Origin of the sequence: Cytobacillus stercorigallinarum (assembly GCF_014836495.1) — a bacterium.
Classification (GTDB): Bacteria; Bacillota; Bacilli; order Bacillales; family Cytobacillaceae; genus Cytobacillus; species Cytobacillus stercorigallinarum.
This window is the reverse complement of record NZ_JACSQT010000001.1, coordinates 346029-403699: the sequence shown is the minus strand read 5'-3', so window position 1 is coordinate 403699 and position 57671 is coordinate 346029. Positions and strand designations below refer to the sequence as shown.

Genomic DNA, 57671 nt, shown 5'->3' with positions numbered 1-57671 from the left:
AGGCTCAGTTCCGTATAGCAAATATACAGATGAGAAGCTTTTTGCTTTAATTTGCTTCCATATATCAAAAACCACTTTTCTCGCTCCGATCATATTTTATAAGTACTATCTATCCTATAGAAGCAAATCGATTTTGACAAGTGGAATGAAAAGAATGCACGCTGCTTATAATACCAATAAATACAAGAAAAGCGCTTATTAAGCGCTTCTCAAACAATCTATATAGAAACGCTTGCAAGCAAGAGGCCTAGGATTCTCTTGCTGAAGCGGTGCACCCTTATACTTATAATATGGCATGACAGTCGCTAAATTATCGCTGACAACTCATGTAAGTAAAGGAAAAGCATTGCTAGAAGTGTAGATTTTTTCATGGAAATCACTTATACTAATTAAGGAAATAGGAGGGTTGACTGTGAACGAATTTGAAAAAAATGTCCAATCGAAACGTCACGATATTGGTGACTCCGCAATGGGATTCGTTGCTTCTTTCGGATTCTTTACCATTCTATTTGTCATTGCGGTCGCAATTAAAGCAATCGGCGCATAACCCTTGAAGGCTCATAGGCAGATACATACTTCTGTCATTTTGCATTATTGACTTAGAGCTTTCAGAAGAGACTGCATTTCGCTTTGCAGTCTTTTTTATTTTTTGAAAAGAAAGTTAAATTCGTTCGATTGTCTAGGCATAAAATATCCTATGGTAGGACAGTTGAAAAGGTTCCGTTCCCCCTGAAAAAAACATAAGAAATTCCGCCATGATGATCCGTTCTTATTATTGGAATTTGATGATCACTTAACCTCTGCAACACTTCCTCAGTTGGATGACCGAAACGATTGTTCCTACCAACTGAAATAACTGCTAATTTAGGTTTTACCCCATCGAGAAACTTCTCAGTCGTCGAAGTTTTACTGCCGTGATGCCCCACTTTTAATACATCAACAGATAACCTCCCATATTTACTGACTAGCTTCTCTTCCCCAGCTTCTTCTAAATCACCAGTAAATAACCATGTTAACCCCCCAATGACAGCATAAAGCACGATAGACCCATCATTTTTATTATTTGCTGTTTTATCCAAAGGCATAAGAATTTGAAATTTCTCATCCTTCATACGCCAACGAACACCTGCGCTTATCTCCTGTACATTAACGTGTCTTGTTTGAGCTAACTTTAAAATCTCTGTTTCTAAAGCACTTCTTTCATTCGTAATCGGTAGTAATATTTCTCTTACTTTAACCATAGACATAACAGCTGGTGCACCTCCCATATGATCACTATCACCATGAGTAAGAATAAGCTTATCAATTTTCCTAATTCCTTTACTTTTTAAAAAAGGCACAACAATATCTTCTCCAGGATCAAATGCTCCGGTTCTTTCCTGCCATTCCTCTTTTTCAAATGAAAGTACTCCCCCAGTATCAATTAAATAATTCCCCCTATTATGAGGTAAACGAATGAATATACTATCCCCTTGCCCGACATCAATAAAGGAGACTTCTCCAGTAAAAGTAAAATAAGGAGTAAGATAGTGAATGAAAAAAACGAAAAAAGGTGCAATGCTTGCTAATAGAAAATTCTTCCTTCCCTCACCTTTCTCCCATTTTAAGAAGAAAAGAAAGATTGCAAATAAATAGAGTAGAATAAGCCACAAAGAGGGCCTTCCTAAGGTTAATACAGCCTGAGGAAAATCTGCTATTGTTAAACTTAACTCATTCATTCGCTCTAGTAATGTATTTATCCATTGAATCGGAATCCAAGCCCAAGTTCCGACAATCAAATGATAAGCCAATAAGAAAAGACATAACGGGAGAAGAACAAAAGAAAAAATGGGTACAAAGATGATATTAGCTACAAGGGAGAAAATTGAGATTTCAAAGAATGAATAAAGTAATATTGGCGTTGCCGCTAACTGACAAATAAAAGATATCACAAAGAGTGATCTTATAGGGGAGGTACGTCTTTTGAGGAGAGAATAAGAAGACAAAAGCAAAACATAAGTAACTGCGAAAGAAAGTTGAAAACCGACGTCATAAAGCGTAAATGGGGTGATAAATAAATAACAAACAAATACAATACATAGTACATCTTGCGTTCTCATAGCTGACAAAAATATTTTAAATAGCGCTGCGAAAATCAGCATGGCTACTGCTCGAATAACTGAAGGTGTTCCTCCGGCAATCACGCCATAGATCGGTAACAAAACCACTAAAATTATCAACATATGTTGCCTTGTCACACCTAACCGTAAGCCCACAAACAAGAGCATTCCAGCTAACAAACTAACATGCATACCTGAGATAGCTAATAAATGAATAACCCCTAATCTTTGATAAGCTGTTTCAACGCTTGCATCTAATTGCGAGCGGTCTCCATAGACTAATGCATTCGTTAGTGGAGCGGTTTCACTCGGAAAGTACTTATTCACATATTGAATCCCTTTCTCCCGCCATTGCCAAATTTGTGTAACGATATTCGTATTACTCATTTGGCAACTTCGTAAATCAAATCGCTCTGTTTGAATTTGCCAGTGAATACCTTTACGTTGTAAATATTGTTGATAATCAAAACTATGGAAATTAGTTGCTTCTTGCGGTATTTCTAGTTTTCCATTCACGTTACATATCAGACCTGTACTCGTTATCTTCTCCATCGAGTCTTTTTCTTCCTTAGATTGAACGTAGTATGTAAATAAGAGTTTTTCATTTGTAAGTTGATCTATCGCTTGGGCCGAAAGACGATCTCCATCAATGACCCATCCATGAGTAAAGGTCAACCGGAAATCAGTTCTTTCGCTTATTATATCTGTCACATTATCATAAGAAGCAACATAACCTCTAATGAAAAATAACACACTACATAAAATAAACAATAATGTCAGTCTTCGAGAAAGATATTTTGTAAAAATACTAAAGAGAAAAAACAGGAAAAGGGGAATGAAATACAAATAAGAGGAGAAAGAAGATAAGAGTGAAAAAGTCGCGACAAGGGAGCAAAAAAACCATTTCCCTGGCAAAAAAATTCACCACCCATTTAGAATAGTATCGTTAAATCCAAGAATATGAAACGGTTCGCTGCCTAAACAAACCGTTTCATCAGTCAATTATTTTAAAATAGTTTCTACTTCTTCTTTTAATTGATCATATAGAGCGTTCTCGCCTTTTAAGTCTTTAATTTCAGCCAATAACTTCTTAATTAAATCGTTCTTTTCCGTTGCTTTTACATCTAACTGTTGCTGATCGAAAGGAACTTTCTTTAACGAAACCCCCGCTTGTTGAAATAGCTCTATTCCATATGGATGATTTTTATAGTCCTCTGCATAGTATACCTTTTTAATACCTGCTTGAATAATTGCTTTACAGCATTGTAAGCAAGGAAAATGTGTTACATAAATTTCTGCATTCTCTGTTGGTACACCAAATTTCGCGCACTGCAAAATGGCATTCATCTCCGCATGTATCGTTCTTACACAATGATTGTCAATGACATAGCAACCTTCATCAATACAATGATCGCTACCTGTGATTGAGCCGTTATACCCACCTGCGATCATTCGTTTATCACGAACAATTGTTGCCCCTACAGTTAATCGTGTACATGTACTTCTTAATGCTAGCAAATGGCTTTGTGCCATAAAATATTGATCCCAAGAAATTCTGTCCATTGTACGTCTCTCCCTTTTTTCATACATCCTCATGTTTTAGTTTAATCACACCATACATGTATGGTCAAATCCATTTTCATCTAATCAATCAACACTTATCAGATCTTTTAGTTTTTCAAAAGTTTTTTCCCCAATCCCTGATATCTCTTTTAAATCTTCAATAGCTTTAAAAGAGCCGTTTTCCTCTCTAAATGAGAGAATATCTTCTGCTTTTGTAGGACCAATTCCTGGCAGTGTTTCAAGCTGTTCAACAGTTGCCTGATTCAAATTGATTTTCCCTTCGTTTCCATCGTTTAATGTCGGTAACGATGAAACACTCTCTTCCCCCACTTTTGGAATATAGATAACCATTTCGTCTGTCAGTTTCTGAGCAAGATTCACTTGTTGTTGATCCGCTTCACTTAGAAACCCTCCCGCAACTTGAATAGCATCTACAATACGCTGGGTGTTTTTTAACTCATAGACACCTGGATCTTTGACTTCTCCTTTAATATCAACCATCACATCATCTGAAGAATTCACTTCTTCTTGAGATGTTTCTACCCCTTCTTCAAACCCCTTATCCTCAAGCAGCCATTCATTTTCCACTTCACCCGTATTGTCTTGATTTAGAAGTGGGGAGAGCGCCCACATACTTACAGCACCAACAATGAATCCAGCAACCATTACAATATACAAGGCGTATTGCTTCACCCATTCCATTATCATCAATTCCTTTCATTAGACATAATTTCATCTGTTGCTTCATATTTTTAATAGGAGTCATTTTTGTTAGTGAAGGAGGGATTTATTTTGAATATCGGTATAATTGGCACAGGCAATATGGGGAGAATTTTGACAGAAGCCTTGCTTGATAGCAAAGCTGTTTCCCCTTCTTCCATTACCATTACAAACCGTACCATTGCAAAATCATTGGAGATAAAAGAAGCAAATCCAACTATCAATGTGGCACGAGACGCACTGACAACTGCTAAGATGTCTTCACTTATTTTCGTTTGTGTCAAACCACATGATGTTTACGAAGTCATTCAAACCATTCAACCGAATCTAAATAGAGATAAATGCGTCATCTCTATTACAAGTCCTATTGCGGTAAATCAATTAGAGTCTGTCTTGTACTGTTCCAGTGCAAGAGTCATTCCGAGCATCACGAACCGAGCATTAGCTGGTGTCTCCCTAGTCACATACGGAGATCATTGCTCAAAAGAGTGGCAGGAAAGTATTCAATGGTTATTCGAACAAATTTCTGTCCCTACCATTATTGAGGAAAAAATCACAAGAGTGGCTTCAGATATCGTTAGCTGTGGTCCCGCATTTTTTAGTTACTTAACACAGCGATTTATAGATGCCGCCGTTAAGGAAACAAAGATAGATAATGATACTGCCACAAAATTAGCTAGTGAAATGCTGATAGGATTAGGAGAATTGTTGCGCCAAGGACATTATACATTACCAACTTTACAAGAAAAGGTGTGTGTAAAGGGCGGAGTGACCGGTGAAGGTATAAAGGTGCTTGAAAAAGAGATAGGAGATATGTTTGAACACTTGTTTCAAGCGACTCATTCAAAGTTTGCTGAGGATATAAACCTGGTTAAAACGCAATATACAACTATTTAATAGTTCGATAAAAAATGCCAAAACCCTTCTAACAAAAAAAGAGTCTCGGAATTTTTTCCGGGACTTTTCTTTGTTTATATTAGATTATTTCTTTTTACAAATAAAAAACAATCTTTCAGCATCGTTTATTTCTGTACTTTTCTCATTAAAATCAACGAAAAAACTAGTTATTTCAAAACCCGCCTCTTTCAACCAAAGCCTATATACGTCGAAATCATACGTTCTCTGAAAATGGCATTCATCATATCGTTTGTATGTTCCCATTTTTTCATCTAGGACGAAGAATGACAAATCATGTTCCACACTATGTGGGAATTCCCCTTCATAACTTTGCCAAATATAACTTACTTCTTCTTCATTTAAGGCAAAAGTTTGATTAACAAACAAATCGTCAATTTTATGAACGGTATGTACGTCAAACATAAACAAACCGTCATCAGCTAAATGTTCATATACTCCTGAGAAGGTAGATTTCACTTCATCTTCTGATTGGAGATAGTTCAATGAGTCACAAAAAATAGTAATGACATCATATACACCAATCTCTTCTAATCTAGACATATCCTGTTCTAAAAACTGAATCGATAGCGCTTTGTTCGCTGCTTTGCTTTGTGCAACCGCAAGCATATTATCTGATAAATCAGCTCCAGTCACTTCATAGCCTCTATCAGCCAATCGCAAAGAAAGCTCACCTGTTCCACAAGCAAGATCAAGGAGACGCTTACCTTTTAATTGATGAAGATCACACTGTGATGCAACAATGGACACCCATTTTTCATAAGGTGCATCTACCATTAATCCATCATAGAGATATGCAAATTGCTGATAACTCATTATGGTTGCAGCTCACTTTTAATATCTTCTATTTTCGCATCGCCCCAAAGACGTTCCAAGTTATAATAACTTCTTTCATCGCGATGGAACACATGTGCAACAATGTCCCCTAAGTCAACTAAAACCCAGCGTGCTTCTTCAAACCCTTCCATTCTTTTAACTTCATAGCCGTTTTCTTCAGCTTTGTCTTTTACTTCTTTAGCAATAGCTTGCACTTGCTTATCTGAATTCCCGTGACAAATAACGAAATAATCCGCTATTAACGAGATTCCTTTCATATTTAGTGCCACGATATCTTCTGCTCTCTTACTGTCTACTGCTTTTACAACTGTTGTAAGTAATTGTTTTTCTGACATATCATCAACCCTTTCTATTCATCACTAAATCATTGTACATCGTTAATGTGAGCGGATAGACTGATTGATTTTTTTTCATTAGAAAAAGAATAGAGTTTTTCACAGCCTGAATCAATGCTTCATCCAAATCATGCTGTGCAAGCTCCCTCACTTCTTCAACACCAGGAAAATGCCTACCCGGCTCAATATAGTCCGCTAAATACACAACTTTCTCTAATAATGACATATTAGCTCGTCCTGAAGTATGATAGCGTATTGCCTCTAATATTTCACAGTCAGCAATACCAACTTTCGTTTCGACCAAATATGCGCCCACTGGGGCATGCCATAACTCACTACTGTATTCTAGTAAATCTGAAGGCATACCCTGTGCTAAGATACACGCTTTCATTTCTTCCTTGGGATGAAATTTAGCATAATCATGAAAAATGGCGGCCATTTCAGCCTTTTTCACATCTGCTCCAAATCTTTCCGCCAATTCAATTGCACTGTTCATCACACCAATTGTATGTTGGTAACGATGATCTGTTAATTGTTCTTTGACAATTTCTAATGCCAGTTCACGATTCATATAGGTGATTCTCCTCCATGTATGTGCGGACATTTTCTGGCACTAAATACTTAATGGTCTTTCCATTTTTCATGCGTTCTCTGATCAAAGTAGATGAAATACCAATCTCGGGAATCTCAACATAATCAACGGGATATGTGGTCGTTAATTCATAATCTGGTCGCTTTACGCCTACAAAAGTGACTAGATCGAGCAAATAATCTATATCACGCCATTTATGCAGATACTCAACCATGTCCGCGCCAATAATAAAGAAAAATTTTGTATCCTTCTCTCGTTCATGTAAAATCTTGATCGTATCAACAGTATAAGAAGGACCTTTTCTTTCTAATTCTACTAATTCCACTTGAAATTGTGGATGATCACTAACCGCTTTTCTTAATAATGCTATTCTATCTTCATTACTCAGAAAGTAGCTTTTTTCTTTATGTGGTGGCTCTTGGTTCGGCATAAACCAAATTTCGTCTAAAGCTTTTGCATGTAATACTTCATTAGCGATAATTAAGTGACCTAAGTGAGGAGGATCAAATGTACCTCCTAGGATTCCTATTCTTTTCATCCTTTTCCCCCCAAAGGTTCGTTTAAGGTAATTTAATTTGTTTGTTCTCTTTTGATTGTTTATAAAGGACAATCATATTGCCTATTACCTGTACAAGTTCCGCTTTTGTTCCTTTACTTAACAATTCGGCTACAGTATCCCTATCTTCATCACAGTTTTGTAAAATGCTTACTTTTAATAGTTCTCTTGCTTCTAATGCCTCTGCTATTTGCTTCACCATATTATCATTTACGCCACCTTTTCCCACTTGGAAAATCGGGTTTAAATGATGTGCTTCTGATCTTAAATATCTCTTTTGCTTACCTGTTAACATAATTTCCTCCTAATTGTTGCTCCACATTTCTTCTCATTCGTTCCGTGTCTGGCATTTGAGAAGTCCATAATTCAAACGCTAACGCACCTTGATAAACAAACATATCTAACCCATTTTGCACACGCGCTCCTTTTGCTTTTGCTTCTGCTAAAAAGGCTGTTTCAAATGGATTATATATAATATCGCTAACAAAGACGTCTTCACGCATAAGATGAAGATTAAGTGGTTTTTCTCCCATTCTTGGTGACATTCCGATCGAAGTCGTTTGAATGATACAATCATATTCGTCAAGTTTATGTGCTGCATCATCCAATGTCAATGCTCGCATATCTACATCATACGGACAATCAGCAATCAATTGAACCGCACGTTCAACAGTGCGATTGGCAATTGTGATGTGGGAAACGCTCGCTTGCGCTAAAGCATAGACAATAGCTTTAGCAGCTCCACCTGCACCTAACACTAATATTTTATTTTCTATAAACTGTGGTTGATGGTTTTTCAGTCCCCGGAGAAAACCCGTTCCATCCGTATTATAGCCAATTAACTTTCCATCCCTGTGAATGACAGTATTTACTGCCCCAATTGCTTCTGCTAAAGGATCTAGTTCATCTAAATACGCCATAATACTCTCTTTATGTGGCACAGTCACATTAAATCCTGCCACACCACATGCCCTTAAACCCTTAATTGCATCCGATAGATTTTCCGATTGAATATGAAATGGTAAATAATGGGCATCCATTTGGTAGTACTGAAATAAATCATTATGCATCACAGGTGACATCGAATGTGCAATAGGGTCCCCAATTACTGCATAAAACTTCTCCACTCTTCTTCTCCCCTTTGACGATAAGGATTATATCAGTGATTTTCTAAGTGTAACATTAACGCCCTTAGGTACATATGCAGCTATTTTACATCCTGCTGTAGGTACTGTTATCCAGCCTAAGCCTGAATAAACGATATCTGTCTTATCTTCTTTTATTGTAAATTCATGACGGATGAGCTCAGGAAACTCGTCTAATTCGTCCTTACGGGGTGGTGTCAACATTTCTCCAACATGTTTTTCGTATAATTCATCCGCTTTTTCTAATTTTGTCCGATGAATCTGGATTTCATTAGAGAAATGACAAATAAACGATGTCCGGTCACCATGAATAAAATCAAATCGACTTAATCCACCAAAATAAAGGGTTTGACCATCATTTAATTGGTATACTTTCGGCTTTATTTCTTTTTTCGGTGTAATGATTTTCAAATCACGCTTATCAATATAATGTGCCATTTGATGATGATTAATAATTCCTGGTGTATCGATGAGGGCTTTTCCATCCTCTAAAGGAATTTCAATCATATCTAATGTTGTGCCTGGAAAATGAGAGGTAGTAATGATATCTCCTTCTCCAGTTACCTCTTTGATTATCCTGTTAACAAATGTTGACTTCCCAACATTCGTACAACCGACAATATATACGTCTTTACCTTTTCTATACCGATCAATCTCTGTCGCTATTTCTTTCATTTGCTGACCTTTCGCAGCACTCACTAAAAAGACCTCTTCAGGTTTCAAACCTAGTTCCTTCGCCTGCTGCTTCATCCAGTTCATTAACTTCTTATGATTCACCGATTTTGGTAATAAATCTACTTTATTACCAACTAATAACACTTTATTATTACCTACAAACCTGTGTAAACCAGGCAACCAACTGCCATTGAAATCAAAGATATCAACAACCTTGACAATTAAGGCATCTTTATTACCTAAACCATTTAGGATTTTTAAAAAGTCGTCATCTGTTAAACTGACATCCTGTACTTCGTTATAGTGTTTCAAACGAAAACAACGCTGACAAATGATTTCTTCTTTTTTTAATGCTGAATTTGGCGCATAACCTATTTCATTCGGATGCTCAGTTTGAATATGCACACCGCATCCTATACAAACGTATTCTTCTTTCAAAGTTAATCCTCCCAATTAATCATACCTTTTTTCTTAAACCAGTTGAGTATTCTTCTTTCTATCGTACGATTGATTTTCGTAAAAAAACCGTCTGTTTTTGCGACAGGTACTACTAAAATCGTGTTAAACCCACTTCTATTTCCACCTAATACATCTGTTAATAACTGATCACCAACGACAACAACTTCATGCCTTTCAAGCTGCATTTCTAGTAAAGCGCGTTTAAAGGCTCTTCCCATCGGTTTTCTCGCTTGATATATAAAAGGTGTTTTTAAAGGATCAGAGAAAGTCTTTACTCTGCTCTCATTATTATTAGAAACAATCGTTACTTTAATATCACTTAAACGCATTTGTTCAAACCAATTAATTAATTGTGGAGTCGCATTAGGTCGATCCCATTCCACTAACGTATTATCTAAATCAGTAATAATACCTTTAATCCCTTGTTCTTTCAAGATATCTGGCGTAATTTCAAAAATATTCTTTACATGTTGATCCGGTAGAAAATTCTTTAGCACGACCGTTTAAACACCTCATTCTTCATTATTTCAAGCTATCATCTTATTCTGACCTAATATGACATATCACAATCAAATGGTCAATTAGCATTATTCTTTATTCGAAAATGAATAAGCGAATAAATAGAACGAAAACTTTTCGACAAATTCCAACATTACCATTTTTGTGGATAACTTTATACACATTATACACTGTGAGATTATTTACTCGAACAGAGATATGAACAGTTTAATCACACTTTATCCACCTTTTACTGTGGATAAACGAACGGTTGTTCTATTCTACTCATTCTGCTATGGTAGAAGTAACAACAAGAACTTCTTTTAAATAGCCCTATTCTTTAGATAAACGAGAATGAATGAGCCGTAATGGAGGTGTGATCCTACATGCGAAAGTTATCTGATGAGCTTTTAATAGAATCTTATCACAAAGCTATCCAACTTCAATTATCATTGGATTTCATCCGCCTTATCGAAACCGAAATTCACAGAAGATCCTTATCAAATAGCATAAAAGCTTCTTCCTAGCAGAACCATCGCCCTCCACAATTGTAGGGCTATTCTTTTTGTCTACACAATATGACCGATTACTTCTCCAACTTTTATTGGAGCTGGAAACTGTATAGTCGGTACCAACTGAAAGGCATCTTTCTGAAATAACAAAATAACTGTCGAGCCAAATGAAAAATAAGCAACTTCTTCACCTTTTTTCAATGTGTCATTTTGATACGTCCGCTCAATTGAATTGACAAACATGGCCCCTACTTTAACCATCGCTAATTCGCCACCGTCATATTGAATTTCTGATATTTTGCGATAATTTTTAGATAAAGTATCTTTTCCAAGACTTAAACCCCATTTATTCACTGGATAAGATTTCTTTCCTAATGTCCATTGTCTCATTACTTGACCATCAACGGGACTGTGAATGCGGTGATAATGACTGGGACTTAAGTAGAAAATCATATACGTCCCACCTTTATATTTCTCCGCTTCTTCAACCCCACCAAGCATTTCCGCAATGGAGTAATCTTTCTCCTTCACAGTAATCACATGTTTACTATCCACCATACCTATATCCTCAATCATTGCATCAACAGGGCTGACAATTGTATCCTCCCCTTGATGAATAGGCCGGGCATCTTCCTTCAATAGACGTATAAAGAATTCATGTAATGTCTGAAATTGATCCAAATCGCCTTTAATTTCATCTTCATTAATACGATACGTCTTAGAAAACGGTTTGATTAAAAATCTACTCATTTTAGATCTCGCAAATTTATATAAAATCGATGAGGTCATTCGACCATTCGTTAATTCAATCAATGTTCGATAAATCGCTTGCTTCATCTTTAACACCTTTCTATACTTTATTTCCAAGGAATAAGCACCTATTACACAAAGGTGTCACTCTTAATTTTAGGTTTCTCTAATTAATACAACCAGTACATTTCTTAAAGTTCATCTATCATCTGATTCTTTTCATAAATAAAGTCAATTGTGACAGTGCTTTTTTCTTTTGCATTGAAGCGAGAGTTATCTTTCATGTATAACAAACCCACCTCACCGTCTGCTATTATATCACTTGTTAACAGTCCAGCCTATTAAAATTATCGTATGGAATGATGATTGTAAAGAGGAAAGAAGGAATATGTAGTAAACTTAAGATGATTTACATAGATAGAAGGAATCATTCTAAGGAATTTGCGAAGATAGTAAAGATCATTTTTTTAGATGCTAAGCCTCAATCGTATAGAAGTAGTCATTACGCATAACCTCTAGTTAGCCAATGAAATATATGCTTCCATCAAGATATCTATTTGATCTAGGTAATTTTGAAACGATTTATATGACTACCTCCTTCAATAAAACTTTCTAAATCCCAAACCTAAGGATAAGTTGTATAGGGGATCGAATTATTCATACTTTTACGAACATTTCAGGATTAAAAAATACTCCCCTATAAGTAGCGAGCTTATTACTTGTCTACTTATAAGGGAGAATATCTTTGTGTTTTTGCGTTTACTTTTACTAAATTATGTGAATGTAAAAATTTATTTTGCTTCGATTGCAGGTGTTTTAATTGTCTCCACATGATATAGACTGCCTTCAGTTTCTAAAATAAATTCCGGTTTTGGTTTTCCTCTACTTGCTTTATGTCCAGCAATATGCGCTTCGCTCTTCTCCCAGTTCTTCCAATCCTGTTCGGATTCCCAACGGATTTGCAATATAACTTCTTCATTTCCTCGCCTTACTTTTTTCACCATAATTGAAATGTCAATAATCCCTGGTTGTTCATCAATAATGCCTTTTTGGCTGAATTTTTCCACAAGATGATGCGCATTTCCTTCAGTTACAGTAAATTTTTTCATTTGAACGAACATTTAAATCCACCTCTACCCTTAATGATATAACTTCATTTTAATCAATAATGATTATCATCGTCAACCGTATAATCTCCTTCATTACAATCTTACCTCTGTTAGTAGATACAAATGCATTCTGCAAAAGGGAAAGTTTGATACGTGCTGAGCAACTACAATATAGGCAGCTTTTATTTAGGATAATTGGTTTTGTGCCTATGCTACCCCCTCTTTTCGGCTTTCCTTTTGGATACTCCGATTTCCTTTGCTCACTTTCATTAGGCGAGTTTTGTGAGAATCATTATAAGAAATCTTTTTTTGGTGGTCAAATCGATTATATGAAGACATCACATGATTCATTTTTATGATTTTATTTGTGTAAATGCTTAAACATCCCGTGACTTCACGAAGTCTATAAAGAAACCACAGCCTGGAAACTGTGGTAAATGCATACGTTATTCTTAATTCTTCTTCTTCTCTTTTTCCGCTCGATAAAATTCATGAAACATTTTCATTAATGCTCGTTTTTCAATACGAGAAACGTAGCTCCGGGAAATACCTAATTCTTTCGCTATCTCCCTTTGAGTCTTTTCCTTCTTTAAATCCAATCCAAACCGTCCGACAATGACTTCTTTCTCTCTTTCATCCAATACATCAATGTATTCTCGCACCTTCTCAAGTTCCATATTCAGTTGAATCGTATTAATCACATCTTCTGATTCAGACTTTAACACATCAATCAACGAAATTTCATTGCCTTCTTTATCCTGCCCGATTGGATCATGAAGAGAGACATCTTTTTTTGTCTTCTTTAATGCTCTCAAATGCATGAGAATTTCGTTTTCTATACATCTCGCGGCATAAGTAGCAAGCTTTGTTCCTTTGCCTTCAGAATAGCTTTCAATCGCTTTAATTAACCCTATTGTACCGATGGAGATAAGATCCTCAGCATCTTCTCCTGTGTTCTCGAATTTTTTTACAATATGTGCGACAAGTCGAAGATTATGCTCAATCAGCATATTGCGTGCGTGTGAATCCCCTTCTGCCATTTGCCTTAAGTATTTTTTTTCATCACTTGAAGATAAAGGCTGAGGAAAAGCATTATTCTTCACATATGAGACAAGAAAAACAATTTCTTTAACTAAAAATCCAAGTGCTGTCATAATTCCAGACATAGTGCCACCCCCGCTAGTTGAACTTTTCGCCTATTAACCATTTCTATGTAGTGGAAAAGCTGTTATTGTCTGTCCTAGCGTATTAATTTTCAATTACATGTTTATTGCTTAGTGAGAAATTGGACGAGGTGTATTTGAATCAGTTAATATGGAGGTATAAGAAATGGATAGAAAGTGGGAGCGTTAGTTTGGGTGTGAATCGTTTAGTATTAGGGATTGTTTTTCTTATCATCGCCATGGTTAGTATTGCTGAAATTATATTTGAAGGCTTTTCATGGAAACCAGTAATCATTTTTGTCATCGGTTTATTTTTGATTATGTTTTTATGGAAACGACCTGATAAATAAAATCATGGTGGGACTTCTAAAAGCTAGAAGTCCCACCAATTTTGTCTCTATATTTTCCTCTTTTGATTTCTATATTTTTTCGTAAAATAAACGGTGAATAGAATTATTTTTATCGCCACACACTCTCCCCCTACAAAACCTTGTTAGGTTGAGTCCTTCTCAACCCAGAAATAAACCTTTCTTCCTTGTAATAAAAACATCATGATCTCCTCCACCTTTCTTATTTCCTTTATCTTAGTAAAAATTTCGATAGATCTCTTCTTGTCGTGCTTTATGGTCTTCAAGAAGACGATTTACATATTCATCATGCATTCGTTCTTCAACCGAGCGTTTTCTAGCTTTAATTGTCACCGTTAGAAAAATTAGATTTAATGTCATCCTGCAGCACCTCCTCTCTTTATCTATCCAAAAATGAACACAAAAATGCCGCAAAGGAGCACTCACCCCCGTACGGCATTAAGAAACAAACATAAAAATGCCGCAGGAGATGACAATTCCTCCCTGCGGCATGGATAGACAAAAAATTAAATGAAGCGATCCATTCCAAGTAGGTCGAAATTGTTTTGTATTTTAGTTTCATTTACTGCTGTAGTTAAATTGCATAAGTTTTTCATTGTTTCCGACCTCCCTTTTCTTTAGGATATTTTCGCTTACATTGGTAAGTATATCCAAGAAACAGCCATTTGTAAACGGCTTTTTGCAAAAAATTTGAAAAAGGGCGAAAATATTTATTTTTTTCACCTTCGAACGTCCTCCCTCTTCTTGAAAACAAAAAAATGCCCACCCTTAGGTGAGCATTAAACTTACTTTTCTAAAGCTAGCTTTAAATCTTCAATTAAATCCTCCACATCCTCTAAACCTACAGAAATTCTTACAAGTCCGTCTGTAATACCGAGCTCGTCACGACGTTCTTTTGGTATAGATGCATGAGTCATTCTTGCTGGAACGGAGATCAAGCTTTCAACAGCACCGAGGCTCTCAGCAAGAGTAAAGTATCTCACATTTTCAAGTAGCTTATCAGCATTTTCTTCACTGCCAACATCAAAAGAAACCATTCCACCAAAGCCATCAGCCTGTTTCTTGGCGATGTCGTGATTTGGATGAGACTCTATTCCAGGATAATACACTTTTGATACTGCTGGGTGCTGTAAAAGAAACTCGACAATCGCCTTTGTGTTACTTTCTGTTTCTTCCATTCTGATTCCTAATGTTTTAATCCCTCTCATTAGCAACCATGAATCTTGAGGTCCTAACACTCCACCGGTTGAATTTTGAACAAAATGCAGGTCTTCTGCTAACTTCTCACTATTTACAACCACTAACCCTGCAACCACATCGCTATGTCCTCCTAAGTACTTCGTCGCACTGTGTAGCACGATATCTGCACCTAACTCAATTGGTGTTTGCCAATATGGAGTTGAAAATGTATTATCAACAATTGTTAACAGATTATTTTCTTTAGCTAATTTCGCCGCTGCTTCAATATCCGTTATTTTTAGAAGTGGATTTGTTGGCGTTTCAATATATACAGCTTTTGTATTTGGCTTTATGGCAGCTGTGATATTGTTTAAGTTACTTGTATCAACAAATGTCGCTTCAATACCGAATCGATTAAGCACTTTCGTAATCACACGATAAGTTCCCCCGTATACATCATCAGTGAGAATGATATGATCACCACTATCAAAAAGCATCACAGTAGCAGTGATTGCTGCCATCCCTGAGCCAAAAGCAAATCCTGCATGCCCAGCTTCTAAATCTTTAATAAGCTCTTCCAACGCATGTCTTGTTGGGTTACCTGTCCGTGAATACTCAAAGCCTTTATGATTACCTACCCCATCTTGTTTATAAGTACTAACTTGATAGATAGGTACAGATACTGCCCCTGTTGTTGGATCACCGGCAATACCGCCATGAATTAATTTTGTTTTTCTTTTCATGTCAAATACCTCCTTCATAAATCTTTTTACTTAAATAACGCTCACTGCCATCTGGAAAAATCACCACGATATTCGTACCTGCTGGAGCATGTTCTGCTTCTAATAACGCTGCATGTAAAGCTGAACCAGATGAACTACCGACAAGCATTCCTTCTTTTTCAGCTAATTGTTTTACTCTATAAAAAGCGTTCTCATCACTTACCGTATGAATGTTATTAAAATAAGTGGTATCCATATAATCAGGTAAAAACTCCATACCGATTCCCTCTGTTTTATGTGGCCCAGATTCACCACCATTTAAGATGGAACCTTCTGGCTCGACAATGACGGTTTTTATTTGTTGTCTTTTTTCTTTTAAGTAACGAGCAGTGCCCATAAAAGTGCCACCAGTACCTGCACCAGCTACAAATATATCCACATTACCATCCAGATCATTCCATATTTCAGGACCTAAAGTTTTGTAATAAGTATCCGGGTTCGCCGGGTTAGCAAATTGCTGAGGACAAAATGCATTCGGAATCTCCTTTAAAAGCGCTTCCGCTTTGGCAATAGCACCTTTCATTCCTTCTTCTGTAGGAGTCTGAACGACTGTGGCTCCTAAAGCTCTCATCAGATCTTGTTTTTCCATACTAAACTTCTCAGGTACACAAACGATCACATGAACATCTTCTTTTAATGCTGCTAGCGCTAAACCTATACCTGTATTGCCTGCTGTTGGTTCAATGACTGTTCCGCCTTGTTTTAACTTACCACTTTCAAAAGCATTCCTTAATAATTCTTGTCCTAGGCGGTCTTTTACACTGCCACCGGGGTTCATGTATTCTAACTTAGCAAATAAACGCACACCTTTTGGTAAGTCGAACTGCGATATTTCTACCATTGGCGTTTGTCCAATCAATTCATGAATGCTATGGTAAACCTTCATAACTTCCCGTCCTTTATTGATTATTTACTTTTGATTCCTTCTACTATTTTCATAACAAGATTTGCAGAGTGTAAGGCTGCTTTCTCTAGGAATTGATCAAAAGAAATATTAGATTCTTTACCAGCAATATCAGATAAAGAGCGAATAATCACAAAAGGTGTATCAAAGGCATGAGCAACCTGAGCAATCGCTGCCGCTTCCATTTCTACTGCTTGCAATGCCGTGAATTTATCTTGTATAAGTGCTGTTTGCGCTGGGTTGCTAATAAATGAATCTCCAGTCGCAATCAATCCTCTTACAACTGTTATCCCTTCTAATGCTTTACCACTCTCTTCAGCAATTTCCAATAACGGCTCATTTGCAATAAAGGCAGGCGGTTGTTGTGGTACTTGACCATATTCATAACCAAATACAGTTGCGTCGACATCATGATGTCTAACTTCAGATGAAATAACGATATCACCTACATTTAATTCAGGATTGAACCCTCCAGCAGAACCTGTATTGATGACATAATCCGGCTTGAACTTCTCCAAAAGAATGGTAGTTGACATCGCCGCGCTCACTTTACCAATGCCAGAACGAAGAAGAACCACGTCTGCTCCGTTCATTTTACCTTCCGTATATTCACAGCCAGCAATCACTTGCTGTTGCTTTTCTTCCATTTGGTCCCTTAAAATTGTTACTTCTTCTTCCATTGCTCCGATAATAGCTATTTTCATTACTTTCCCTCTTTCTAAGCTTTGACACCTTCCATAATCCAAACAAAATCATTGCAGCGATTAAATGAAACTGAAAAGCCATTCACCCGCATCATCTCTCTTAACACGGGGATTGTCGTATAGTATTCTCGCTTTAAATCTTCTGCTAGTTTATGGTAACCCTTTTCAGTGGCATCAGTAATAGCCTTTTGATACGCATCAACAGATTCATACATTGTATCCGCAAACACTATTTTACCACCTGAAGGTAACAACTTTCCATACTGTTCAATTGCCAAAGACTTTTCTTCATCTGTTAAATGGTGAAAGGCATAAGAACTGACTATGGTATCTACGTTTTCATCTATTTGAAAGTTTAAGAAATCACCATCTAGCACTTTTGCTTTATCTTGTAACTTGTTGATAGCAATCTCTCTCATTGATTTCGATGGTTCAATTCCGATAACAGTTAAATCACGTTTTAATAATTTGGCTGTTAAATTACCTGTACCTGGACCAAATTCTAATACATTACCTGTTGCTCTCTCAGCCACCTCTTGCAGCAACTGATCATAGTATAAGAAAACATCCTTATACTCTTCATCATGGCCTGTTACTGTATCATCATATGTTTTAGCCCACTCTTCAAATAATTCAATAAACTCTTTCCCCATTTTGCACCCTCCTGCGCATAATTACAATATCAATAATTCCTATAAGTATACTATGAATTAATTTGTAACATGTTCCCAATTTACCATACCCCCTCTTTAATTTCAAGAAATATCAATATTCACTTTCCTCATTGCACGGAAAATGAAATTTACTTAAAATGAGGAGTGATACACTATGAAGGGATGATTAATTTGAACTTTCAATTAGATTTTATTGAAGATAAAGTAGAATTTTTCGAAGCAACAAAGCTAAACGATTTAGAAAAGAAAATAAATGACCAAATTGAAACAAATAAAGCTATTATGCTAGAAGTTCATCATGTCGCTCACCAGATGCATATGGATGAAAACGGCAGAAGATTTTATTCAGCTGTTGTTCATTTTAAACTGAAGAGAAAGTAGAGGAAAGATTCTATGTGAAGCGATTACAATAATCTGATACTTCCGTTGTTGTCGGTGGACTTAGAAGCCACCACTATCTATAAATCCAGCCACTAGCGCAAGACACTCTTTACAAAATTGGATGAGACAACAAAAATTGTGGAACCCCTTAAGTAAACTTAAATACGCTCATGGAATATATCCATTTATATAATGATGACTGCTCCCATGCTTTCATTGCTCTAATATACAAAAACGCGAACAAATTGATATGTTCGCGTTTCACTCTGGCTAGCAAAACCAGTTTTTCTTATATATTATTTAATTCTTCTACCTTCGTCGGTTTCCACCCTTTTCCGTCTACCCATTCAATATATACACGGTACATTTCATCTTTATTAGGTGAAGCGACTGTTCCAACAGAACGATTGACACCGTCATTACCAAGGAAATAAACAGTCATAGCTGAACGGTCTAATCCGGTAGCATAAGTAATTGCACGAAGCATTTCATCCCAATCGACATGACTCTGATCATATACAGCTGTCGGATGTTCGTCTTGTACTGTACCTACAGGTTGCCAAGCTGGATTTTCTACTGTTCTTTTCACATCCGCACTACTGCCGCCTTCAGTTACAATCTCTTCCTCTTTTACTTCTTCTTCATTTTTTTCTTCTTCATTACTTTCTTCAGTTGACTCATCTTTATTCTCTTCATTATTTTTATTTTCTTCTTCTTCACTGCCATCTTTTAGACTTTCTTCATCTGTTGCTACATCTTTTTCATCACTGTTATTTTCCTTAGAAGTTTCTGCTTTATTAACTTCTTCATTTGCAGCAGAATCAGCTAATTGGTCCTCCTCTTTTCCACCGGAGAAAATAATCGTACCAACAACGATGATGAGCAGAATAACAACACCGATTAAGCCATTTAAGATAATGTTTGTTTTTTTCCTTTTTGATCTTTTATCATAACGGGATGAATCATTATCAGTATTATTCAAAGGAATACCTCCTAATTTAAAAAGAAATATCATAGCTGAAAACATTTTAACATGTCTTTTAAAAAACTTGAAGGGATAACCATTACGTGGAATGATCTAGTCTATGTATTTCTTTCACAATATCAGCGAATAAAGAAAGTGGTGATGGGTCGGTACTTTTTGCATCCAATTGGACGGTTACTAATGCATATTTCGGTTGATCGTATGGAAAATAGCCAGCAAACCATTTATTTTCTAGCTCTTGTCCATTCACTTTTTTTCCAGTTTCCCCCGTCCCCGATTTGCCTGCCACTTGATACGGTAAACTTTGTAGTTGCCTACCTGTTCCCATACCATGATTGACAACTTCAAGAAGCAGCTTTTGTAATGATACGGCTGTATATGGCTTGATATTTTCACCAACTACTTTTTTAGGCTGAAAACCCTTTACTTTGGCGCCATTTTTATATTCAAGTTGCGAGGCGACACGTACCATCTGCTTTTCTCCACCTCTTGCGATTGTGGCCATCATATTAGCCACAGCTAACGGTGTACTGCGAACATCTAATTGACCAATGGATGTTAGAGCAATTAGATTTGGATCTTTTCTATTTCGCGGTTCACTAAAGACCTGGCCTTGTTCTTCATCTGCCATTTGCTGAAAGTCTTTAAAATGATAGAAATCTCCTTGCCATCCTACTTTTATCGAAAGGCCTAATTTATTGGCATAGTTATCAATCACCAATGGATCGATAGACATCAGTTCTTTGCCGACCGATGCAAATGTATAATTACAACTTCTTGCAAAACTATCTTTAAAATGGAGCATACCGTATTGATAATTTTTATCTATTTCTCCATTGATTGACCGATTACAATCAAACATACGATTTCTTGCATCTAGCCCATAATCTATCGCTGCTGCAGCGATCACTGTTTTAAATATAGACCCTAGTACTTGATTTTGTACCATAAAATTATTCGTACCTTCTTCGCCATGAGCGAAAGGATTGACTGGGTTCATTTTCGGACGAGAAACCATTGCAACAACTGAATTATCCTCAATATCTATTAACACCATCCCCCCTTTGATGACATTGTTTTTATCGACAAGCATTTCCATTCGTTGCTGCCATTCAAAATCAATCGTCGTTCTTATATTCATTGGATAAAAAGGATTCGCAGGGTGAACATATTTTACATTCGAGCCAAATAATGGCCTTCCTTTTCCATCAACATGATAAATAAGCTTTGTTTCACCTTCTCCAGACAAAAGTTCATCAAAGCTTTTTTCCATCCCAGTTGCACCTAGTCTTGTTATGTTAGATAGATGTTTTTCAGGATATCTTTGGGTTAGGAAGAAATCTCTATTGGCAATCCCTAATAATTGTTCTGCTGGTCTCTCATAAATCGGATATGATTTTCTCACTGCAAACACACCCGGTATTGCCAACTGATTAATCGCTTCCATTTGGTCATTAGACAAAATGAAGGGTTCTCGCTCACCATACACAATAGGATTTTTTATCGCTTGAACTTTTTGACGGAGTTGATTTTTATCAATTTTAAGAATTTCAGCGACACTCGAAGCATCCCAATCTATATCTTTTAGGAACGGAAAAAGAATTAAGACCGTTTTATAGGCCACAGTTAATTGTTTACCATCCCTATCAAGCAGATTCCCTCTCTCAGCATCTATTGCTATTTCCATAGAACGTTGTGCGACACTTTGACTAATCAAATTAATGTCTCGATTTGTAAAATGCTTTGTTTCAAACAACTGTATTTGAGCCAGTCTACCAATAAGTACGGATAAAGTAATTATCATGACAGAAACAACCAGAATGACTCGTTTTCTTTGCATAAAAAACACCTCGTCAAAAGTGTTGACGAGGTGTTTCTATTTCAAACGCTAAAAGACGATAATTTTATTAGTTAATACTTGTGATCTTAACACTCATTTCTCCACCTGGTGTTTGCACAGACACTTCTTCTCCTACTTTTTTGCCAATAAGACTTTTAGCAATCGGAGAATCATTGGAGATTTTACCCTCAAATGGATCTGCCTCTGCACTACCTACGATAGAATACGTTTCTTCTTCACCATCAGGTAATTCCATAAAAGTAACAGTTGAACCTAAGCTAACTGCGTCGCCTTTCATCTCATCCTCAGTGATGATTTTTGCATTACGAATCATATTTTCAAGAGTCGTAATACGGCCTTCTACAAAAGCTTGTTCTTCTTTAGCTGAATCGTATTCTGAATTCTCAGATAAGTCACCAAAACTACGAGCAATTTTTATACGTTCAACCACTTCTTTTCGCTTAACGGTTTTTAAATTTTCTAGTTCTTGTTCTAATTTTGTCTTACCTTCTTGTGTCATTGGAAATACTTTCTCTGTACTCACAACACTCACTCCTTTACCCTATATAACCAATTATTGGTCAAAAGTATGTATAAAATTTATAAACAATGCATTTACAGCGCGTCCTTTATCGAACGCGCCTACCTATGCAAACGTTTGTAGCCGTATTATTTTTCTATGCTATTGTGTCATAAAAAAGACTTTTCTTCAAGAATTGTTTGAATTTTTGTGACCATTAGATCAATCGCAACTTTATTTTGTCCACCTTCTGGAATGATGATATCGGCATATCTTTTAGTCGGTTCGATAAATTGATTGTGCATTGGACGAACAACGCTGACATATTGTTCAATGACTGAGTCAATGGAACGTCCTCGCTCCTTAATATCACGCATAAGCCTTCTAATAATTCTTAAGTCAGCATCTGTATCGACAAATAGCTTCATATCCATTAAATCACGTAAACGCTCATCTTCAAGGACAAGTATCCCCTCTAAGATAATCACATCTTTTGGTTCAACAACGATGACCTCATCTGATCTCGTATGAATAGAATAGTCATATACAGGCTTTTCGATAACCTCGTGATTCGTTAAAGAGATGATATGCTCAATTAATAAGTCAGTGTCAAACGCAAGTGGATGATCATAATTGGTTTTCAAACGTTCTTCAAAAGGTAGATGTGCTTGATCTTTATAATAATAGTCTTGTTCTAACATCAGAATAGAATGACCTTGAAATCGATTATAAATTGCTCTCGTTACACTTGTCTTTCCAGAGCCTGATCCACCAGCTACACCGATGACAATCGGTTTTCTCTTCATCTTTATCAATCTCCCTAACATCGTAGCTTTTTGCTACTGCTTAACAATATACACCTTTTTGCTATGATTGCCAAACATATGGTACTTATACTTGTAATTATTCGCTATCACAACAAAACTTATTTCTTTCTACTTATCGCAACGCCATCACCAATAGGCAAAATCACGGTATGGTAACGATCATTTTCCATCAGCCATTGATTAAATTGGTCAATTTTTTGCACTAGGTTGCGAATGCGTTTTTTTTCTATTTCTGCCTTTTCATAAACGAGGCCTTTAAATAACACGTTATCGGTAATAATTACACCTGCATCATTTAAATATTGACTATATATTTCGAAAAACTTCTTATACTGTCCTTTTGCTGCATCAATAAAGATCATATCATAGTCACCTAACAATCGAACCTCATCTTCTTGCTCCAATGCATCGCCTTTTATTAAAGTGATTTGATCGCCCATGCCGCTTCTTGCAAAATAGTTCTCTGCCTTTTCATAGCGCTCCTGATCCCTTTCCAATGTAACAATATGGGCAGATGGACAAGCTTCAGCCATTCGTAATGCGGAATATCCGATTGCAGTCCCAATCTCTAATATTTTTGTTGGTTGTTGAATTCGTACAATCTGTAACATGGCTTCGATACCTTCTAGTTCCATAATCGGCACACGATTTTCCCTAGCGTATTCTTCCATTTCCATGAAGAGGTTTGTTCGATTCGGTATTAATTTTTGCATATATGTAATTAGCTCGTCATTTAGCAATTACTTTCACCTCTATTAATTTAACTTCCATCCTTTGCATATGCAAGAAAAAAAGCGCTCACATTAGTAGATTGTCCAAAAAAGCTTAGACCATCTAGCTTTTTGCATGATACGCCGCATGAAAAAATATATAAAATGCTTGTGCTATTTTACCACAAAAAAAAGAGGAAAGCTATGAGATTTCATCATAAATGATGATCAAACATCATTTACATCCTTTTAGCTTTCCACTATTTTTTAATTATTACTAGTTATGTGCTCATTTTTCTTCACATTATGTTCATCCAATGTTTTAGAGAATAAAACTTCTCCTTCTGGTGTAGCTAGGAAATATAAATAATCTGTTTCTTCCGGATTCAATGCAGCTTCAATAGAAGTGGAACCTGCATTAGCAATCGGTCCAGGTGTTAGGCCATTGTATTTATATGTGTTATATGGATCATCTATTTCTAAATGCTTATACAATGTTCTTTCCTTGTGCTCACCATGTGCATATAAAACGGTTGGGTCTGTTTGTAATGGCATATCTTCATCCATACGATTATAAAAAACACTTGCTATCTTATCGCGGTCCACTTGTGCAGTGGCTTCTTCTTCGATTAAAGAAGCCATTGTGAGTAACTCATGGACAGACATCTCATTTTTCTCCATTGCTTCAGTGTACTGAGCAAGTACTTCACTCGTCTTTTTAATCATTGGTGTCACAATTTCTTCGACGGTTGCATCTTCTTTATAGTAATCATATGTGGCAGGGAATAAATATCCCTCTAAAGGGTATTTAATATTCTCAGCAAAAACATCATCAGTAATGACACTTGGAAATTTCTCCTGCATGTTCTGAACAAATGCTTTATCATTTAATTCTGCGAAGACTTCATCAGCCTCCATACCTGCTTTTTCTGCAATAATTGCTGCAATTTGTTCCAACTGCTTGCCCTCAGGAAGCGTGACTTTAAACACAACTTCTTGATCTACATTTCCAGTTTTTAGCTCTGATATCACTTGCCCTAATGTCATTGCAGGTGCTAGTTCATAAGTTCCCGCCATAAATCCTGATTCATTTTTTAGCTTTACATAATATTTGAATACTCTAGCATCCTTTATTATCCCATTCTCTTCTAGTACTTGACCGATCCCTGAGACGGATGAGCCAATCGGAATTTCGACATTTTTGACTTTGTCGTTATCTGGATTGACAGGCTTTAACGCAGAATTCACATAAAGGAACCCACCTAGCCCTCCGACACCTATGATTACAAATAATATGATAGCTGTAATTAACACGATTTTACGGACAACTTTCGCTTCTGTTTGCCTCTCTATCAACTTTTTTTTCATCTTACCTTTTTTATCATCTGTCATGGTAAACCTCCTTGCAACCATTTCCCCTTACTATTCATACTTTCTTTCTCTCTAATGTTGACACTGTATCAATAGCGGAAAATAGCTCGCATACATCTCGGATTATTATACTATACTTTCTGTCATAGGATAGCATATTTAGACAAAATTCTTCTAGTATGAACAAATCAGTTATGCTGTGATCCTTAATCAATAACAATTTACTAATAATAGTGAGTTAAGTTTAATAGAGAATAAAATCGAAATGTGGGTAAAGGTGGAAGTTTGAGGGGTTTATTTGAGGCAGGTTTATTTTGTGTGATAAACATTTCTTGGATTAACCTTACTCGCTAGTTTGTTGCGCAAAATGAAAGCATCTAAAGTAAAAGACCCACTGAACGCGGGTCTTTTAAGCTTACTCTTCTTCATTTTCTAAAAATGTATTTAACATCTCTTCGATAAGGTCCCATTCTTCATCCGTTTCAATTGGCATTAATTCACCATCTGTATTATCTTCACTTGGAACAAATGCGGATGCATGAATTTCAACCTCTTCTTCATCTTCATCTGCACCAATTGGATAATAAAGAACATAAGATTTGCCAAACTCTTCAGAGTCAAACGTAAAAAGCACTTCGCAAAGCTGCTCGTTACCTTCCTCATCTACTACTGTGATATTATTTTCTCCGTGATCCATTTCTTTCACCTCTTAATTCTGGCTATCTAAATAACCTTGTAAAATCATGACTGCCGCCATTTTATCAATCACTTTTTTCCTTTTTTTGCGACTGACATCTGCATCAAGTAAGACTCTCTCTGCAGCAATTGTAGTGAGACGCTCGTCCCAATAAATAACCTCAACACCGAAACGCTTGTTAAGTTCATTTCCATAGAACTGACTCGCTTCTCCCCTAGGCCCTATTGTACCATTCATGTTCTTAGGAATGCCAACAACAACTTTTGTTACTTCATATTCTTTGAGCAGCTCACCAATACGTTTAAACCCGTACTGATTTTGTTCCTCATTAATTTTCACTGTTTCGATGCCTTGGGCTGTCCAACCAAGACCATCACTCACAGCCACGCCGACAGTTTTTGAGCCGACATCTAATCCCATTGTACGCATATTATCCCTCTCGTTGCTGTTTTAAATACGACTTCACAAGTTCTTCAATAATTTCATCCCGTTCTAACTTGCGAATCACATTCCGTGCATCTTTGTGACGGGGTATGTAGGCAGGGTCTCCAGAAAGCAGGTAACCTACAATTTGATTAATAGGATTGTACCCTTTTTCCTGCAGAGCATCATGAACATGGAACAATACTTTATTGACATCTTGTTCAAATGGTTCCTCAGGAAAATTAAATCTCATCGTTTTGTCAAATGAGCTCAATTGCTACACCTCACTATTCTGTTCTTAAGCGATAAAGCTACCTATCAAAAAGAGAAGGATTGATAGCTACACCAAGGTCATTAAAGAAGAGGTTATGGTTAACCTCTTCTTTTTATGATTCGCTTTGTTTACCTACATTCTACACTAAACTATTCGGTAATCAAACGGATTTTACCCATTCCTCTACAAATTGTAACGCCACTTCTAATTTTGCTGGGTCTTTTCCACCAGCTTGCGCCATATCTGGGCGTCCACCGCCACCGCCTCCGCAGCGAGTAGCCACTTCCTTAATTAATTTACCCGCATGATAACCATTTTTAATCAAATCATCTGTCACACCGGCAATTAAGTTAACTTTTCCTTCATTCGCACTTCCAAGTACAACCACTGCTGAAGCAAGCTTTTGTTTTAATTCATCTGCCATATTTCGCAAGTGGTTCATGTCAGTCGCCTGAACTTTTGCAGCTAATACTTTAACACCATCCACTTCTTTCACTTGGTCAATCAAGCTTCCAGCTTCAATATTACCCAATTTAGTTGCTAATGATTCATTTTCTCTTTGCAATTGCTTGATTTCTGCATGTAAGCCGTCAATTTTTACTGGTACATCTTTTATATTTGATTTTAATTTGGCTCCAGCCTCTTTTAATACAGAGATTTGCTCTGTCATCATCTTATAAGCGCCTTCACCTGTGACTGCTTCAATTCTTCTTGTGCCTGCACCAATCCCGCTTTCAGATTGGATCTTGAACAAACCAATTACAGCAGTATTCGGAACATGACAACCACCACAAAGTTCTAATGAATAGTCGCCGATTTGAACAACTCGTACAATTTTCCCGTACTTTTCTCCAAATAAGGCCATTGCTCCCATTGCTTTCGCTTCTTCAATACCTTTTAGGTCAATTTGTACATTTAAGCTATTCCAAATTTTCTCGTTAACAATGGCTTCGATTTTCTCTAATTCTTCTCCTGTTACTTGTCCAAAGTGAGAAAAGTCAAATCTTAGTCGATCTGGTTCAACGAGAGAACCTGCTTGATTTACATGAGACCCTAATACATCTTTCAATGCTTGATGAAGAAGATGTGTCGCTGTATGATTTTTTACGATTTTATTACGATTAAAATAATCAACCGTTGCTTTAACCGATGAATGAGCTTTTAATACTCCTTCAGTAATAACTGCACGATGGAGATTTTGTCCATTTGGAGCTTTTTGAACATCTTTTATTTCAACCTTTAAGCCACTCGCTGTTAGCGTTCCCTTATCAGCAATTTGTCCACCACTTTCAGCATAGAAAGGAGTAGCTGTTAATATTAACTGAACCTCTTCGCCTTGAGAAGCTTCGTCTACTAGCTCTCCACCACTTACAATTGATGCGACTTCAGTATCAATCGTCAATTGCTCATACCCAACAAACTTACTATCTACCGTAATGTCACCTAGGACACGATCTTGGACTTGCATACTATCAATATCTTGACGAGCAGCACGAGCGCGATCTCGCTGATTTTCCATTTCTTTTTCAAAGCCATCATGGTCGATGGTCATGCCTTCTTCTTCCGCATACTCCTCTGTTAATTCAACAGGGAAACCATACGTATCATAAAGACGGAAAACATCCTTTCCATCGATAACGGTATGCCCATTCGCTTTTTCTTTTTTCATTACTTCTGAAAGAATAGCTAAACCTTCGTGTAACGTTTCATGGAAGCGTTCTTCTTCATTTTTTATGACTTTTTGAATAAAAGCTGTTTTTTCTTTTACTTGTGGATAGTAATCAACCATTATTTCTGCGACTACTGGTACTAACTCAAACATGAACGGACGATGAATATTGATTTGCTTCGCATAACGAACCGCGCGACGTAATAATCGTCTTAGGACATATCCTCTTCCTTCATTTGATGGAAGAGCGCCATCACCAATCGCAAATGCGACTGTACGAATATGGTCAGCAATCACTTTAAATGCGACATCTTGTTCCGCAGTTTTTCCATATTTCTCAGCGGAAATATCTTCTGTCCCTTTAATAATTGGCATAAATAGATCTGTGTCAAAATTCGTCTTTACATTTTGCACAACTGAAGCCATACGCTCTAAGCCCATGCCTGTATCAATATTTTTCTTTGGTAGTGGTGTATATGTGCCATCTGGATTATGGTTAAACTCAGAAAATACAAGATTCCATACTTCCAAATAACGTTCGTTTTCTCCACCAGGATAGAGCTCGGGATCATTTAAGTCGTTACCGTACGCTTCTCCTCTATCATAGAAAATTTCTGTGTTCGGTCCACTTGGGCCTTCTCCGATATCCCAGAAATTCCCTTCTAAACGAATAATTCGCTCTTCTGGCACCCCTACTTTTTCTCTCCATAATTGGTACGCTTCATCATCCTCAGGGTGGATTGTCACAGATAATTTCTCTTCTTCAAAACCAATCCATTTTGGGCTCGTCAAGAATTCCCAAGCAAATAGAATCGCTTCTTCTTTAAAATAATCACCGATAGAGAAATTCCCAAGCATTTCAAAGAATGTATGGTGACGTGCTGTCTTACCTACATTTTCGATATCATTGGTACGTATTGATTTTTGTGCATTAACAATCCTTGGATTTTCAGGAATGACTCGACCGTCAAAATATTTCTTTAACGTAGCTACACCACTGTTAATCCATAATAATGATGGATCCTCATGCGGTACTAAAGAAGCACTTGGTTCAACTGCATGGCCTTTTTCTTTAAAAAAATCTAAAAACATTTGTCTAATTTCTGCGCCAGTTAAATGTTTCATAAAAAAACCTCCTAAAAATAGATGTAACCATAAAAAAAAGCCCTCATCCCCAATACAGGGACGAGAACTGAAACTCGCGGTACCACCCTGATTGTGAAAGAAAACTCTCACCTCTCAAAGCACCTTAACGCGGTGAACGGCAGTAGTTAACTGCACTCCGGATTAGCTTTCTGTTATCCTTCATCGAGAAATTCTCTCAGCCATGGAATTTCCTCTCTTTCAAATGGACTATAACATACTTCTTCCATCAACATCTTAACATTATTTAAATAGATATAGTCGAATTATAGCTAGTTTTTTGCTCTTTTGTCAACATCTCAATGTCTAACAGTATCAACAAATACAGCTTAAACTATACCTTATCTGTGTGATGTCGGTTCATTAACAATTTACGCGCATGTATAAGACTGATTTTTAGGATTGCCAAAATCGGAACAGCCATAATTAAACCAATGATACCGCCGGCTTCTCCACCAGCTAATAATGAAAGCATAATTATGAGGGGGTGCATATGTAAGCTTTTCCCTACAATTAATGGAGATAATATATTCCCTTCCACAAATTGCAATACGACAATAATGATTAATGTAATAATCACCATTTTTACTGACAGTGTTGCTGCAATTATCACCGCTGGGACTGCACCAATAATTGGCCCAAAGTAGGGAATAATGTTGGTTATTGCAATAATAAACCCAAGCAACAATGGATACTTCATACCGAACACCCAAAATAAAGTAGCTGAAATTACCCCGATTACTAAACATACAAGGAGTTGTCCACGAATATAACCACCGAGCGACTTATCAACATCTCTTACAAACAAAACAGCCTCTTTGCGCCATCTTCTTGGCGTTAAGTACCAGACTGCTTTTTTTACATCTGTATAATCTTTTAATAGGTAAAAGGAGATAAATGGGATAATGGCGATGATTAAAGCATAATTAAGAATCTCAAGCAATATATTGATTGCCTTTGTTAATAATTTATCTAATGCTGCTTCTATATCGTTAATCCCATCCTCCACACGTAATTGTAATGTTTCTGGCCATTCAGATGTGCGATCTTGAATCAAAGCAATAAAAGATCGATATTGCTCGGCAAACTCTGGCGCATGATTAACTAAATCATTTAGTTGATGAATAAAAGCCGGAATACCCTTATACAATCCGTAGCCTACACCACCAAAAAACAACAAATAAATACCAAAAGCTGCTAATCCTCGGTGCATACCTGCTTGATGTAACTTTTCAACAATAGGATGTAAGAGATATGTAAAAAATGCCCCAAGTAAAAACGGAATCAGCACAACTAACAGTAATTTCAAAAGAGGGAGCCATAATTCTTTTAATTGGAAAAAGATAAAAAGTAAAATAAGAATAAGCAAAACAAAGCCTAAACGGTACAACCATTTTATACGAACGTCCATACACTACGCCTCCCTTTAATATCTTGAGAAGAGAGCATATGAATTATACATACAAGTTAAACAAGGAGAGAATCTGAAAATAAAACTAACACCCATACGAAAAACGCCCCCAATCATTTGATTGAGGACGATATAACAATTAAAACATTTTCATTACTTTTCTTTGTATCTTTTTCATATCTCTTTTTGAGACGATGTTATTTTTCTGCATATAGCTATATGCGGCTACTCCTGCACCGATGACTGCTGCTGAGGTTAACATTTTATTCATTATATGACACCTCTCATAAAATTTTTTTATGAAGAAAAACGACGCTCTTCTTCATCAAATAAGTCATCTAAAGAACTTAAAGACCCATCTTCTTCCACTTGGTGAGTGTGAATCATTCCTTTAGACAATGAGAGTTCGATAAAGCAATTCCAACAATAATATTGATTAATGCCAATCTTACCGACATCTTTACTTTGACAATTAGGACATTGAAGCATCATGGAAAGGACACCTACCTTATTCTACATTTACAATAATGGCATCCTTTCCAATCGCTGGTGCGCAACTAGCTTTAATTACTTTCTTTCCTTCAAGTACATCAGAAAAGAAGCCATCTGATAGTTCATACCCTACGATTGTGCCCATTTCTTCATTGAAATATACATCTTGAAGAAGTCCTAAGCGATCGCCCTCTCTTGTCATCATCATTCGGCCAGCCAAGCGATTTTCACTAGCAATCGTAAAATCACTATGCTTTGGAATAGCTGTTAATACATCACAACTTTCAACCATCACACCATCCCAACCAAATGAATACACATCTTTAATATCTAGAAAAAAGGATTTGCGAATAAATGAGTGGTTCTTCACCCATAGTCCCTTCACTAATCCTTCGGGTGAGATGAAGAGATCATTCACTTCACCAATTGCTCTACCGTTATTCAACACGATAACCGACAAGCCTCTTAATAAGGAAAATGTTCGCAAAAGTTACTCCCACCTTCTTTGAACATTGTTATTTTGTTCAAAGAAGGTACAGCTCATTCTTTTTCAAGGTTGGCAATTTGTTTTATGTATACAAGGGTAAAAAATAAGATGAGAAAAAATCTCTCATCTTAGTCTATTCAGCCTCTAAAAAATCATAAGGTGTGATATTTTCCATTCCTATCATCGGGTCGACTTTCATCAAGTAATCTTCATATGTTAATGATTCATCAATTGCTTCAATTGTCTCAACTTCTACGATCTCATCTTGTAATTTCAATCGTAAGTTAGATCGTCTTGATTGATCATCTAAACGTTGTACACCCATTTTTAACGCTTCTTCATCCCCACATAATATCAGGAATTGCTTGCTTCGTGTAATGGCCGTATATAATAAATTTCTCCGTAGCATCCGGTAGTAACTTTTAACGACCGGAAGAATAACAATCGGAAACTCACTGCCTTGTGACTTATGAACAGAACAACAATAGGCATGTGTGATTTGATTTAAATCCTGTTTTGTATACGTAGCTTCAACGCCGTCGAAAGAAACAATGACCATATCTTGTTTTTCTGTGTTCTCTTTCGCATAAAATATTGAAATGATTTCACCCATATCACCATTATACACATGGTTTTCAGGTTGATTGACTAATTGCAGAACCTTATCCCCAATACGATAGACGACATCACCAAAAGCAATTTCTTTTCTACTACCATCTTCATTAGGGTTGAAAATTTCTTGAATCATTTTATTCAGGCGATCAATACCTGCCGGACCACGATACATCGGTGCAAGGACTTGGATATCCTTTGCTAAATAACCTTTTTTCTTTGCATTTCGCACCACTTGTTCAATGACCGTACCAATTTGACCTGGCTGACATTGAAAGAAGGAGCGATCTTTTTGTTGCTGGGTAATATTTTGTGGCAATCTTCCCTTTTTCATTTCATGTGCCAACTCAATAATGGAGGAACCTTGCGATTGCCTATAAATATCTGTCAACCTTACTTGAGGAATGCGTTCAGAAAGTAATAAATCTCTTAATACTTGGCCTGGGCCAACTGATGGTAATTGATCTTCATCACCAACAAGAATGACTTGCATTTCTTCAGGTATCGCTTTAAAAAGTTGATTGGCTAACCAAATATCAACCATGGAAGTTTCATCCACTATAAGGATTTTCCCTTCAAGCGGGTTTTCCTCATGATGGTCAAAACCCTCACTTCCATTCCAGCCGAGCAATCTGTGAATCGTCACAGCTGGTAAACCAGTTGATTCTGCCATTCTTTTCGCGGCTCTTCCAGTAGGGGCAGCTAGTAAGAAAGGAAATGGCTCTTCTTTTTTATAGTCTTTCGGATTTAAACTACAACCATGTAATTCACCATACAATTCAACAATCCCTTGAATAACCGTTGTTTTTCCCGTACCTGGACCACCTGTTAATATCATCATTGGCGACATTAACGCTTTTTGAATGGCATCTTTTTGAGATGGCGCATATTGTACAGAAAGTCGCTCTTCTAATTGTCCTAAAGCAAGAAGAAATTCCGACTCGGGAAACTGTTCATTAAACTCCGTTTGATTGAGTATACGTTTGATATTTGTGACGATTCCCTTTTCAGAAAAGAAAAGAGAAGGTAAATATAACTGCTGTCCCTCTGCAATTACTTTTCCCTCTTCACCGAGCGTTATGATTGCTTCACTAATCGCCTCATAAGGGATTACCTCAGTCGCTTTTTCTTCTAATAGTTTTTTGACAGCAGGTAGTAATTCTTCTGCTTCTGCATATACGTGACCTGAGTGTGCACTTTCACTATCAAGCATATATAAACAGGCTGCTTTAATTCGGTCAGCGTGACTACCTGCCATTCCCAATTGTTGTCCAATTTCATCTGCCCGATGAAAGCCAATCCCTTCAATATCCTCTACGAGTTGATAAGGATTTCTTTGCAAAATATCTATCGCTTGATCTTTATATGTTTGAAAAATCTTCATAGATAGTTGCGGTCCAAAACCAAGTTGATTGAGGTGGATCATGACTTGTTCAATTCCTTGATTTTCCACAAGTGTGTCGTATAATATTTTTGCTTTTTCACTTGCTAATTTTGGTATCCCATCTAATAATGAAGGATTATTTAAGATGAGATTGATCGCATTTTCCCCAAGCTCATCGACAATACTTTGTGCCGTTTTCTTCCCAATCCCTTTAAAGAGATCACCTGATAAATAATTAACGACGCCTTCTTTTGTTTGGGGCATTTCTTTCTTATACTGCTCCACATGAAATTGCATCCCAAACTTCGGATGTTCCTTCCATTCCCCTAAAAAAGTATAGGTCTCCTCTTCATGTATTTTCGGTATATAACCAGTAATGACCGCTTCTTTCTCGTCATATTGTGCATTTGTCTCTAAAACCCGTATACGCAAAACCGTATAAAGATTACTTTCATTATGGAAAATAGTCACAAGATGCTTGCCTTTTACATACGTTTTTTGTTCAGCAAATAGATCTAAAGAATTCTGCTCATCCATCCCTTGTGCTCCTTCCTTTTTAAGTGCATCTTGTTTTTTATTTTATGACTGTTTTTCAATCATTTTCTTACCGTAGCCCGCAAGCATATGGTCCGGTTGTATATCCAATGCACGATTAAAGTGATCAAGTGCCTTTTGCACGTCTTCTTTAAAAGCATAAGCTACACCGAGATTATAATGAGCATCCGCATGTTCCTCATCTAATTCAATACAGTGTTGTAATTGCTTAATGGCTTCATCTATTAATTCTAATTGTGCTAAGCAAAGGCCATATTGGAAAGCCGCTTCTGCATCCTGTGGATTTAATTCAGTTGCACGCTGCAAGTATGGTAATGCTAGTTTCCCTTGCTCTAATTGCATAAGAGAAATACCTAACATAAAATAATTGTCTCCATGGTCAATTCCTTTTTGCATCGCTTTTTCAAACATATTTTTTGCTTCATCAAATTGTTCTTTTTCAAAAAGTAAATTTCCGACGCTATAATAAGCAACACCCGCGTTTTCATCAAGTTCAATTGCTTTTAGAAAAAACTTCAACGCACGTTCCCCGTCGCCAACGGCTGATAAAACATTACCAAAATTGATATAAGATACCGCATCCTCAGGGTTCTCATCAATCGCTTCCATAAAAATCTTAGCTGCTTCTTCCCATTTTCCTTCTTGCATATATTGAATACCTTGTTGGTTTTTATCCATTATTTATCGACTCCATTTCATCTCTTTCTCTTCGAAATAGTATAGCATATTTTTCTTCAAGACTTCATTCACAGGCTAAAACGGTCCTAGTATAAATTGGGTGTGATAGTCAATTGACCATAAATGATAGTTAAAAGCTGATCATGTGTTTGCGTGGCTAAATTTATTTTTTCCAAGTTTAGATGAGCAATTTGTTTGCTCGGCTATCCTCCAGCTTTTCTAATAAGTGAAATGAGCAAAAGTTACCCTCGACCGATTTCCGATAGATAGCAAAGGAATATGTGCGTTTCACGCTAACGTCAGTGACTCGTTGAAGAAGCAGCAAAAAAAATAAAAAACCAGGCAAACAATCTGCCTGATTTTTTATCCTACATATGTGAGCTGCTTACTATCAATATACACTTCATCAATTGTTGCCCCACCTAAACATTCATCACCGTTATAAAAGACAACTGATTGGCCAGGGGTAATCGCTCTACTTGGCTCATGAAACTTAACGCGCACTTTATTGTCTGCCAAACGTTCCACCGTCACACTATTGTCTGTCTGACGATATCTAAATTTAGCTGTACATTCAAATGTTTGTGGCATTTCTTTTTCAGATACCCAACTTACATTCACTGCTACAAGGGAATCGGAATATAGTTTTTCATGGTGAAAGCCTTGTCCTACATAAAGAACATTTCTTTTCAAGTCTTTACCAATCGCAAACCAAGGCTCTCCTGCTCCTCCGATTCCTAGGCCATGCCTTTGACCAATGGTGTAATACATTAAACCATCATGTTTACCGACGATTTTACCATCAAATGTCTCCATATTACCTGGTTGAGCTGGCAAGTAGTTACCTAGGAATTCTTTGAAGTTTCTTTCACCAATAAAACAAATACCTGTACTATCCTTCTTAGTAGCTGTTGCTAAATTTGCTTTTGCCGCAATTTCCCGTACCTCTGACTTTTTAATATTGCCAATTGGGAACATGACTTTTTTTAATTGATCTTGCGAAAGCTGATTAAGAAAATACGTTTGATCTTTGTTTTCATCAAGGCCGCGAAGCATTTTCACTTCGCCATCTCTTTCTTCTACACGCGCATAATGCCCTGTAGCTAAATAATCAGCACCTAAATGCATCGCATGTTCTAGAAACGCTTTAAATTTAATTTCCTTATTACACATGACATCAGGATTTGGTGTTCTACCTGCTTTATATTCATCAAGAAAATAGGTGAACACTTTATCCCAATATTGCTTCTCAAAATTAACAGCATAGTATGGAATACCGATTTGATTACATACGCGGATAACATCTTCATAATCTTCCGTCGCTGTACATACACCGTTTTCATCGGTGTCATCCCAGTTTTTCATAAAAATGCCGATGACATCATAGCCTTGTTCTTTGAGAAGGAGTGCAGCTACCGATGAGTCTACGCCACCGGACATACCAACAACGACTCGTGTATCTTTTGGCGCTTTTGACATGATCTTCACCTCTCATTGCTTTACTTATTTATGCCTGAAATCGTTGTACGATTTTACTTATTTCTTTTCCAGCTACACTTGCTTGTTCTATTGTATTACCATAGCCAAAGCTGAATCTTATAGAGTTACCTAGGCGCTCATGTCCTTTGCCAAACATAGCGACCAGTACATGTGATGGGTCTATAGATCCTGCTGTACATGCAGATCCACTAGATGCAGCAATCCCTACTAAATCTAAATTAACAAGCATAGCTTCGACATTTGTTTCTGGAAAGCTTAAGTTTAATACATGAGGAAGCGTTTCAGCAAGTGAACTGTTTTGCACAAACTTTACTTCATTTTCTATCAAGGTTTGTAAGAACGTTTCTCTTAATTGTTGAAAGTGCTTGCTTTTAACCGCTCTATCTTGTTGACTTATTTTCACTGCTTCTAGAAAACCAGCAATAGCAGGTACATTTTCCGTTCCAGCTCTACGCTTTCTTTCTTGCTCGCCACCAAAAAATCTTGAAGGAAGGGAAATCTCTTTACGACAATAGAGAAATCCAATCCCTTTAGGACCATTTATTTTATGAGCTGATACAGAAAGTAAGTCAATATTTGCTTCATTCACATCTATAGGCAATAGACCGTATGCTTGTACCGCATCTGTATGAAAGACCGCTTGATGATTAACGAGAAGCTTACCTATTTCAGCGATGGGTTGAATGGTACCAACTTCATTATTCGCAAACATAATGGTAACTAAAATCGTATCCTCTCGTAACGCTTTCTTAACGGTGTCTACTTCAACAACCCCTTCATTGTTGACTGGTAAATACGTTACTTCAAACCCTTCTCTTTCAAGTTCTTCGCAAGCATGTAATACTGCATGATGTTCGATTTTTGATGTAATGATATGCTTACCTTTATTTTGATTCGCTCTAGCTACGCCAAAAATAGCATGATTATCAGATTCCGTTCCACCACTCGTAAAGATGATCTCATTTGCATTAGCACCAATACTTGATGCCATTACCTCTCTTGCCTGATCAAGTACTTGTCTCGCCTCTCTACCAAAAGAATGAATGCTTGATGGATTCCCGTAATCCTCTTTCATCATTCGCGTCATTACATCAATTACTTGTGGATGCATCGGACTTGTTGCCGCATGATCCAAATAAATTCTTTCCACTCTTTTCACCTTCTTGCTAATCTGTTAAATATAAAACATATAAGCATCGGATTCACCATTATCTTTATGGTTTGCTAAATCCTCAATCGTTGTATTATCCAATACCTCTTTCACTGCGTCACGTATACGCATCCATAATTCTCTTTTGGCCGGTTCTTCATTTTCTATCCCTTCAACTGGGCTAATCGGACCTTCTAATACGCGAATAATATCGCCTGAAGTGATCTTCGATGGCTCATCTCCAAGAATATATCCACCATAAGCGCCTCTTATACTTTTAACGAAACCAGCATTTCTTAAAGGAGCAATTAATTGTTCTAAGTAGTGTTCCGATAAATCATTTGCTTGTGCAATTGTTTTTAACGAAACGGGACCTTCCCCATATTTCTTAGCGAGTTCAATCATAATCGTTAATCCATAACGACCTTTTGTCGATATTTTCATTCCCGACACCTCTATTCATCTTTATTCTCTCTCTATAAATTCCATCGTTACCTGTTATGAGGCAATCGATACTTTTCTTTCCTTCATCCGTGCAAGTAACTTATTCGTAAATCTTTGACATTGTGGTAATGCTACACCAACTATCGGGCCAGTAGCCAAGCTTAAAACGATTGTTCCCCAAAAGACAGGACCGCCAAGCTGCCAACCGATAACTAACACAATAATTTCCATACTTGACCTTATATAGGCAACTTTCCAACCTGTTCGGCTCGTTAATGCCATCATCAAACTATCCCGTGGCCCAGTACCTAAACGAGCTGATATATACAAGCCCATACCATAACAATTAATTAAAAGACCACAAGCAAACATGATGAACTTGCCCCATATCGTTTCGGGAGTGGTCATAAATGGTAATAATAAATACAAATCAATGAAGATACCAATGAGTATCATATTAAGGTAAGCGCCTGCTTTTGGCATCTCTTTACCAATGATCGCCGCAACAGCAAGTACAAAAATACCAACAATGATAGACCAAGTGCCAATTGATAGCCCTAATTGATAATACAAACCTACATGCAAGACGTCCCAAGGTGTTGCGCCTAAATCTGCAACAATAAGGAGTACAATTCCTAAACTCATTACTAATAAACCGAGTAAATAGATGATAAACCTCGGTCCTGTTTGCCCCATTTTTTTATTATTGATCATTTTCCCAAGCCCTCACAGGATAGATTGTCTTTCTTTCATCTTTCTTCTTATGCCCTCCATTGAGGCTAAAATATATTCTTTAAAATGTAGATAGATAAGTTAAAAGCATTTATTCTTCACAACATATAAATAGACCTTGCTATTATAGCACATTTGCAAGCGTTAATCATTTTAGCTTTCTTATTTTTATGATATGTTATCAAAAGGAACAGGATAAGCTTCTTATCTAATTAGGAGTGATATAGTTGAATATCAAACCGTTAGCTTTTCGAATGAGACCAAGAACAATTAATGAAATTATCGGTCAAGAACATCTCGTGGGGGAAGATAAAATTATTCATAGGATGGTAAAAGCAAAACAATTGTCCTCGATGATATTATATGGTCCTCCAGGAATAGGAAAAACTTCCATTGCTAACGCAATAGCAGGTAGTACTCAATTCGCATTTCGCACTTTAAACGCAGTGACAAATAATAAAAAGGATATGGAAGTCGTAGCAGCAGAAGCCAAGATGTCAGGTAAAGTTATTTTATTATTAGATGAAGTTCATCGTTTGGATAAAGCTAAACAGGATTTTCTTTTACCTTATTTAGAAAACGGCATGATTACATTAATTGGTGCTACAACAAGCAATCCTTACCATGCGATTAACCCAGCCATCAGAAGTCGATGTCAAATTTTCGAACTAAAGCCATTAGAAGTAGAAGAAATTAAAATGGCATTAAAAGTAGCGATTACGGATGAAGAAAGAGGATTAGGTAAAAAAACGATAGAGATAACAGATGAAGCATTAACACATTTTGCAACATCATCTGGAGGAGATGTTCGCAGTTCTCTTAATGCCCTAGAATTAGCTGTGCTTTCAACTGAACCAAGTGACTCTGGCACCATCCTCATCACACTTTCTGCTGCTGAAGAATGCATGCAAAACAAGAGTATGGCACATGACAAGGATGGTGATGCACATTACGATGTTTTATCTGGATTCCAAAAATCCATTCGTGGAAGTGACGTGAATGCTGCCCTTCACTATTTAGGGAGGTTGATTGAGGCTGGGGATATGGTAAGTATTACAAGAAGGTTATTGGTCATTGCTTATGAAGATATCGGACTCGCCTCTCCCCAAGCTGGACAAAGAACATTATCAGCCATTGAATCAGCGGAGCGGTTAGGTTTTCCTGAAGCAAGAATTCCGTTAGCGAATGCCGTGATAGAACTATGCCTTTCACCGAAATCTAATTCGGCTATTATGGCGATAGACCGGGCATTATCAGATATACGTGCAGGCATTAGCGGGGAGGTCCCTGATCACTTAAAAGACGCCCATTACAAAGGAGCGAAAGAATTAGGGAGGGGAATTGACTATAAATACCCCCATGATTATGAAAACGGATGGGTAAAGCAACAATACTTACCTAATAAGCTGAAGAAGAAAACGTATTATGAACCGAAAATGAACGGTAAATTTGAACAAGCTCTTTCCACTGTTTATAAACGACTACAACAGTAGCAATGCTGGAAAAATTCGCCCAAACCTAAATGTTTGGGTGGATTTTCTTACTTTGTTAACAATAAAATGCTAGGTGCTTCCCTATATTACTCTCATAAGTGCAATATCATCGCAACACTTTTCGCTATCACTTATTTTTACTCAACCACTCATTAAAAACTTATTGTTTTGTGTCGAAGATCGTTGTCGGAATCTCTTGTGAAAGTAAAATAAGCTCGGACACAGTTACCCCTTTAAAATCATTATTTTTCATCGTTTTCAGGATTTCCTCTAGCGCAAACACCGTCTGTGAGCGATCACCACCAGAATCATGTAAAACAATTACATCCCCAGGCTTCATCGCAGTAGATACGTGGTGGTAAATCGGATAAACACCAGGGTTCATCCAATCTTTAGGATCTTGATGCCAAGACCACATCGTTACTAAATAACCTTGTTTTGTAGCCGTATTCATAATCGTATCATTGTAAATACCTGCTACTGGCCGATACAATGTCATTGATTTAGAAGTAATTGCTTTCACAACTTCATCTGTCTTTTTTAGTTCTTTTGTCAATTTTTCTTCAGTAATCATGGCATTATATTCGTGGTTATACGTATGATTAGCGATTTCGTGACCTTCATTATTTATACGCTGGATCACCTGAGGGAAATCTTTTGCTTTTTTCCCCACGACAAAGAAAGTAGCCTTTACTTGATATTTCTTTAATAAGTCTAAGATTTGTGGAGTGTATACGGGATCTGGGCCATCGTCAAATGTAACCGCTACGTAGTTCCCTTTCATGTGACAAAAATCCCAAATGGCTTGGCCCATGTACTCATATTCAACTCTTTCTTTTGTCGATGCCTCGCTCACATTAAATGGTATAAACACAATCAATATAAAGACGAAAAAACAACATCTTATCCTCATGAGCCCCACACTCCTTCAATCATTATTGTGACCATTTCAACCATAAAAATAAGCTGCTGAAAATTTCAGCAGCTTCTATATCTTAGCCAGCTATATCTCGTTTCTTAAATATGGTAAAAGCAATGATTTGGAATATCAGAAAATACACAACCAACATGATAATGGAAAAAGTCAAAGTCATACCTGGTAGCATCGGCGTTCCTTCAAGATACTGAAACAAATCAGTATTAGCAAATAAGCTATATTTCGCCCAATCATACTTCAACGCAATAAGTTGTGTCATTTGCCCACCAGCGAACATAAGGAAAATAGATAAACCAATCGCTAATGAACTACTTCTGAATGCTGATGAAATCATAAAGGCCATCGTAGCTAGCATAATATTTTGAATGGAAGATAAAACGTACACATTGAGTAAATGCAAAAACATTGACTGTTCTTTTACTACCCCATCTTGATATAAGAGATACGGTTCACTATCAGCTAAGCCAAATAAAATGAGTCCTAATATCCCGGAAAATGCGAAAAGTACAAAGAGTAAACTAAAGCCAAATAGTAGCACAGTTATGTACTTTGAGAGAAGAATTTTACTTCTGTTAATTGGGCGAATAAGAAGTAGTTTAATCGTTCCCCAATTAAATTCATTTGCCACAATCCCTCCAGCAATAATAATCATAAATAAGCCGGCAAAATCTATTAGCGAAGACATATCAGAAATAAAACTAAGTGCCTCGTAATCTCCATTTGGTGAAAGATTGTTTTCGATACGATACTCATTGATCGCTATCATCTTTTCATAACTATCTTTTACTTCTTGAGGAAGCATCTCCCCAGAATTCTCTAACTCCTTCTGGTAGGAGTCAATCTCCATTTGTAACCCTTTTTGCCATTGGTCATTCGCAGGGACTGTTCCTTGTACATCTTGATATTTCATAAATGCCCCTGCCACAGCGACGATGAATAAAAGAATACCAATCATGACATAAGTGCCACTACGTTTAAAGATTTTTACCCATTCATTTCTAATTAATGAGAACATGACTTATTCCGCCTCCTTCTGTAGTGTTGTCACTTCAAGAAAGCGGTCTTCCAAAGTTTTCGTTGTTTCTTGAATACGATATATATTAATCCCATCATGTACCCACTCTTTTACTAATAAAGGAATGTCCTCTTTTTGCGCTCGGAGCATGAGCGTATTTCCCTTCACTTCTGCTTGCTGATTTGGAATTAATCTATCAACGGCAAGCATCGCTTCTGTCGGATGATCAACGTCGATTTCATATTCCTTTGCTCCTCCTTCAACTTGTTCATGAACAGACTGAATCGTAATTAATTTACCTTTTTGAATAATACCGACTCGATCACACATCATTTCCATTTCTGAAAGAAGATGACTAGACACAATGACGGCCATTCCTCTTTCTCTTGCTAACTTCCTTACATGGTCACGGATTTCCCGAATACCAGCGGGGTCTAGTCCATTTGTTGGCTCATCCAAAATTAACACTTTAGGATCATGTAACAAACATTGCGCTAGCCCTAATCGTTGCCGCATCCCTAGAGAATAAGTCTTCACCTTATCATGTATTCGATCAGTTAAGCCAACAAACTCTACCGTTTCCATAATTTTTTCTTTCGTAATTCCTTCTGACATCTTTGCGTAATGCAGAAGATTTTGATATCCACTCATAAATTTGTACATCTCTGGATTTTCAACAATCGCTCCTACATGTTGAATCGCCTTCTCAAAGTTTGTTTGCACACTATTATCAAGAATTTTAATATCGCCTTCACTAATGCCAATTAATCCAACAATCATCCGAATAGTAGTTGTTTTACCAGCACCATTAGGGCCTAGAAACCCAAAAACCTCTCCTTCCATTACTTCAAAACTTAAGGAATCGATAATGGTTCTCTTTTTAATGACCTTTGTTACATTTTCAATTTTAACTACTGCTTTCATTTCTTTACCTCATCCCTTATATTTTTCTTTCATCCACTCTTTAATAGACAACCCTTTCTCTTCTCTTATTGTTTCGACATGATACTGACCAAGATAACTTCCATTCTCTATCATAATCAATTCATCAAGGACTGGCTCTACTTCTTCTATTTCATGTGTAGCCATTAGCACTGTTTGTTTCTCAAAATCAATAAAGCTTAATAATCCCTGAACTAACGAATCCCGAACCATTGGGTCTAATCCTGAAAATGGTTCATCTAATAGAAGAATAGGTGCTTTTCTAGCAAGAGCCAATACTAACTTTAATCGCCCACGGTTTCCTTTTGATAACGACCTAATTTTCATTGAATCGTTTAATTTCATAAAATGTAAAAGTTCGATTGCTTTTTCTTGATCAAAATCAGCAAATTGACTCTCATAAAAATTCAGCATATCTTTAACCGTAAAAGAAGGATAAAAACTGTCTGCCTCTGTTAAATAAATGACCTTGGACGCAATTCTTCTATTGGCAAGCTCCCCTAATACATTGACATCACCACTTGAAGGGTACGTAAGGCCAGAGATGAGTTTCAGGATAGTCGATTTTCCACTTCCATTGGGCCCCACTAGGCCAATTATTTTCCCAGGATGTATAGTGAAGCTGATATCTTTCAAAACGTGATTAAAGCCATATTTTTTATTCACCTTATGAAACTCAATCATCATGATCCTCCTTAAGGAATTGAGATAGCCCTTGTTTCATTTCCTCGTTAGAAAAGCCTAACTCTCGCAAATGATTTACATAGGATTGGATGATTTGCCTTTGCATATCTCTTTTTAAGTTCATTAACTTGGCAGTATCTTCTGTTACAAATGTTCCTTGCCCACGCTTCACCAAAACGACTTCCATCCTTTCTAGCTCTTGATACGTCCTTTGAATCGTATTTGGATTCACCCCAAATGTAAGTGCCATCTCACGAACAGAGGGTAATTTTGCCCCTGGAGCTAACTCTTTTCTCACAATCTGTTGACAAACCCGTTCCATGATTTGTAGATAAATCGGCTGTGATGAATGAAACTCTTCCGCCATTTTCACACCTCAACCTTCTTTTCGAGCAACCAAGTCGAGGTAATGAATAACAGAATAGCTGTAAAGAGGTATAAAAGGATTTCTACAATGGAGATTGTACTATCAGCCATATTGAAGGTGAACCCTTCTGATTGGACAAAAAAGTTGAAATGTAACCAATCTATATTTAAATCAAGCTCACTCATATGGATTAATTGTTTGTACCAATCGCTTTCACCTATCAAACCAGAAATGAACATTTGCACAACTACTATGACAAATAAAAATATTGGGCGCACCCTTCCTAAGATCGGTACATTTTTTAAGCTATAGTAAACGAACCAATAAAAGCAAAACCATAAACCAAAATAGAGTGACGAACAGGTGATAGATAATAATAAGAAAACTGGTAGAACAACTGGGATGTTGTCGTAGAAAGAGGCACCAGGGTTATAAAAATAGCTCCCAATCACCAAAAAGATGGTAATGACTATAGACATCACAAAATAAACACTAATGGCCACTAACTTACTCATTAATAAGTAAGAACCCGGGTTTGGGTTATGCAACCACCCTTGCGTCTTTGTTTCCATGCTTAACGAAAACAAAATAAAAATGGGATAAAACAAAATATGCGCAAAAAACAAAGCAAACAGAAAAGCTGGTAAAATATTTACTTCATTAAAATAATGAGACAATGCCAGACCAATTAAAACGGTAAAAAGCAATGTTACAATTACGCCGTAAAAGTGAGATTTCAATATCTTTAATTCTTTTACCAGCAAGCCACGAAAAGGATTCATATTTTCCTCCTTTTTACATCCAGTGTATTAGTAAAATAGTACACCGGTACTTTATTTCTGTCAAACCAAATGTATGATTCTTTTTTTAAGGTAGAGGATAATAATAAATATTTTGATAAGGGAGGCTTTCGATGACATATGCACCTTGGCAAGAGCCCGATGATCAACTATTAGAAGAATTGGTTAACGAGTATAGTCAAAATGGTGATTCTAAAGCAGATGCCTTTCGCATGGCAGCAAAAAAATTAGGCAGAACAGAATCTGCCTGTCAAACGAGGTATCATACTATGAAGAAGAATAGAGAAGACTCTGCGGGCTTATCCATACAGAAAGTGATTGAATACTTAAAAACAACCCCTGACCTTTTATTATTATCTGAGAATAAGGCACTTATATTGGAAAATGAACAATTAGAGGCAAGAAATAAAGAACTAAATCAAAAATGGGAAGAAACTTGCCATCAATTAGATAATGAGCTCTCTCTTTACGAAGGATTAATGACTGTGATGAAAGAATATCGTAAATAAAATAAGAAAAGCTTGTAGCATCAACTACAAGCTTTTCTTATTTTATTTACTTTCGTCATTTACACGGCTAATAGGAATGTCTGCTAATAATTCCTTGACAACATAACTTGCCATAATGAGTCCTGATACAGATGGCACAAACGCATTAGAAGATGGTGGCATTTTCGCCTTACGTATTTTGGCATCATCTTTCCCAACAGTTTTTCTCACATCTTCACGAATAACTATCGGACTTTCATCAGAGAAAACAACAGGTATACCTTTACGAATGCCTTCCTTTCTTAAACGTGTACGAATCACCTTAGCTATTGGATCGGTATGCGTTTTAGAAATATCCGCAATTTGGAATCTTGTCGGATCCATCTTATTAGCTGCACCCATACTAGAAATAATCGGTATATCTCTTTTCAAGCACTCTTTCATTAAGTGAATCTTATAAGAAATCGTGTCTGAAGCATCAATGACAAAGTCAGGGTTATAACTAAAGAAATCTTCATATGTTTCTTCTGTATAAAACATTTTCAAAGCAATGACTTCACATTCTGGATTAATATCCATAATTCTTTCTTTCATCACTTCTACTTTTTGTCTTCCGACAGTAGAAAGCAACGCAATAATTTGTCTATTTACATTGGTAATATCCACATCATCTTTATCAACAAGCACAAGTCTGCCAACACCTGAACGAGCAAGGGCCTCAGCGGCAAATGTACCTACTCCCCCGATACCTAATACAGCCACTGTACTATTTTTCATTGTCTCTAAACCATCTTTACCGATGGCAAGCTCATTTCGCGAAAACTGATGTAACATCTATTTCAACTCCATTCCATATCTATCCTACAAATAATCATACCCGTAAAAAAATATATCATACTTTCCGTTAAATACAAGTATATCACTGGGATTTCTCTCTACTTCTTTATTTGGAGTTAACTGAATTTGTCATTCATAAAAAGAAGCATTTACTTTTACCTGTATTTCCTATGCTAGTACATATTTTTTATTGCCTTAAGTCAATTGAGGTTTACTTAGTCATAACAAAACACAAAAAAACCTGATGACTATCATCAGGTTTTACATACAATATTAAAGTGAAAGAGTCCCAATTATGCCGTCGTTATTGGTCCTTCATTTTGAACCCGCACTTAGCAGGTGGGTGTCCTGCTTCTCGCATCTGTAAGTCCCCTACAAATGAGGCATTTACGCTTACGTAGAAAACTCCGGACTCCCGAAGGTAATATGTTCGGTCAAAATTAGGGTAGACAACGTACACATCAGGACTCTTTATGATTGAAGTAATCTTATCATAGCTAAGATATGAATTCAAGAAGTGACGTATAGTTCAAAAATCACTTTTTTTACCAATTAATCTTGATTCTTCACATTTAAAGCGAGATGAAGATCATTTAATTGTGCCTCACTTACTTCACCAGGTGCATCTGTTAAAACACAACTTGCACTAGCTGTTTTAGGGAAAGCAATGGTATCTCTTAAGTTGGTTCTACCAGCAAGTAACATCACTAGACGATCAAGTCCTAGTGCAATCCCTCCATGCGGCGGGGTACCATAATCAAATGCTTCAAGGAGAAAACCAAATTGCTCAACAGCTTCCTCTTTAGAAAAACCAAGAATTTCAAACATTCTCTCCTGAATATCTCTTTCAAATATACGTAGAGAACCACCACCAAGTTCATAGCCGTTAAGAACTAGGTCATATGCTTGAGCTTTCACTTCTCCTGGTTGATCAGCTAGTTTGTCCAAGTCTTGTCTTTGCGGCATTGTAAAAGGATGATGTGCTGCATAATAGCGGCCATCTTCTTCGTCATACTCAAGTAGCGGCCAATCCGTTACCCATAAGAAGTTAAATTTGCTCTCATCAATTAATTCTAATTGCTTTCCTAATTTTAGACGAAGCGCACCTAGTGCATCAGCAACAACTGATTTCTTATCAGCTACAAATAGTAATAAGTCGCCAGCTTCCACACCAAGCGCTGACTGAATCGCTGCTTGTTCTTCTTCAGACACAAATTTAGCAATCGGTCCTTTTAAACCTTCTTCTTCTGCTTTTAACCAGGCAAGTCCTTTGGCCCCGTATACTGAAACAAATTCCGTCAATGCATCAATATCTTTACGAGAATATGTGGAAGCCGCTCCTTTGACGTTAATTGCTTTCACTTGCCCACCTGATGAAACAGCACCAGCAAATACTTTAAAGCTAGAATTCTTTACGATTTCAGATAGATCCGTTAGCTCCATGCCAAAACGTGTATCTGGCTTATCGGAACCGTATCTTGCCATCGCTTCATGATAGGTTAAACGAGGAAACGGAATATTGACTTCTTGCCCTTTTACTTCCTTCATGATTTTTGCCATCATACTTTCCATCAACTCAATAATATCCTCTTGGCTCATAAAGCTCATTTCAATATCAATTTGCGTAAATTCCGGTTGACGGTCTGCACGTAAATCTTCATCACGGAAGCAACGTGCAATTTGATAATAGCGGTCTACACCACTGACCATCAGCAATTGTTTAAATATTTGTGGAGATTGTGGCAGTGCGTAAAACTCTCCTGGATGCACACGGCTTGGCACTAAATAATCACGCGCTCCTTCTGGTGTACTCTTCGTTAAGATCGGTGTCTCTACATCGATAAAATCGGCATCATCAAGGAATCCTCTAATAGCCTTTGTTACTTGATGGCGTAGCTTTAATGTATTGGCCATCACTGGTCTTCTTAAATCAAGATAACGATATTTTAAACGAACATCCTCAGATACTTCTGATTTTTCGTCAATCGTAAATGGAGGTGTTTTCGCCTCATTAAGTATCGTTACTTTTTCCACACGAATTTCAATTTTACCAGTTGTTAAGCTCTCATTAACTGTCCCTTGTTGCCTTTCAATAACAACGCCTTCAATATCCAACACATATTCGTTACGAATTTTTTCTGCTAATGCTAAAGCTTCTTGTGAAACTTCCGGATTAAACACAACTTGGACAATGCCTGTTCTGTCACGAAGGTCAATAAAGATAAGACCTCCTAAATCACGACGTTTTTGCACCCAACCCTTTAATGTTACTTTCTCACCTATCGCTTTTTCAGTAATCTCTCCGCAGTAGTACGTTCTTCCAAACATCTATGATTCCTCCTAGTTTCTATATAGCGCAGTAAAGTCTTGGATAAATGAAGCAAGCTCCATTTCCTTTTGTTCCCCACTATCCATTATTTTTAAGTTAATCTTATTGTTTTTCAATTCATCTTCACCAATAACAGCTACATATTTAGCGTTCATTCGATCGGCTGATTTGAATTGTGCCTTCATTTTACGATTAGAATAATCTCTCTCAGCAGAATATCCTGCATGGCGCAATTTGTGGAGCAAGCCGACAGAATAATCTTTCGCCTCTTCGCCTAAGGTGACGATATAACAATCAATGGATTGATCAATTGGGAGTTCAACATTTTCAGCTTCTAAAGCAGCAAGAAATCTCTCAATACTTAAAGCAAAACCAATACCAGGTGCTTCCGGTCCACCTACTTCTTCTGTCAAACCGTTATACCTGCCACCACCACAAAGAGTTGTTATTGCGCCAAACCCTTCTGCATCACTCATAATCTCAAAAGCAGTATGCGTATAATAGTCTAAACCACGGACAAGATTGGCATCGACTTCAAAATCAATTTCTAATTCTGTTAAGTACTGCTGCACTTTTTTGAAGTATTGTTTGGATTCGTCATTTAAGTGATCAATAATTGATGGAGCTGTTTTCATCAATGGATGTTCGCGATCTTTTTTACAATCTAGAATACGCATCGGGTTTTTCGCTAATCTGCTTTGACAATCTGAACAAAATTCATTAATGCTCGGACTAAAATGGGCCATGAGGGCCTCACGGTGCTGTGCCCGGCTCTCTTTATCACCTAAACTGTTGATAACTAGTTTTAACTTTTTCAAACCCATTTCTTTATAAAGCGCCATCGCTAATGCAATAACCTCTGCGTCAATTGCCGGATCATCACTACCTATCGCTTCTACACCAAATTGGACAAACTGACGGAAACGACCAGCTTGTGGTCTTTCGTAACGAAACATTGGCCCCATATAATATAATTTGACAGGTTGATTTGCTTGGCCAAACATTTTATGTTCAACAAATGAACGTACAGTGGAAGCTGTTCCTTCTGGTCTCAATGTTAAGCTTCTACCACCGCGATCATCAAATGTGTACATTTCCTTCTGGACGATATCAGTTGTATCTCCTACACTTCGTAAAAATAAATCTGTATGTTCAAATATCGGTGTGCGAATCTCCTGATATTGAAATTTATGACAAAGTTCTCTCGCTTTTTGTTCTATTAATTGCCATTTCTCTACTTGACCAGGAAGAATATCCTGGGTACCCCTTGGTAAACGGATTGACATATATACCAAATCCTCCTCTTTCCTAAAGCTTAAATAAAAAAACTCTCGTCCCTTGTATTTTTCAATACAAGGGACGAGAGTTGAATATCCCGTGGTGCCACCCTAGTTGCAGTATGATAGATATACTGCCTCTTTACACAGATAACGCCTGCACACGTTCTTCCCCTAATAAATTTAAATTTTTCAGGGAGAAACCTAAGAAGTGTTCTTTCATCAAGTCATCATATAGAAATGCTTTCAGCCTATGACATTTCCTCTCTTTTTATGTGGAGAATGATTACTCTTCTTCCTCATTGGTTCAATTTATTTTATCATTTACTGTATTAAAATATCATTTTATCCTTCTTATCATAATAACCATTGTACAAGATGTCAAGTCTCTCTCTAGAATTGATAGCGATTTACGTTCTAGAGATTTTCTTTTTCAGTTTTCTCACATCTTGTAAAGAAATTCCGAAATCACTCGCAAGTTCAACCATCGTGGCATTTCCCTCAGCTTGAATAAAATCATGAAAGTCCACACCAAATAATTGGTTCTCACCGCTTTGCACATTCATTCCTTTTTCACTATATCTCACAGACAATCATCCTTTTACCATATAGTCTTTTACTCATGTTAGTATGGGCAAATCGAATGATATTTATAAAAACAATAAAGAAATAGACAAAAAAATTTCTTTTTTCCCGAATGGTTTGAAGTGGCTATTACGTTACAACTTGTTTACAAAACAGGATGATAAACCGATATTAGAAGGGAAACGGCCACATAAAAAAGAAAGTATATATAACTTCATTTATCTTGACGAGAGAAGAAATATTTGCTTATCTTGATAAATGGCAAACAGGAAGGAGGAACGTGGTTGCAAGGCAAAAAACATCTTTGGATAACCATTTGTATGATTCTAGTGATGGCTCTTCTATTACCTATGAAAGAGGCAGGAGCTGAATCAGCAGGTCAAAAGCTTCGAATTGGTACAGATAGTCTTAATGTTCGCACAGGCCCAGGATTAAGTTATGCAAGTCTAGGAATGGCGGCAAGAGACGAGACTTACACAATCCTTAACCAAGAAGGTGATTGGTATCAGATTGATTTTGAATCTGGTCAAAAAGGGTGGGTCGCCAATTGGCTCGTTGTACTAGAAACAGAAAATACGCAAGAAAAAGAAAAACAAGTAAAAAGCGGTGGTGGACAAACGGTTTCCATCAATGCGGATGGTCTAAGAGTAAGAGGTGGTCCTTCAACTGATCATCGTGTCGTTGGTGTCGTGTCAAAAGGAAAAGAATACAAAGTTGTCTCCACTGACCAAGATTGGTTAAAAATTACGACTGAGTACGGAAATGTATGGGTACACAAAGATTTTGTTCAAGTGAATGGTCCCACCCAAGAAACAAGCTCTTCATCTAATGAAGAAAAGAAAACGGTGATTAAACAAGGGGTCATTACTGGTAATTCTCTCAACGTTCGTACTAGTCCTGATACAAACAGTGAAGTAATTGGTAAATTAAATTCAGGTACAACCGTAGATATTTTATCACAAGAAAATACTTGGACTGAAATCACATTTCAAGGGCAAAACGCATGGATAAGTAGTCAATATATCCAAGCAGGCAAAAAGCAAGAAAAGCAAGAAAAACAACAAGAAACGAATGATAATGGGACGATTACCGCTAGTTCGTTAAATGTAAGAGAAAAACCGTCATTAAACGGGAACATTATCGGATCCGTTTCTCAAGGTGACAATTTTCATATTTTAAAAGAAGAAAATAACTGGATGAATATTGAACTTCCAAATGGGACAAACGGATGGGTTGCTAGCTGGTATGTGAACAAAGAGCAGAGTTCCTCATCGGAATCAAAGTCGTCTTCTTCTGTAAAAAATGTAACGATTCTACACAACGGCTCCAATATTCGCCAAAGCACTCATACGAATGCCAACATTGTAGCAAGAGCGAATCAAGGAGATACATTTGAAGTTGTGGGGACTGAAAAAGATTGGTATGAAATTAAATTAAGTGATGGACAAACAGGTTTTATTGCTGGTTGGATTGTTTCTAATGGCAAACAGGCTAAAACGACTAACCAATCTTCTTCTACTCCAGGATTAAAGAACAAAGTAATTGTCTTAGACCCCGGCCATGGAGGAAGAGATAATGGTACAACTGGCGCAGCAGGTACTCAAGAAAAAACTGTTACGATTCGCACCGCAGAAAAATTAGCTGCGAAATTAAGGGCAGCAGGATCTACTGTAATATTAACAAGACAACAAGATACATATGTTCCTCTCCAATCACGGGTAGGTGTTTCTCAAATGAATAATGCGGATGCATTCATCAGTATTCATTATGATAGCATAAACGATCGAAGTGTAAGCGGCATGACTACCTATTATTATCACGATTATCAACAACAATTTGCCGCTGATGTCCATCAAGGGATCATGTCCAAGATCGACTTGAATGATAGAGGGTATAGACATGGTGATTATTATGTTATACGAGAAAATAACAGCAAAGCCATATTACTTGAGCTAGGTTATTTAAGTAACGCAACAGAGGAAATAAAAGTAACCTCTGAACAATACCAAGAAGCTGTTTCATCAGGCATCTTCCAAGGATTACGTACACATTTTCAATAAAGATTATCCACCTGCCTTTTTTCCTTTGAGGCAGGTGTTTTTTATATTTATTGCACTAGCATATATCGAGTGCTTCTTAGTCCACTAACAAAAAGATAGGGAGAGTGTAATGTTCTTGCGATCTTTGTTGCTTTCCCCCTAGATGTACAATAAACCATTCACAGTTACTAGACCAAAAAAATAACCTAAACAAATCACATAATTAAGATTTGTTCAGGTTGGGTTTTATTTTCTATTTACTTTCTAAAATGAGGGTAACGGGACCATCATTCGTGAGCGATACATCCATCATTGCACCAAACTCACCTGTTTCCACATGGACACCTTTTTCCTTAAGCAATTCATTAAAGCGAAGATAGATGTCTAAGGCTTTCTCAGGGCGAGCAGCATTCATAAAATTCGGGCGCCTCCCTTTTCGGCAGTCACCGTATAGTGTGAATTGGGATACAGAAAGAATTTCACCTTGTATATCAAGTAATGAACGATTCATTTTACCTTCTTCATCATCGAACACTCGAAGATGAACAATTTTATCAGCTAAATATGCAGCATCTTCAAACGTATCCTCATGCGTAATTCCAACAAGCAAAACAAAGCCATGCGTAATGCGTCCGGTTATTTTTTCACCAACAGTCACTTTGGCTGCTTTACTTCTCTGAACAACAATTTTCAAAACTCTTGCCACTCCCTTTAATTCATAATTCGACGAACGGCATAAACATCAGGTATCTGCTTAATACGCTCTACCACTTTTTGTAGATGGTTTACATTATGAATAGAAATCGACATATTGATTGAAGCGGCTTTATTTTTATCCGAACGACCCGTCACTGCAGATATATTTGTTTTCGCTTCATTAACTGCCTGAAGCACTTCATTCAATAATCCACGTCGATCATAGCCAGTAATTTCTATTTCTACATTATATTCTTTCTGATCATTTAAAGCAGTTTCCCACTCAACAGGTATAAGCCTTGCTTTCGCATCATCTGTATTTATATTCGTACAGTCCGCCCGATGGACAGAGACACCTCTACCCTTCGTAATAAATCCGACAATCTCATCACCTGGTACCGGATTACAGCAACGTGATAACCTGATAAGCAAGTTATCAATACCCGATACGCGCACACCTGATTCACGTTTTTTCGCTTGAGGAAGCTGTTTCAATTCGCTCACAGCATTGGAAATATCTTTTTTACCTTCAAGGTCTCTTTGCTTTCTTAACTTTTCAGTTAGACGATTGGCTACTTGCAATGCCGTAATGCCATTGTAACCAACAGAAGCATACAGATCTTCTTCAGATGGGAAATTATATTTTTCCGACACACGATTTAGATTTTCCGCGGTCATAATCTCTTTTACTTCAAAATCCATATTACGAATTTCTTTTTCGATTAATTCGCGGCCTTTTTCAACGTTTTCTTCTTTCCTTTGTTTTTTGAAGAATTGTCTAATCTTATTTTTCGCCTGTGAAGATTGAGCTAACTTGAGCCAGTCTTGACTTGGTCCGTATGAATGCTTAGAAGTTAATATCTCAACGATATCCCCTGTTTGCAACTTATAATCAAGTGTGACCATTTTACCGTTTACTTTCGCACCAATCGTTTTATTACCTATTTCTGAATGAATTCTATAGGCAAAATCTATTGGCACCGAACCTGATGGTAGTTCAATGACATCTCCTTTAGGCGTAAAAACATAGACCATATCAGAAAACAGGTCCATCTTAAGCGATTCCATAAACTCCTCGGCACCAACCGAATCATCTTGGAAATCCAATATCTCTCTAAACCATTTTAATTTATCTTCAAAAGAAGAATTTTCATCAACCTTTGTTCCTTCTTTATAAGCCCAATGTGCAGCGATACCAAATTCTGCTATTCTATGCATATCAAAGGTACGTATTTGCACCTCTAACGGATCTCCTTTAGGACCAATAACGGTTGTATGCAATGATTGATACATATTTTGCTTAGGCATCGCAATATAATCTTTAAATCTGCCTGGCATGGGTTTCCAATGTGTGTGGATAATACCAAGAACAGCATAACAATCCTTTATGCTATTGACCACAATCCTTACGGCTAGTAAGTCATAAATTTCATTGAATTGTTTGTTTTGTAGAGCCATTTTTCGATAGATACTGTAAATATGTTTTGCCCTACCGGAAATCTCAGGTTCAATCGTTACATCGTCCAGCCGATCTCTCATCATCGCAATAACATCTACTAAATATTGTTCTCTCTCTGCTCTCTTCTTCTTCATCAAGTTAACAATTCGGTAATATTGCTGCGGATTCAAGTATCTTAAAGCTGTATCTTCTAATTCCCACTTAATTTTAGAAATCCCTAGTCTATGAGCAAGAGGAGCAAAAATCTCTAAAGTTTCATTCGAGATTCTTCTTTGCTTCTCAGCAGGTAAGTGTTTTAACGTTCGCATATTATGAAGTCTATCTGCAAGCTTAATTAAAATCACTCTTATATCTTGAGCCATGGCAACAAACATTTTACGATGATTTTCTGCTTGCTGCTCTTCTTTTGATTTATATTTAATCTTTCCCAGTTTCGTTACACCGTCTACAAGCATAGCTACTTCTTCACTAAAATGTTCTGCGATATCCTCTAATGTGGATTCAGTATCCTCAACAACATCGTGAAGAAAACCAGCTGCTACCGTAGCTGGATCCATTTCCAGGTCCGCTAAAATCCCCGCTACTTGAATGGGGTGAATAATGTACGGTTCACCTGATTTACGGTATTGTTCACTATGAGCAGACTTAGCAAATTCGTAAGCTCTTTTGACGAACTGGGCATGCTCTTCATTCAAATATTCTCTTGTCCTATCGATGACTTGTTCGGCGGTCAACACCTGATCGTTCGCCATGGAATCACCTTTATCCCAAATTATTTTTAATACCCAACCATGTAATTTCTTCTTTTCCTTATCAGTCAATAAATATAACCATTAAGAAAAAAGAAACGATTGCTACTATTATCGAAAAAAATAACATAGATGTAAAGGGATAGCGTTTTTTTTTTACAAAAAAACGTAGAATTTGTCGAAATCACTCATATTTAATCCCAATTTATCCCTAATTATCCTAAAAATATCTATCAATATAAAAAAGAGAACACATATAGTGCTCTCTAGAACTATTAATAAGTCATTAAAGTTAAAACATCATAATCCTTTAATTTCTCTTTTCCATCTAAATAGCTTAACTCGATTAAGAAGGCAATACCTGCAACAACTCCACCTAGTTCTTCTACTAACTTTATTGTTGCCTCAATTGTTCCACCTGTAGCTAGAAGATCATCCGTGATCAATACGCGTTGACCAGGCTTAATCGCATCTTTATGGATAGTTAAGACATCTTTACCATATTCCAGACCATAATCTACTTTTACCGTTTCTCTAGGTAGTTTACCTTCTTTACGAACAGGTGCAAATCCTACTCCTAAAGAATAAGCTACTGGACATCCAATAATAAACCCACGCGCTTCTGGCCCAACAACAAGATCAATCTGTTTTTCTTTAGCATAAGTAACAATTTGGTCTGTTGCGTATCTATAAGCATCACCATTATCCATTAATGTCGTAATATCTTTAAATGTGATACCGGGTTTTGGCCAATCCTCTACTATAGTAATATATTGTTTTAAATCCATTTTCTTTCCTTTGCCTCCTCAATTCACATAGGCATTCTGAAGCAGCCCATCAAACCATTCCTTTAATTGACCTGCTTTTGAATAAAGCAATTCATTTTCTAACTGTACTTGTTGTTGCTTTATGCAAAAAGCCTGTGATTCCGATAAATCTCTCTTTTGTTTTGCATCGCTAAGAGAAATCATCCCATTATCTATTTTAACAAATTCTAGTTCAAAAAACACTTCAGTCATAAAATCAATATAAGAAACTTGCCAGCCTTTAAATTTAGCTACCTCTGCTTTTCTTGTTTCAAGGTTAAAAGGCCCTCTCTTAGCAATGAGCGCATAGTACCATTTAAAATGGTCACGGTTTGGCGTCGCCACAGAGAATATATCATTTGTTTGGTAGAAATGACAATAAATTCTTTCTGGACTTTTCCCACGCAAAATAGCCTCTATTCTTTCCTTTTGTGGTGGTAAATCACAAAAAATCACATGCTTACCATCTAATATGATATTTTCTGCCTCTTCATCAGACAGAATCAACGACACATTCGGACTATAAGGTAAAAATTTATCATAATTTTCCTTATTAAATACAATCCACTCAGAGGTTTCATGATGGACATGTGTGACGATGGTGTCTAAGCGCTTGGCTCCTCTAATATCAAATAATTGCCATTCTTGTATGCGTATATCTTGGATAAAAACTTGTGGTTTCTTTATATTATTCCATTCGTTAATAGAAAGTTCCCCTACAATAGCAAGACTAGCATCCATAGAAATTTGCTCTGCGTATTCTCCAAATCCAAATCCAATACCATCCAATGTCACATCATTATCCTCTAAAGTGATCTTCAGATGTGTTTTATTTGCCCCAATTCGCTTTAAGAGACTGACATTCGCCTCTTTTAACAATACTTTCGGCTTAGGATTATCGATACCGAATGGTGCCAATTGTTGTATTTCTGCAATCATGTCTAAATTAACATCAGCTACTCTTAATTCAGTATCTAAATTAGTCATCGGTATAAAGTCTTCTTTGTTTAACTGTTCTTTAGCAAGCTGGATTAACCTTTGACGAAGTGTATCAACATCCTCAAGTTTTAAAGTCATTCCTGCAGCCATTGGATGCCCTCCAAAATGAGGAAGGATATCGCGAGATTGCGAAAGATTATGAAACAGATCAAACCCGGCTATACTCCTCGCAGATCCTTTAGCTAATCCTTGTTGTGAATCGAAACTTAAACATATAACAGGTCGGTAGTATTTCTCTACTAGCCTCGAAGCTACGATTCCAACAACTCCGGGATTCCAACCTTCTCTACCAACTACGATGACCGGGTTGTCCTCAATTGGATATTCCGCCTCCACTTGTTGAAT

General features: G+C 36.9%; 62 protein-coding genes, 1 other RNA gene and 2 other annotated features (2 of these 65 cut by a window edge). Of the genes, 8 read left to right on the top strand and 55 right to left on the bottom strand.

Features of this window, described 5'->3' with window-relative positions; all coding sequences use genetic code 11:
• On the bottom strand, positions 1 to 75 hold the 5' end (the start) of the coding sequence (gene holA / locus H9655_RS01985; protein WP_191810381.1) for a DNA polymerase III subunit delta. Its footprint begins 960 nt before the window's first position; only the first 75 of its 1035 coding nucleotides appear in the window; its start codon is at positions 73 to 75; its stop codon lies off the left edge, out of view.
• Between the two features lie 337 nt (positions 76 to 412).
• Here holA and H9655_RS01980 point away from each other — a divergent pair, with 337 nt between their 5' ends.
• Entirely contained in the window at positions 413 to 547 is a 135-nt protein-coding gene (locus H9655_RS01980) for a YqzM family protein (protein WP_095372500.1), read from the top strand.
• Positions 548 to 695: 148 nt separating this feature from the next.
• On the opposite strand, the gene H9655_RS01975 is transcribed toward H9655_RS01980, so the two are convergent.
• The 3 genes from H9655_RS01975 to H9655_RS01965 form a co-directional block, all read right to left on the bottom strand.
• Positions 696 to 2945 (bottom strand): DNA internalization-related competence protein ComEC/Rec2, encoded by a 2250-nt coding sequence (locus H9655_RS01975; protein ID WP_225230421.1) that lies wholly within the window; start codon positions 2943 to 2945, stop codon positions 696 to 698.
• A gap of 156 nt (positions 2946 to 3101) precedes the next feature.
• Positions 3102 to 3662, bottom strand: a complete 561-nt coding sequence (locus H9655_RS01970) for a ComE operon protein 2 (protein WP_191810376.1) — start codon at positions 3660 to 3662, stop codon at positions 3102 to 3104.
• Positions 3663 to 3746: 84 nt separating this feature from the next.
• Positions 3747 to 4364 carry a helix-hairpin-helix domain-containing protein gene (locus tag H9655_RS01965; RefSeq protein WP_225230370.1) on the bottom strand — a complete coding sequence of 206 codons (618 nt, stop codon included), beginning with the start codon at positions 4362 to 4364 and terminating at the stop codon, positions 3747 to 3749.
• Positions 4365 to 4454: 90 nt separating this feature from the next.
• Here H9655_RS01965 and comER point away from each other — a divergent pair, with 90 nt between their 5' ends.
• Positions 4455 to 5279 carry a late competence protein ComER gene (gene comER / locus H9655_RS01960; protein WP_191810374.1) on the top strand — a complete coding sequence of 275 codons (825 nt, stop codon included), beginning with the start codon at positions 4455 to 4457 and terminating at the stop codon, positions 5277 to 5279.
• Between the two features lie 84 nt (positions 5280 to 5363).
• Here comER and H9655_RS01955 read toward each other — a convergent pair whose 3' ends face one another.
• The 8 genes from H9655_RS01955 to H9655_RS01920 are packed head-to-tail and all read right to left on the bottom strand — an operon-like array spanning position 5364 to position 10393.
• Complete coding sequence (locus H9655_RS01955; protein WP_191810372.1) at positions 5364 to 6113, bottom strand: class I SAM-dependent DNA methyltransferase; 750 nt, start codon at positions 6111 to 6113, stop codon at positions 5364 to 5366.
• A complete protein-coding gene (gene rsfS / locus H9655_RS01950; RefSeq protein WP_191810370.1) occupies positions 6113 to 6469 on the bottom strand; it encodes a ribosome silencing factor in 357 nt (118 codons plus the stop codon). Before rsfS ends, H9655_RS01955 begins: the two co-directional genes overlap by 1 nt.
• Positions 6470 to 6473: 4 nt before the next feature.
• On the bottom strand, positions 6474 to 7040 hold the full coding sequence (gene yqeK, locus H9655_RS01945; RefSeq protein ID WP_191810368.1) for a bis(5'-nucleosyl)-tetraphosphatase (symmetrical) YqeK: 567 nt from the start codon (positions 7038 to 7040) through the stop codon (positions 6474 to 6476).
• Positions 7030 to 7599, bottom strand: coding sequence for a nicotinate-nucleotide adenylyltransferase (locus tag H9655_RS01940; protein WP_191810366.1), 570 nt, complete (start codon positions 7597 to 7599; stop codon positions 7030 to 7032). Before H9655_RS01940 ends, yqeK begins: the two co-directional genes overlap by 11 nt.
• 22 nt (positions 7600 to 7621) lie before the next feature.
• Positions 7622 to 7912, bottom strand: coding sequence for a ribosome assembly RNA-binding protein YhbY (gene yhbY / locus H9655_RS01935; protein WP_191810364.1), 291 nt, complete (start codon positions 7910 to 7912; stop codon positions 7622 to 7624).
• Positions 7899 to 8744, bottom strand: coding sequence for a shikimate dehydrogenase (aroE, locus tag H9655_RS01930; protein WP_191810362.1), 846 nt, complete (start codon positions 8742 to 8744; stop codon positions 7899 to 7901). The genes yhbY and aroE overlap by 14 nt, the downstream gene beginning before the upstream one ends.
• 27 nt (positions 8745 to 8771) lie before the next feature.
• Positions 8772 to 9875 carry a ribosome biogenesis GTPase YqeH gene (gene yqeH / locus H9655_RS01925; RefSeq protein WP_191810360.1) on the bottom strand — a complete coding sequence of 368 codons (1104 nt, stop codon included), beginning with the start codon at positions 9873 to 9875 and terminating at the stop codon, positions 8772 to 8774.
• A 2-nt stretch (positions 9876 to 9877) separates the two neighbouring features.
• Positions 9878 to 10393: a YqeG family HAD IIIA-type phosphatase gene (locus H9655_RS01920; RefSeq protein ID WP_191810358.1), complete on the bottom strand. Its 516-nt coding sequence runs from the start codon at positions 10391 to 10393 to the stop codon at positions 9878 to 9880.
• A 387-nt stretch (positions 10394 to 10780) separates the two neighbouring features.
• Here H9655_RS01920 and H9655_RS01915 point away from each other — a divergent pair, with 387 nt between their 5' ends.
• Complete coding sequence (locus H9655_RS01915) at positions 10781 to 10921, top strand: sporulation histidine kinase inhibitor Sda (RefSeq protein WP_191810356.1); 141 nt, start codon at positions 10781 to 10783, stop codon at positions 10919 to 10921.
• 42 nt (positions 10922 to 10963) lie between these two features.
• Here H9655_RS01915 and H9655_RS01910 read toward each other — a convergent pair whose 3' ends face one another.
• The 3 genes from H9655_RS01910 to sigK all read right to left on the bottom strand — a co-directional run bounded on the left by H9655_RS01910 (position 10964) and on the right by sigK (position 13931).
• Complete coding sequence (locus H9655_RS01910; RefSeq protein WP_191810354.1) at positions 10964 to 11743, bottom strand: phosphatidylserine decarboxylase; 780 nt, start codon at positions 11741 to 11743, stop codon at positions 10964 to 10966.
• A gap of 704 nt (positions 11744 to 12447) precedes the next feature.
• Positions 12448 to 12777, bottom strand: coding sequence for an antibiotic biosynthesis monooxygenase (locus H9655_RS01905; RefSeq protein WP_191810352.1), 330 nt, complete (start codon positions 12775 to 12777; stop codon positions 12448 to 12450).
• A 440-nt stretch (positions 12778 to 13217) separates the two neighbouring features.
• The gene (sigK, locus tag H9655_RS01900; RefSeq protein ID WP_095372484.1) at positions 13218 to 13931 is read right to left on the bottom strand and encodes an RNA polymerase sporulation sigma factor SigK; all 714 of its coding nucleotides are present in this window, start codon (positions 13929 to 13931) and stop codon (positions 13218 to 13220) included.
• A 134-nt stretch (positions 13932 to 14065) separates the two neighbouring features.
• On the opposite strand from sigK, the gene H9655_RS01895 reads away from it, so the two are divergent.
• The gene (locus H9655_RS01895; RefSeq protein ID WP_191810350.1) at positions 14066 to 14278 is read left to right on the top strand and encodes a hypothetical protein; all 213 of its coding nucleotides are present in this window, start codon (positions 14066 to 14068) and stop codon (positions 14276 to 14278) included.
• Between the two features lie 234 nt (positions 14279 to 14512).
• Here the strand turns inward: H9655_RS01895 and H9655_RS01890 are convergent, their stop codons facing one another.
• The 5 genes from H9655_RS01890 to H9655_RS01870 form a co-directional block, all read right to left on the bottom strand.
• The gene (locus tag H9655_RS01890) at positions 14513 to 14656 is read right to left on the bottom strand and encodes a YrzI family small protein (protein WP_095372483.1); all 144 of its coding nucleotides are present in this window, start codon (positions 14654 to 14656) and stop codon (positions 14513 to 14515) included.
• A gap of 425 nt (positions 14657 to 15081) precedes the next feature.
• Positions 15082 to 16218 carry a bifunctional cystathionine gamma-lyase/homocysteine desulfhydrase gene (locus tag H9655_RS01885; RefSeq protein WP_191810348.1) on the bottom strand — a complete coding sequence of 379 codons (1137 nt, stop codon included), beginning with the start codon at positions 16216 to 16218 and terminating at the stop codon, positions 15082 to 15084.
• Position 16219: 1 nt separating this feature from the next.
• On the bottom strand, positions 16220 to 17143 hold the full coding sequence (locus H9655_RS01880; RefSeq protein WP_191810346.1) for a PLP-dependent cysteine synthase family protein: 924 nt from the start codon (positions 17141 to 17143) through the stop codon (positions 16220 to 16222).
• 20 nt (positions 17144 to 17163) lie between these two features.
• The gene (gene mtnN / locus H9655_RS01875; RefSeq protein ID WP_191810344.1) at positions 17164 to 17865 is read right to left on the bottom strand and encodes a 5'-methylthioadenosine/S-adenosylhomocysteine nucleosidase; all 702 of its coding nucleotides are present in this window, start codon (positions 17863 to 17865) and stop codon (positions 17164 to 17166) included.
• Between the two features lie 14 nt (positions 17866 to 17879).
• Entirely contained in the window at positions 17880 to 18518 is a 639-nt protein-coding gene (locus tag H9655_RS01870; RefSeq protein WP_191810342.1) for a class I SAM-dependent methyltransferase, read from the bottom strand.
• 192 nt (positions 18519 to 18710) lie between these two features.
• On the opposite strand from H9655_RS01870, the gene H9655_RS01865 reads away from it, so the two are divergent.
• Entirely contained in the window at positions 18711 to 18920 is a 210-nt protein-coding gene (locus H9655_RS01865) for a YrzA family protein (RefSeq protein WP_225230369.1), read from the top strand.
• Between the two features lie 289 nt (positions 18921 to 19209).
• On the opposite strand, the gene H9655_RS01860 is transcribed toward H9655_RS01865, so the two are convergent.
• The 20 genes from H9655_RS01860 to H9655_RS01765 all read right to left on the bottom strand — a co-directional run bounded on the left by H9655_RS01860 (position 19210) and on the right by H9655_RS01765 (position 38806).
• Positions 19210 to 19902 (bottom strand): DUF1510 family protein, encoded by a 693-nt coding sequence (locus H9655_RS01860; protein ID WP_225230368.1) that lies wholly within the window; start codon positions 19900 to 19902, stop codon positions 19210 to 19212.
• Positions 19903 to 19984: 82 nt separating this feature from the next.
• Positions 19985 to 21745, bottom strand: a complete 1761-nt coding sequence (locus H9655_RS01855) for a peptidoglycan D,D-transpeptidase FtsI family protein (RefSeq protein ID WP_191810340.1) — start codon at positions 21743 to 21745, stop codon at positions 19985 to 19987.
• 67 nt (positions 21746 to 21812) lie between these two features.
• Positions 21813 to 22289 carry a transcription elongation factor GreA gene (gene greA / locus H9655_RS01850; protein WP_191810337.1) on the bottom strand — a complete coding sequence of 159 codons (477 nt, stop codon included), beginning with the start codon at positions 22287 to 22289 and terminating at the stop codon, positions 21813 to 21815.
• Between the two features lie 146 nt (positions 22290 to 22435).
• Positions 22436 to 23071, bottom strand: a complete 636-nt coding sequence (gene udk / locus H9655_RS01845; RefSeq protein WP_191810335.1) for a uridine kinase — start codon at positions 23069 to 23071, stop codon at positions 22436 to 22438.
• Positions 23072 to 23190: 119 nt separating this feature from the next.
• Complete coding sequence (locus H9655_RS01840; RefSeq protein WP_225230367.1) at positions 23191 to 23805, bottom strand: O-methyltransferase; 615 nt, start codon at positions 23803 to 23805, stop codon at positions 23191 to 23193.
• Between the two features lie 264 nt (positions 23806 to 24069).
• Positions 24070 to 25194 carry an endolytic transglycosylase MltG gene (gene mltG, locus H9655_RS01835; protein ID WP_191810331.1) on the bottom strand — a complete coding sequence of 375 codons (1125 nt, stop codon included), beginning with the start codon at positions 25192 to 25194 and terminating at the stop codon, positions 24070 to 24072.
• 394 nt (positions 25195 to 25588) lie between these two features.
• The gene (locus H9655_RS01830; protein WP_095372472.1) at positions 25589 to 25870 is read right to left on the bottom strand and encodes a DUF1292 domain-containing protein; all 282 of its coding nucleotides are present in this window, start codon (positions 25868 to 25870) and stop codon (positions 25589 to 25591) included.
• Positions 25871 to 25882: 12 nt separating this feature from the next.
• A complete protein-coding gene (ruvX, locus tag H9655_RS01825; RefSeq protein ID WP_095372471.1) occupies positions 25883 to 26299 on the bottom strand; it encodes a Holliday junction resolvase RuvX in 417 nt (138 codons plus the stop codon).
• Between the two features lies 1 nt (position 26300).
• Positions 26301 to 26567, bottom strand: coding sequence for an IreB family regulatory phosphoprotein (locus H9655_RS01820; protein WP_095372470.1), 267 nt, complete (start codon positions 26565 to 26567; stop codon positions 26301 to 26303).
• A 160-nt stretch (positions 26568 to 26727) separates the two neighbouring features.
• Positions 26728 to 29361 (bottom strand): alanine--tRNA ligase, encoded by a 2634-nt coding sequence (alaS, locus tag H9655_RS01815; RefSeq protein ID WP_191810329.1) that lies wholly within the window; start codon positions 29359 to 29361, stop codon positions 26728 to 26730.
• Positions 29362 to 29414: 53 nt separating this feature from the next.
• Positions 29415 to 29621: a binding site (T-box leader), on the bottom strand.
• A 92-nt stretch (positions 29622 to 29713) separates the two neighbouring features.
• A complete protein-coding gene (locus H9655_RS01810; RefSeq protein ID WP_191810326.1) occupies positions 29714 to 30790 on the bottom strand; it encodes an AI-2E family transporter in 1077 nt (358 codons plus the stop codon).
• Between the two features lie 139 nt (positions 30791 to 30929).
• Positions 30930 to 31061 carry a DUF3918 family protein gene (locus H9655_RS01805; protein ID WP_095372467.1) on the bottom strand — a complete coding sequence of 44 codons (132 nt, stop codon included), beginning with the start codon at positions 31059 to 31061 and terminating at the stop codon, positions 30930 to 30932.
• 26 nt (positions 31062 to 31087) lie between these two features.
• Positions 31088 to 31279: a hypothetical protein gene (locus H9655_RS01800; RefSeq protein WP_191811331.1), complete on the bottom strand. Its 192-nt coding sequence runs from the start codon at positions 31277 to 31279 to the stop codon at positions 31088 to 31090.
• Between the two features lie 19 nt (positions 31280 to 31298).
• Positions 31299 to 31769 carry a PRC-barrel domain-containing protein gene (locus tag H9655_RS01795; RefSeq protein WP_191810324.1) on the bottom strand — a complete coding sequence of 157 codons (471 nt, stop codon included), beginning with the start codon at positions 31767 to 31769 and terminating at the stop codon, positions 31299 to 31301.
• Between the two features lie 133 nt (positions 31770 to 31902).
• Positions 31903 to 34302: an SF1B family DNA helicase RecD2 gene (gene recD2, locus H9655_RS01790; protein ID WP_191810322.1), complete on the bottom strand. Its 2400-nt coding sequence runs from the start codon at positions 34300 to 34302 to the stop codon at positions 31903 to 31905.
• A gap of 42 nt (positions 34303 to 34344) precedes the next feature.
• Positions 34345 to 34998 carry a tetratricopeptide repeat protein gene (locus tag H9655_RS01785; RefSeq protein ID WP_191810320.1) on the bottom strand — a complete coding sequence of 218 codons (654 nt, stop codon included), beginning with the start codon at positions 34996 to 34998 and terminating at the stop codon, positions 34345 to 34347.
• Between the two features lie 363 nt (positions 34999 to 35361).
• Positions 35362 to 36477 (bottom strand): tRNA 2-thiouridine(34) synthase MnmA, encoded by a 1116-nt coding sequence (gene mnmA / locus H9655_RS01780; protein WP_191810318.1) that lies wholly within the window; start codon positions 36475 to 36477, stop codon positions 35362 to 35364.
• 28 nt (positions 36478 to 36505) lie between these two features.
• Positions 36506 to 37648, bottom strand: a complete 1143-nt coding sequence (locus tag H9655_RS01775; protein ID WP_191810316.1) for a cysteine desulfurase family protein — start codon at positions 37646 to 37648, stop codon at positions 36506 to 36508.
• A 24-nt stretch (positions 37649 to 37672) separates the two neighbouring features.
• Positions 37673 to 38092: a cysteine metabolism transcriptional regulator CymR gene (cymR, locus tag H9655_RS01770; RefSeq protein WP_095372461.1), complete on the bottom strand. Its 420-nt coding sequence runs from the start codon at positions 38090 to 38092 to the stop codon at positions 37673 to 37675.
• A 54-nt stretch (positions 38093 to 38146) separates the two neighbouring features.
• Entirely contained in the window at positions 38147 to 38806 is a 660-nt protein-coding gene (locus H9655_RS01765) for a YczE/YyaS/YitT family protein (protein ID WP_191810313.1), read from the bottom strand.
• A 245-nt stretch (positions 38807 to 39051) separates the two neighbouring features.
• On the opposite strand from H9655_RS01765, the gene H9655_RS01760 reads away from it, so the two are divergent.
• The gene (locus H9655_RS01760) at positions 39052 to 40317 is read left to right on the top strand and encodes a replication-associated recombination protein A (RefSeq protein ID WP_191810311.1); all 1266 of its coding nucleotides are present in this window, start codon (positions 39052 to 39054) and stop codon (positions 40315 to 40317) included.
• 160 nt (positions 40318 to 40477) lie between these two features.
• Here the strand turns inward: H9655_RS01760 and H9655_RS01755 are convergent, their stop codons facing one another.
• The 6 genes from H9655_RS01755 to H9655_RS01730 form a co-directional block, all read right to left on the bottom strand.
• Positions 40478 to 41230: a polysaccharide deacetylase family protein gene (locus tag H9655_RS01755; protein ID WP_191810309.1), complete on the bottom strand. Its 753-nt coding sequence runs from the start codon at positions 41228 to 41230 to the stop codon at positions 40478 to 40480.
• A gap of 82 nt (positions 41231 to 41312) precedes the next feature.
• Entirely contained in the window at positions 41313 to 42269 is a 957-nt protein-coding gene (locus tag H9655_RS01750; RefSeq protein ID WP_191810307.1) for an ABC transporter permease, read from the bottom strand.
• 3 nt (positions 42270 to 42272) lie between these two features.
• Positions 42273 to 43193 carry an ABC transporter ATP-binding protein gene (locus H9655_RS01745; RefSeq protein WP_191810305.1) on the bottom strand — a complete coding sequence of 307 codons (921 nt, stop codon included), beginning with the start codon at positions 43191 to 43193 and terminating at the stop codon, positions 42273 to 42275.
• 9 nt (positions 43194 to 43202) lie between these two features.
• Positions 43203 to 43898 carry an ABC transporter ATP-binding protein gene (locus H9655_RS01740; RefSeq protein WP_191810303.1) on the bottom strand — a complete coding sequence of 232 codons (696 nt, stop codon included), beginning with the start codon at positions 43896 to 43898 and terminating at the stop codon, positions 43203 to 43205.
• Complete coding sequence (locus H9655_RS01735) at positions 43888 to 44262, bottom strand: GntR family transcriptional regulator (RefSeq protein WP_191810301.1); 375 nt, start codon at positions 44260 to 44262, stop codon at positions 43888 to 43890. Before H9655_RS01735 ends, H9655_RS01740 begins: the two co-directional genes overlap by 11 nt.
• Before the next feature lie 2 nt (positions 44263 to 44264).
• Positions 44265 to 45044 (bottom strand): hypothetical protein, encoded by a 780-nt coding sequence (locus H9655_RS01730; RefSeq protein ID WP_191810299.1) that lies wholly within the window; start codon positions 45042 to 45044, stop codon positions 44265 to 44267.
• Positions 45045 to 45175: 131 nt separating this feature from the next.
• Between H9655_RS01730 and H9655_RS01725 the strand changes: the two genes are divergently transcribed.
• Positions 45176 to 45571: a hypothetical protein gene (locus H9655_RS01725; RefSeq protein WP_191810297.1), complete on the top strand. Its 396-nt coding sequence runs from the start codon at positions 45176 to 45178 to the stop codon at positions 45569 to 45571.
• A 42-nt stretch (positions 45572 to 45613) separates the two neighbouring features.
• Here H9655_RS01725 and H9655_RS01720 read toward each other — a convergent pair whose 3' ends face one another.
• The 5 genes from H9655_RS01720 to H9655_RS01700 form a co-directional block, all read right to left on the bottom strand.
• Positions 45614 to 46384 (bottom strand): tRNA threonylcarbamoyladenosine dehydratase, encoded by a 771-nt coding sequence (locus H9655_RS01720; RefSeq protein WP_095372451.1) that lies wholly within the window; start codon positions 46382 to 46384, stop codon positions 45614 to 45616.
• Positions 46385 to 46669: 285 nt separating this feature from the next.
• A non-coding RNA gene (gene ssrS / locus H9655_RS01715) (6S RNA) lies at positions 46670 to 46858 on the bottom strand.
• Positions 46859 to 46939: 81 nt separating this feature from the next.
• The gene (gene aspS, locus H9655_RS01710) at positions 46940 to 48715 is read right to left on the bottom strand and encodes an aspartate--tRNA ligase (RefSeq protein WP_191810294.1); all 1776 of its coding nucleotides are present in this window, start codon (positions 48713 to 48715) and stop codon (positions 46940 to 46942) included.
• Between the two features lie 12 nt (positions 48716 to 48727).
• Entirely contained in the window at positions 48728 to 50002 is a 1275-nt protein-coding gene (gene hisS / locus H9655_RS01705) for a histidine--tRNA ligase (protein ID WP_191810292.1), read from the bottom strand.
• A gap of 66 nt (positions 50003 to 50068) precedes the next feature.
• Positions 50069 to 50305: a binding site (T-box leader), on the bottom strand.
• 98 nt (positions 50306 to 50403) lie between these two features.
• On the bottom strand, positions 50404 to 50580 hold the full coding sequence (locus tag H9655_RS01700) for a hypothetical protein (protein ID WP_191810290.1): 177 nt from the start codon (positions 50578 to 50580) through the stop codon (positions 50404 to 50406).
• A gap of 282 nt (positions 50581 to 50862) precedes the next feature.
• On the opposite strand from H9655_RS01700, the gene H9655_RS01695 reads away from it, so the two are divergent.
• Positions 50863 to 52638, top strand: coding sequence for an SH3 domain-containing protein (locus H9655_RS01695; protein ID WP_191810288.1), 1776 nt, complete (start codon positions 50863 to 50865; stop codon positions 52636 to 52638).
• 232 nt (positions 52639 to 52870) lie between these two features.
• Here the strand turns inward: H9655_RS01695 and dtd are convergent, their stop codons facing one another.
• From dtd to recJ, 4 genes are all read right to left on the bottom strand, one after another.
• Positions 52871 to 53311 (bottom strand): D-aminoacyl-tRNA deacylase, encoded by a 441-nt coding sequence (gene dtd / locus H9655_RS01690; RefSeq protein WP_191810286.1) that lies wholly within the window; start codon positions 53309 to 53311, stop codon positions 52871 to 52873.
• Positions 53312 to 53328: 17 nt separating this feature from the next.
• Complete coding sequence (locus H9655_RS01685; protein ID WP_191811329.1) at positions 53329 to 55524, bottom strand: RelA/SpoT family protein; 2196 nt, start codon at positions 55522 to 55524, stop codon at positions 53329 to 53331.
• Between the two features lie 272 nt (positions 55525 to 55796).
• Positions 55797 to 56309, bottom strand: coding sequence for an adenine phosphoribosyltransferase (locus H9655_RS01680; protein ID WP_095372443.1), 513 nt, complete (start codon positions 56307 to 56309; stop codon positions 55797 to 55799).
• Positions 56310 to 56327: 18 nt separating this feature from the next.
• Positions 56328 to 57671, bottom strand: partial view of a single-stranded-DNA-specific exonuclease RecJ gene (recJ, locus tag H9655_RS01675; protein ID WP_191810284.1) — the 3' portion only. 996 nt of this gene lie beyond the right edge of the window; only the last 1344 of its 2340 coding nucleotides appear in the window; its start codon lies off the right edge, out of view — the gene reads right to left on this strand; its stop codon occupies positions 56328 to 56330.

Bases quoted from the DNA above. Each gene is read 5' to 3' on its own strand.
- H9655_RS01970 (WP_191810376.1), bottom strand. From the start codon at position 3,662: ATGGACAGAATTTCTTGGGATCAATATTTTATGGCACAAAGCCATTTG.
- H9655_RS01965 (WP_225230370.1), bottom strand. From the start codon at position 4,364: ATGGAATGGGTGAAGCAATACGCCTTGTATATTGTAATGGTTGCTGGA.
- H9655_RS01955 (WP_191810372.1), bottom strand. From the start codon at position 6,113: ATGAGTTATCAGCAATTTGCATATCTCTATGATGGATTAATGGTAGAT.
- rsfS (WP_191810370.1), bottom strand. From the start codon at position 6,469: ATGTCAGAAAAACAATTACTTACAACAGTTGTAAAAGCAGTAGACAGT.
- yqeK (WP_191810368.1), bottom strand. From the start codon at position 7,040: ATGAATCGTGAACTGGCATTAGAAATTGTCAAAGAACAATTAACAGAT.
- H9655_RS01940 (WP_191810366.1), bottom strand. From the start codon at position 7,599: ATGAAAAGAATAGGAATCCTAGGAGGTACATTTGATCCTCCTCACTTA.
- yhbY (WP_191810364.1), bottom strand. From the start codon at position 7,912: ATGTTAACAGGTAAGCAAAAGAGATATTTAAGATCAGAAGCACATCAT.
- H9655_RS01915 (WP_191810356.1), top strand. From the start codon at position 10,781: ATGCGAAAGTTATCTGATGAGCTTTTAATAGAATCTTATCACAAAGCT.
- H9655_RS01910 (WP_191810354.1), bottom strand. From the start codon at position 11,743: ATGAAGCAAGCGATTTATCGAACATTGATTGAATTAACGAATGGTCGA.
- H9655_RS01905 (WP_191810352.1), bottom strand. From the start codon at position 12,777: ATGTTCGTTCAAATGAAAAAATTTACTGTAACTGAAGGAAATGCGCAT.
- sigK (WP_095372484.1), bottom strand. From the start codon at position 13,931: ATGTCTGGAATTATGACAGCACTTGGATTTTTAGTTAAAGAAATTGTT.
- H9655_RS01890 (WP_095372483.1), bottom strand. From the start codon at position 14,656: ATGACATTAAATCTAATTTTTCTAACGGTGACAATTAAAGCTAGAAAA.
- H9655_RS01885 (WP_191810348.1), bottom strand. From the start codon at position 16,218: ATGAAAAGAAAAACAAAATTAATTCATGGCGGTATTGCCGGTGATCCA.
- H9655_RS01880 (WP_191810346.1), bottom strand. From the start codon at position 17,143: ATGAAGGTTTACCATAGCATTCATGAATTGATTGGACAAACGCCAATG.
- mtnN (WP_191810344.1), bottom strand. From the start codon at position 17,865: ATGAAAATAGCTATTATCGGAGCAATGGAAGAAGAAGTAACAATTTTA.
- H9655_RS01870 (WP_191810342.1), bottom strand. From the start codon at position 18,518: ATGGGGAAAGAGTTTATTGAATTATTTGAAGAGTGGGCTAAAACATAT.
- H9655_RS01855 (WP_191810340.1), bottom strand. From the start codon at position 21,745: ATGCAAAGAAAACGAGTCATTCTGGTTGTTTCTGTCATGATAATTACT.
- udk (WP_191810335.1), bottom strand. From the start codon at position 23,071: ATGAAGAGAAAACCGATTGTCATCGGTGTAGCTGGTGGATCAGGCTCT.
- H9655_RS01840 (WP_225230367.1), bottom strand. From the start codon at position 23,805: ATGCAAAAATTAATACCGAATCGAACAAACCTCTTCATGGAAATGGAA.
- mltG (WP_191810331.1), bottom strand. From the start codon at position 25,194: ATGACAGATGATAAAAAAGGTAAGATGAAAAAAAAGTTGATAGAGAGG.
- H9655_RS01830 (WP_095372472.1), bottom strand. From the start codon at position 25,870: ATGGATCACGGAGAAAATAATATCACAGTAGTAGATGAGGAAGGTAAC.
- ruvX (WP_095372471.1), bottom strand. From the start codon at position 26,299: ATGCGTACAATGGGATTAGATGTCGGCTCAAAAACTGTCGGCGTGGCT.
- alaS (WP_191810329.1), bottom strand. From the start codon at position 29,361: ATGAAACATTTAACTGGCGCAGAAATTAGACAAATGTTTTTAGATTTT.
- H9655_RS01810 (WP_191810326.1), bottom strand. From the start codon at position 30,790: ATGGACGTTCGTATAAAATGGTTGTACCGTTTAGGCTTTGTTTTGCTT.
- H9655_RS01805 (WP_095372467.1), bottom strand. From the start codon at position 31,061: ATGAATAAAATGTTAACCTCAGCAGCAGTCATCGGTGCAGGAGTAGCC.
- H9655_RS01800 (WP_191811331.1), bottom strand. From the start codon at position 31,279: ATGCTTCAATGTCCTAATTGTCAAAGTAAAGATGTCGGTAAGATTGGC.
- recD2 (WP_191810322.1), bottom strand. From the start codon at position 34,302: ATGGATGAGCAGAATTCTTTAGATCTATTTGCTGAACAAAAAACGTAT.
- H9655_RS01785 (WP_191810320.1), bottom strand. From the start codon at position 34,998: ATGGATAAAAACCAACAAGGTATTCAATATATGCAAGAAGGAAAATGG.
- mnmA (WP_191810318.1), bottom strand. From the start codon at position 36,477: ATGTCAAAAGCGCCAAAAGATACACGAGTCGTTGTTGGTATGTCCGGT.
- cymR (WP_095372461.1), bottom strand. From the start codon at position 38,092: ATGAAAATATCGACAAAAGGTCGTTATGGATTAACGATTATGATTGAA.
- H9655_RS01765 (WP_191810313.1), bottom strand. From the start codon at position 38,806: ATGATCAATAATAAAAAAATGGGGCAAACAGGACCGAGGTTTATCATC.
- H9655_RS01755 (WP_191810309.1), bottom strand. From the start codon at position 41,230: ATGAGGATAAGATGTTGTTTTTTCGTCTTTATATTGATTGTGTTTATA.
- H9655_RS01750 (WP_191810307.1), bottom strand. From the start codon at position 42,269: ATGTTCTCATTAATTAGAAATGAATGGGTAAAAATCTTTAAACGTAGT.
- H9655_RS01745 (WP_191810305.1), bottom strand. From the start codon at position 43,193: ATGAAAGCAGTAGTTAAAATTGAAAATGTAACAAAGGTCATTAAAAAG.
- H9655_RS01740 (WP_191810303.1), bottom strand. From the start codon at position 43,898: ATGATGATTGAGTTTCATAAGGTGAATAAAAAATATGGCTTTAATCAC.
- H9655_RS01735 (WP_191810301.1), bottom strand. From the start codon at position 44,262: ATGGCGGAAGAGTTTCATTCATCACAGCCGATTTATCTACAAATCATG.
- H9655_RS01730 (WP_191810299.1), bottom strand. From the start codon at position 45,044: ATGAATCCTTTTCGTGGCTTGCTGGTAAAAGAATTAAAGATATTGAAA.
- H9655_RS01725 (WP_191810297.1), top strand. From the start codon at position 45,176: ATGACATATGCACCTTGGCAAGAGCCCGATGATCAACTATTAGAAGAA.
- H9655_RS01720 (WP_095372451.1), bottom strand. From the start codon at position 46,384: ATGTTACATCAGTTTTCGCGAAATGAGCTTGCCATCGGTAAAGATGGT.
- aspS (WP_191810294.1), bottom strand. From the start codon at position 48,715: ATGTTTGGAAGAACGTACTACTGCGGAGAGATTACTGAAAAAGCGATA.
- hisS (WP_191810292.1), bottom strand. From the start codon at position 50,002: ATGTCAATCCGTTTACCAAGGGGTACCCAGGATATTCTTCCTGGTCAA.
- H9655_RS01685 (WP_191811329.1), bottom strand. From the start codon at position 55,524: ATGGCGAACGATCAGGTGTTGACCGCCGAACAAGTCATCGATAGGACA.
- H9655_RS01680 (WP_095372443.1), bottom strand. From the start codon at position 56,309: ATGGATTTAAAACAATATATTACTATAGTAGAGGATTGGCCAAAACCC.